Source organism: Sphingopyxis sp. LC81 (genome assembly GCF_000756375.1).
Taxonomy (GTDB): domain Bacteria; phylum Pseudomonadota; class Alphaproteobacteria; order Sphingomonadales; family Sphingomonadaceae; genus Sphingopyxis.
The window spans coordinates 53,354-108,144 of the sequence record NZ_JNFD01000026.1 but is presented as its reverse complement, the minus strand read 5'-3'; the positions used below and the strand labels follow the sequence as shown (position 1 = coordinate 108,144).

The 54,791-nt window shown below is 66.4% G+C and carries 55 protein-coding genes (2 of these 55 running past the window's edge); 30 read left to right on the top strand and 25 right to left on the bottom strand.

From position 1 onward, the window contains the following. Together gyrB and FG91_RS13705 are read left to right on the top strand one after the other, a co-directional pair. On the top strand, positions 1 to 2,482 hold the 3' portion of the coding sequence (gene gyrB, locus FG91_RS13710) for a DNA topoisomerase (ATP-hydrolyzing) subunit B (protein ID WP_052187587.1). It extends 95 nt beyond the left edge of the window; 2,482 of the gene's 2,577 nt are visible here — the last part of the coding sequence; the start codon falls outside the window, past its left edge; it ends in the stop codon at positions 2,480 to 2,482. A gap of 133 nt (positions 2,483 to 2,615) precedes the next feature. Beyond that, positions 2,616 to 3,029 carry a septal ring lytic transglycosylase RlpA family protein gene (locus FG91_RS13705; protein WP_037515813.1) on the top strand — a complete coding sequence of 138 codons (414 nt, stop codon included), beginning with the start codon at positions 2,616 to 2,618 and terminating at the stop codon, positions 3,027 to 3,029. Here FG91_RS13705 and FG91_RS13700 read toward each other — a convergent pair. Then, the gene (locus FG91_RS13700) at positions 3,026 to 3,574 is read right to left on the bottom strand and encodes a putative immunity protein (protein WP_037515811.1); all 549 of its coding nucleotides are present in this window, start codon (positions 3,572 to 3,574) and stop codon (positions 3,026 to 3,028) included. The genes FG91_RS13705 and FG91_RS13700 overlap by 4 nt on opposite strands. A 5-nt stretch (positions 3,575 to 3,579) precedes the next feature. Continuing rightward, positions 3,580 to 4,509, bottom strand: a complete 930-nt coding sequence (locus FG91_RS13695; RefSeq protein WP_037515808.1) for a glutaminase — start codon at positions 4,507 to 4,509, stop codon at positions 3,580 to 3,582. Between the two features lie 102 nt (positions 4,510 to 4,611). Between FG91_RS13695 and FG91_RS13690 the strand changes: the two genes are divergently transcribed. The 9 genes from FG91_RS13690 (at position 4,612) to FG91_RS13650 (ending at position 16,811) form a co-directional block, all read left to right on the top strand. Next, positions 4,612 to 5,085: a VOC family protein gene (locus tag FG91_RS13690; protein ID WP_037515807.1), complete on the top strand. Its 474-nt coding sequence runs from the start codon at positions 4,612 to 4,614 to the stop codon at positions 5,083 to 5,085. Next, positions 5,082 to 5,408 (top strand): ArsR/SmtB family transcription factor, encoded by a 327-nt coding sequence (locus tag FG91_RS13685; protein ID WP_037515806.1) that lies wholly within the window; start codon positions 5,082 to 5,084, stop codon positions 5,406 to 5,408. Before FG91_RS13690 ends, FG91_RS13685 begins: the two co-directional genes overlap by 4 nt. Next, on the top strand, positions 5,405 to 5,872 hold the full coding sequence (locus FG91_RS13680; RefSeq protein WP_037515805.1) for an SRPBCC domain-containing protein: 468 nt from the start codon (positions 5,405 to 5,407) through the stop codon (positions 5,870 to 5,872). The genes FG91_RS13685 and FG91_RS13680 overlap by 4 nt, the downstream gene beginning before the upstream one ends. A gap of 144 nt (positions 5,873 to 6,016) precedes the next feature. Beyond that, positions 6,017 to 8,428, top strand: coding sequence for a ligase-associated DNA damage response DEXH box helicase (locus FG91_RS13675; RefSeq protein ID WP_037515804.1), 2,412 nt, complete (start codon positions 6,017 to 6,019; stop codon positions 8,426 to 8,428). A gap of 69 nt (positions 8,429 to 8,497) precedes the next feature. Continuing rightward, positions 8,498 to 9,523 carry a retroviral-like aspartic protease family protein gene (locus tag FG91_RS13670; RefSeq protein WP_037515802.1) on the top strand — a complete coding sequence of 342 codons (1,026 nt, stop codon included), beginning with the start codon at positions 8,498 to 8,500 and terminating at the stop codon, positions 9,521 to 9,523. Positions 9,524 to 9,563: 40 nt separating this feature from the next. Beyond that, on the top strand, positions 9,564 to 10,280 hold the full coding sequence (pdeM, locus tag FG91_RS13665) for a ligase-associated DNA damage response endonuclease PdeM (protein WP_037515799.1): 717 nt from the start codon (positions 9,564 to 9,566) through the stop codon (positions 10,278 to 10,280). A 159-nt stretch (positions 10,281 to 10,439) separates the two neighbouring features. Beyond that, positions 10,440 to 13,247 carry a TonB-dependent receptor gene (locus tag FG91_RS13660; RefSeq protein ID WP_200878452.1) on the top strand — a complete coding sequence of 936 codons (2,808 nt, stop codon included), beginning with the start codon at positions 10,440 to 10,442 and terminating at the stop codon, positions 13,245 to 13,247. Positions 13,248 to 13,488: 241 nt separating this feature from the next. Continuing rightward, positions 13,489 to 16,272 (top strand): TonB-dependent receptor, encoded by a 2,784-nt coding sequence (locus tag FG91_RS13655; protein ID WP_037515790.1) that lies wholly within the window; start codon positions 13,489 to 13,491, stop codon positions 16,270 to 16,272. A gap of 158 nt (positions 16,273 to 16,430) precedes the next feature. Continuing rightward, positions 16,431 to 16,811 carry a hypothetical protein gene (locus tag FG91_RS13650; protein WP_152568112.1) on the top strand — a complete coding sequence of 127 codons (381 nt, stop codon included), beginning with the start codon at positions 16,431 to 16,433 and terminating at the stop codon, positions 16,809 to 16,811. Positions 16,812 to 16,841: 30 nt separating this feature from the next. Here the strand turns inward: FG91_RS13650 and holA are convergent, their stop codons facing one another. From holA to FG91_RS13630, 4 genes are read right to left on the bottom strand one after another with little or no spacing between them, the layout of a single operon-like run. Continuing rightward, positions 16,842 to 17,873, bottom strand: coding sequence for a DNA polymerase III subunit delta (gene holA / locus FG91_RS13645; protein WP_037515785.1), 1,032 nt, complete (start codon positions 17,871 to 17,873; stop codon positions 16,842 to 16,844). Beyond that, a complete protein-coding gene (lptE, locus tag FG91_RS13640; RefSeq protein ID WP_037515782.1) occupies positions 17,870 to 18,418 on the bottom strand; it encodes an LPS assembly lipoprotein LptE in 549 nt (182 codons plus the stop codon). The genes holA and lptE overlap by 4 nt, the downstream gene beginning before the upstream one ends. Continuing rightward, positions 18,418 to 20,967 (bottom strand): leucine--tRNA ligase, encoded by a 2,550-nt coding sequence (leuS, locus tag FG91_RS13635; protein WP_037515780.1) that lies wholly within the window; start codon positions 20,965 to 20,967, stop codon positions 18,418 to 18,420. Before leuS ends, lptE begins: the two co-directional genes overlap by 1 nt. A gap of 54 nt (positions 20,968 to 21,021) precedes the next feature. Beyond that, on the bottom strand, positions 21,022 to 21,495 hold the full coding sequence (locus FG91_RS13630) for a DUF3576 domain-containing protein (protein ID WP_037515774.1): 474 nt from the start codon (positions 21,493 to 21,495) through the stop codon (positions 21,022 to 21,024). Between the two features lie 330 nt (positions 21,496 to 21,825). On the opposite strand from FG91_RS13630, the gene FG91_RS13625 reads away from it, so the two are divergent. After that, positions 21,826 to 22,488, top strand: a complete 663-nt coding sequence (locus FG91_RS13625; RefSeq protein ID WP_235212041.1) for a hypothetical protein — start codon at positions 21,826 to 21,828, stop codon at positions 22,486 to 22,488. A 90-nt stretch (positions 22,489 to 22,578) separates the two neighbouring features. Here the strand turns inward: FG91_RS13625 and FG91_RS13620 are convergent, their stop codons facing one another. Continuing rightward, entirely contained in the window at positions 22,579 to 23,217 is a 639-nt protein-coding gene (locus tag FG91_RS13620) for a thiamine phosphate synthase (RefSeq protein WP_052187586.1), read from the bottom strand. Positions 23,218 to 23,274: 57 nt separating this feature from the next. Between FG91_RS13620 and FG91_RS13615 the strand changes: the two genes are divergently transcribed. Beyond that, the gene (locus tag FG91_RS13615) at positions 23,275 to 23,937 is read left to right on the top strand and encodes a YggS family pyridoxal phosphate-dependent enzyme (protein WP_037515877.1); all 663 of its coding nucleotides are present in this window, start codon (positions 23,275 to 23,277) and stop codon (positions 23,935 to 23,937) included. Here FG91_RS13615 and FG91_RS13610 read toward each other — a convergent pair. Together FG91_RS13610 and FG91_RS13605 are read right to left on the bottom strand one after the other, a co-directional pair. Continuing rightward, positions 23,934 to 24,683: a hypothetical protein gene (locus FG91_RS13610; protein WP_037515767.1), complete on the bottom strand. Its 750-nt coding sequence runs from the start codon at positions 24,681 to 24,683 to the stop codon at positions 23,934 to 23,936. The two genes, FG91_RS13615 and FG91_RS13610, sit on opposite strands and share 4 nt — an antisense overlap. Beyond that, complete coding sequence (locus FG91_RS13605) at positions 24,676 to 25,188, bottom strand: DUF4402 domain-containing protein (RefSeq protein ID WP_037515873.1); 513 nt, start codon at positions 25,186 to 25,188, stop codon at positions 24,676 to 24,678. Before FG91_RS13605 ends, FG91_RS13610 begins: the two co-directional genes overlap by 8 nt. Positions 25,189 to 25,282: 94 nt before the next feature. Here FG91_RS13605 and FG91_RS13600 point away from each other — a divergent pair, with 94 nt between their 5' ends. The 5 genes from FG91_RS13600 to FG91_RS13580 all read left to right on the top strand — a co-directional run bounded on the left by FG91_RS13600 (position 25,283) and on the right by FG91_RS13580 (position 30,926). Beyond that, positions 25,283 to 26,353: a type III polyketide synthase gene (locus tag FG91_RS13600; RefSeq protein ID WP_037515765.1), complete on the top strand. Its 1,071-nt coding sequence runs from the start codon at positions 25,283 to 25,285 to the stop codon at positions 26,351 to 26,353. Further along, the gene (locus tag FG91_RS13595; protein WP_037515763.1) at positions 26,350 to 27,063 is read left to right on the top strand and encodes a methyltransferase domain-containing protein; all 714 of its coding nucleotides are present in this window, start codon (positions 26,350 to 26,352) and stop codon (positions 27,061 to 27,063) included. The genes FG91_RS13600 and FG91_RS13595 overlap by 4 nt, the downstream gene beginning before the upstream one ends. Positions 27,064 to 27,067: 4 nt before the next feature. Next, positions 27,068 to 28,171 carry an NAD(P)/FAD-dependent oxidoreductase gene (locus tag FG91_RS13590; RefSeq protein ID WP_037515761.1) on the top strand — a complete coding sequence of 368 codons (1,104 nt, stop codon included), beginning with the start codon at positions 27,068 to 27,070 and terminating at the stop codon, positions 28,169 to 28,171. Positions 28,172 to 28,264: 93 nt separating this feature from the next. Further along, positions 28,265 to 28,672 (top strand): peptide-methionine (R)-S-oxide reductase MsrB, encoded by a 408-nt coding sequence (gene msrB / locus FG91_RS13585; RefSeq protein WP_037515760.1) that lies wholly within the window; start codon positions 28,265 to 28,267, stop codon positions 28,670 to 28,672. A gap of 55 nt (positions 28,673 to 28,727) precedes the next feature. Continuing rightward, positions 28,728 to 30,926, top strand: coding sequence for a transglycosylase domain-containing protein (locus FG91_RS13580; protein WP_052187584.1), 2,199 nt, complete (start codon positions 28,728 to 28,730; stop codon positions 30,924 to 30,926). Positions 30,927 to 30,940: 14 nt separating this feature from the next. Here FG91_RS13580 and FG91_RS13575 read toward each other — a convergent pair whose 3' ends face one another. The 3 genes from FG91_RS13575 to FG91_RS13565 are packed head-to-tail and all read right to left on the bottom strand — an operon-like array spanning position 30,941 to position 32,737. Then, positions 30,941 to 31,684, bottom strand: a complete 744-nt coding sequence (locus tag FG91_RS13575; protein WP_235212038.1) for a M48 family metallopeptidase — start codon at positions 31,682 to 31,684, stop codon at positions 30,941 to 30,943. Continuing rightward, entirely contained in the window at positions 31,653 to 32,093 is a 441-nt protein-coding gene (locus FG91_RS13570; protein WP_037515752.1) for a YcgN family cysteine cluster protein, read from the bottom strand. Before FG91_RS13570 ends, FG91_RS13575 begins: the two co-directional genes overlap by 32 nt. Further along, positions 32,093 to 32,737 carry an SCO family protein gene (locus FG91_RS13565; protein ID WP_152568111.1) on the bottom strand — a complete coding sequence of 215 codons (645 nt, stop codon included), beginning with the start codon at positions 32,735 to 32,737 and terminating at the stop codon, positions 32,093 to 32,095. Before FG91_RS13565 ends, FG91_RS13570 begins: the two co-directional genes overlap by 1 nt. An 86-nt stretch (positions 32,738 to 32,823) precedes the next feature. On the opposite strand from FG91_RS13565, the gene FG91_RS13560 reads away from it, so the two are divergent. From FG91_RS13560 to FG91_RS13545, 4 genes are read left to right on the top strand one after another with little or no spacing between them, the layout of a single operon-like run. Further along, complete coding sequence (locus FG91_RS13560) at positions 32,824 to 33,444, top strand: ankyrin repeat domain-containing protein (RefSeq protein WP_037515751.1); 621 nt, start codon at positions 32,824 to 32,826, stop codon at positions 33,442 to 33,444. Between the two features lie 57 nt (positions 33,445 to 33,501). Then, positions 33,502 to 34,779 (top strand): 3,4-dihydroxy-2-butanone-4-phosphate synthase, encoded by a 1,278-nt coding sequence (gene ribB / locus FG91_RS13555; RefSeq protein WP_037515867.1) that lies wholly within the window; start codon positions 33,502 to 33,504, stop codon positions 34,777 to 34,779. Then, positions 34,779 to 35,204, top strand: coding sequence for a 6,7-dimethyl-8-ribityllumazine synthase (gene ribH / locus FG91_RS13550; protein ID WP_037515749.1), 426 nt, complete (start codon positions 34,779 to 34,781; stop codon positions 35,202 to 35,204). The genes ribB and ribH overlap by 1 nt, the downstream gene beginning before the upstream one ends. Then, positions 35,197 to 35,823: a hypothetical protein gene (locus FG91_RS13545; protein ID WP_037515745.1), complete on the top strand. Its 627-nt coding sequence runs from the start codon at positions 35,197 to 35,199 to the stop codon at positions 35,821 to 35,823. The genes ribH and FG91_RS13545 overlap by 8 nt, the downstream gene beginning before the upstream one ends. A 36-nt stretch (positions 35,824 to 35,859) precedes the next feature. Here the strand turns inward: FG91_RS13545 and FG91_RS13540 are convergent, their stop codons facing one another. Then, entirely contained in the window at positions 35,860 to 36,945 is a 1,086-nt protein-coding gene (locus FG91_RS13540) for an alkene reductase (protein WP_037515742.1), read from the bottom strand. Between the two features lie 113 nt (positions 36,946 to 37,058). Between FG91_RS13540 and FG91_RS13535 the strand changes: the two genes are divergently transcribed. The 6 genes from FG91_RS13535 to FG91_RS13510 are packed head-to-tail and all read left to right on the top strand — an operon-like array spanning position 37,059 to position 41,896. After that, a complete protein-coding gene (locus FG91_RS13535) occupies positions 37,059 to 37,979 on the top strand; it encodes a DMT family transporter (RefSeq protein ID WP_081940589.1) in 921 nt (306 codons plus the stop codon). 5 nt (positions 37,980 to 37,984) lie between these two features. Next, positions 37,985 to 38,650, top strand: coding sequence for a COQ9 family protein (locus FG91_RS13530; protein WP_037515738.1), 666 nt, complete (start codon positions 37,985 to 37,987; stop codon positions 38,648 to 38,650). A 54-nt stretch (positions 38,651 to 38,704) separates the two neighbouring features. Further along, positions 38,705 to 38,965: a FeoA family protein gene (locus FG91_RS13525; RefSeq protein WP_081940588.1), complete on the top strand. Its 261-nt coding sequence runs from the start codon at positions 38,705 to 38,707 to the stop codon at positions 38,963 to 38,965. Next, a complete protein-coding gene (gene feoB, locus FG91_RS13520) occupies positions 38,962 to 40,824 on the top strand; it encodes a ferrous iron transporter B (RefSeq protein ID WP_037515736.1) in 1,863 nt (620 codons plus the stop codon). Before FG91_RS13525 ends, feoB begins: the two co-directional genes overlap by 4 nt. A gap of 33 nt (positions 40,825 to 40,857) precedes the next feature. Next, on the top strand, positions 40,858 to 41,412 hold the full coding sequence (gene ssb, locus FG91_RS13515; RefSeq protein WP_037515734.1) for a single-stranded DNA-binding protein: 555 nt from the start codon (positions 40,858 to 40,860) through the stop codon (positions 41,410 to 41,412). A 16-nt stretch (positions 41,413 to 41,428) separates the two neighbouring features. After that, positions 41,429 to 41,896 (top strand): MmcB family DNA repair protein, encoded by a 468-nt coding sequence (locus FG91_RS13510; protein ID WP_037515732.1) that lies wholly within the window; start codon positions 41,429 to 41,431, stop codon positions 41,894 to 41,896. Here the strand turns inward: FG91_RS13510 and FG91_RS13505 are convergent. From FG91_RS13505 to FG91_RS13480, 6 genes are all read right to left on the bottom strand, one after another. Then, on the bottom strand, positions 41,893 to 42,327 hold the full coding sequence (locus FG91_RS13505; protein WP_037515729.1) for a GFA family protein: 435 nt from the start codon (positions 42,325 to 42,327) through the stop codon (positions 41,893 to 41,895). The genes FG91_RS13510 and FG91_RS13505 overlap by 4 nt on opposite strands. A 32-nt stretch (positions 42,328 to 42,359) precedes the next feature. Further along, positions 42,360 to 42,986, bottom strand: a complete 627-nt coding sequence (locus FG91_RS13500; RefSeq protein ID WP_037515726.1) for a riboflavin synthase — start codon at positions 42,984 to 42,986, stop codon at positions 42,360 to 42,362. Positions 42,987 to 42,995: 9 nt separating this feature from the next. Then, the gene (gene ribD, locus FG91_RS13495; RefSeq protein ID WP_037515861.1) at positions 42,996 to 43,940 is read right to left on the bottom strand and encodes a bifunctional diaminohydroxyphosphoribosylaminopyrimidine deaminase/5-amino-6-(5-phosphoribosylamino)uracil reductase RibD; all 945 of its coding nucleotides are present in this window, start codon (positions 43,938 to 43,940) and stop codon (positions 42,996 to 42,998) included. 34 nt (positions 43,941 to 43,974) lie between these two features. Then, entirely contained in the window at positions 43,975 to 44,436 is a 462-nt protein-coding gene (locus FG91_RS13490) for a hypothetical protein (RefSeq protein WP_235212037.1), read from the bottom strand. Between the two features lie 310 nt (positions 44,437 to 44,746). Next, positions 44,747 to 45,208, bottom strand: coding sequence for an acyl-CoA thioesterase (locus tag FG91_RS13485; protein ID WP_037515725.1), 462 nt, complete (start codon positions 45,206 to 45,208; stop codon positions 44,747 to 44,749). A 7-nt stretch (positions 45,209 to 45,215) separates the two neighbouring features. Beyond that, positions 45,216 to 47,042, bottom strand: a complete 1,827-nt coding sequence (locus tag FG91_RS13480) for an aminopeptidase P family protein (protein WP_037515723.1) — start codon at positions 47,040 to 47,042, stop codon at positions 45,216 to 45,218. A gap of 83 nt (positions 47,043 to 47,125) precedes the next feature. Between FG91_RS13480 and FG91_RS13475 the strand changes: the two genes are divergently transcribed. Together FG91_RS13475 and FG91_RS13470 are read left to right on the top strand one after the other, a co-directional pair. Beyond that, the gene (locus tag FG91_RS13475; RefSeq protein ID WP_081940587.1) at positions 47,126 to 49,273 is read left to right on the top strand and encodes a S9 family peptidase; all 2,148 of its coding nucleotides are present in this window, start codon (positions 47,126 to 47,128) and stop codon (positions 49,271 to 49,273) included. A 1-nt stretch (position 49,274) separates the two neighbouring features. Continuing rightward, positions 49,275 to 49,778 carry a DUF805 domain-containing protein gene (locus FG91_RS13470; RefSeq protein ID WP_037515721.1) on the top strand — a complete coding sequence of 168 codons (504 nt, stop codon included), beginning with the start codon at positions 49,275 to 49,277 and terminating at the stop codon, positions 49,776 to 49,778. Here FG91_RS13470 and FG91_RS13465 read toward each other — a convergent pair. The 6 genes from FG91_RS13465 to FG91_RS13440 all read right to left on the bottom strand — a co-directional run. After that, positions 49,760 to 50,374: an HAD family hydrolase gene (locus FG91_RS13465; RefSeq protein ID WP_037515719.1), complete on the bottom strand. Its 615-nt coding sequence runs from the start codon at positions 50,372 to 50,374 to the stop codon at positions 49,760 to 49,762. The two genes, FG91_RS13470 and FG91_RS13465, sit on opposite strands and share 19 nt — an antisense overlap. A gap of 97 nt (positions 50,375 to 50,471) precedes the next feature. Beyond that, positions 50,472 to 50,597 (bottom strand): type B 50S ribosomal protein L36, encoded by a 126-nt coding sequence (ykgO, locus tag FG91_RS13460; protein ID WP_003046794.1) that lies wholly within the window; start codon positions 50,595 to 50,597, stop codon positions 50,472 to 50,474. Positions 50,598 to 50,779: 182 nt separating this feature from the next. Further along, positions 50,780 to 52,246, bottom strand: coding sequence for an RNA polymerase factor sigma-54 (gene rpoN, locus FG91_RS13455; RefSeq protein WP_037515716.1), 1,467 nt, complete (start codon positions 52,244 to 52,246; stop codon positions 50,780 to 50,782). A 14-nt stretch (positions 52,247 to 52,260) separates the two neighbouring features. Beyond that, the gene (gene lptB, locus FG91_RS13450; RefSeq protein WP_037515714.1) at positions 52,261 to 53,076 is read right to left on the bottom strand and encodes an LPS export ABC transporter ATP-binding protein; all 816 of its coding nucleotides are present in this window, start codon (positions 53,074 to 53,076) and stop codon (positions 52,261 to 52,263) included. 252 nt (positions 53,077 to 53,328) lie between these two features. Continuing rightward, positions 53,329 to 54,711, bottom strand: a complete 1,383-nt coding sequence (gene pgmG, locus FG91_RS13445) for a phosphoglucomutase/phosphomannomutase PgmG (RefSeq protein ID WP_037515712.1) — start codon at positions 54,709 to 54,711, stop codon at positions 53,329 to 53,331. A gap of 27 nt (positions 54,712 to 54,738) precedes the next feature. Then, positions 54,739 to 54,791, bottom strand: partial view of a division plane positioning ATPase MipZ gene (locus tag FG91_RS13440; protein WP_037515710.1) — the 3' end only. The gene runs 769 nt beyond the window's last position; 53 of the gene's 822 nt are visible here — the last part of the coding sequence; its start codon lies off the right edge, out of view — the gene reads right to left on this strand; it ends in the stop codon at positions 54,739 to 54,741.

Genomic DNA, 54,791 nt, shown 5'->3' with positions numbered 1-54,791 from the left:
CCTCGACGCGGTGCGCAAACGCCCGGGCATGTATATCGGCGACACCGACGACGGGTCGGGTCTGCATCACATGGTGTTCGAGGTTTCGGATAACGCGATCGACGAAGCGCTCGCGGGGCATTGTGACCTTGTCCTGATCACGCTCAACAGCGACGGATCGGTCAGCGTCGAGGATAACGGCCGCGGCATTCCGACCGGAATTCACGCCGAAGAAGGCATTTCGGCGGCCGAGGTCATTATGACCCAGCTCCACGCCGGCGGGAAGTTCGAAAACACCAGCGACGACAATGCGTACAAGGTGTCGGGCGGCCTGCACGGTGTCGGCGTCTCGGTCGTCAACGCGCTCAGCGAATGGCTCGAACTCACGATCTGGCGCGACGGCGAAGAGCATTGGATGCGCTTCGAACATGGCGATTCGGTCGGCCCGCTCAAGGTCAACGGCCCCGCGCCCGTGGGCAAGAAGGGCACACGCGTGACCTTCCAGGCGTCGACCGAGACGTTCAAGAACGTCCTCGAATTCGACTTCGAAAAGCTCGAACATCGTTACCGCGAACTCGCCTTCCTCAACTCGGGGGTGCGCATCAAACTCGTCGATGCACGCCACGCCGAGCATGTGAGCCACGACCTCTTCTACGAGGGCGGCATCGCGGCGTTCGTCAAATATCTCGACCGCAACAAGAATGCGCTGCTCCCCGATCCGATCGCGATCAGCAGCGAACGCGACGGCATCGGCATCGACGTCGCGCTCGAGTGGAACGACAGCTATTATGAAAATGTCCTCTGCTTCACGAACAACATCCCGCAGCGCGACGGCGGCACGCACCTCGCGGCGTTCCGCGCCGCGCTGACGCGCACATTGAACGGCTATGGCGACAAGTCGGGCATCCTCAAGAAAGAGAAGGTCTCGCTGACCGGTGAGGATATGCGCGAAGGGTTGACCGCGATCGTTTCGGTCAAGCTGCCCGATCCGAAGTTCAGCTCGCAGACCAAGGACAAGCTCGTCTCCTCGGAAGTGCGCCAGCCGCTCGAAAGCCTGATGGCCGACCGGATGACCGAATGGCTCGAGGAAAATCCCGCCTATGCCAAGGCGGTGATCCAGAAGGTCATCGACGCCGCCGCGGCGCGCGAGGCCGCGAAGAAGGCGCGCGAATTGACTCGGCGCAAGGGCGCGATGGACATCGCCTCGCTCCCCGGCAAGCTCGCCGACTGCCAGGAACGCGACCCCACCAAATGCGAACTTTTCCTCGTCGAGGGTGACTCGGCAGGCGGATCGGCGAAACAGGGTCGCGACCGCAAGGTTCAGGCGATCCTTCCGCTGAAGGGCAAGATTCTGAACGTCGAGCGTGCGCGTTTCGACCGAATCATTTCGTCGAAGGAAGTCGGGACGCTGATCCAGGCGCTCGGCACCGGGATTCGCGACGAATTCACCCTCGAAAAGCTCCGCTATCACAAGATCGTGATCATGACCGACGCCGACGTCGACGGCGCGCATATCCGCACCTTGCTGCTTACTTTCTTCTATCGCCAGATGCCCGAGATCATCGAGGGCGGCCATCTCTACATCGCCCAGCCGCCGCTCTACAAAGTCGCGAAGGGACGGAGCGAGGTCTATCTGAAAGACGATACCGCGCTCGAGAACTACCTCGTCGACGGCGGCATCGACGCGCTGATGCTCGAGACCACCGGTGGCGCGCGGTCGGGCGCCGACCTCCGCGACCTGATCGAGCATGGCCGCCGTCTGCGCGCGCTGATGCGTTATGTCCCGCGCGGCCATAATTACGAACTCATCGAAGCGTTGGCGCTGAACGGCGCGCTCGATCCGGAAATCGACAGCGCGGGACGCACCGCGGCGGGCGTGCGCGCGGCCGAATGGCTCAACGCCGCCGAACGCGCGCTGACCGGGGGCGCCGAGGCGAAATGGACGATCGTCGCGGTTGACGGCGGCTATACGCTCGAAAAGCGGTGGCGCGGGGTCAGCGACCATCACGCGATCGACGCCGCCTTCCTCGCCAGCCAGGAGGCACGCCGTCTGCACAAGCTCGCTGCCGAACAGGCCGACACTTACGCGCATCCGGGCCGTTTGGTGAAGGGCAGCAGCGCCGCGGCGATGGCCGCCGACGCCGCCGCGCTGGCCGCCGCCGACGCAGCCGAAGACGCTGCCGAAGCGAGCGACAACGACCTGCCCGCCGCGACCGCCGGCAAGGTCACGCCGATCACGCGCCCGTCCGAACTGCTCGAGGCGATTTTCGCGCACAGCCGCAAGGGGCTCGCGATCAGCCGCTACAAGGGGCTGGGCGAGATGAATGCCGAGCAGCTGTGGGAAACGACGCTCGATCCGTCGAACCGTTCGCTGCTCCGCGTCGAGGCCGAACAGGCCGATGTCGCGCACGAAATCTTCGAACGATTGATGGGCGACGAGGTCGAACCGCGGCGCGATTTCATTCAGACGAACGCGCTTTCGGTGGCGAATCTGGACGTCTAAATTCAGTTATTGTTCGGTTAAAACCGAACAAATCGCACATCTGGACGCAAAATCACTTCAATCCAGCGCGTGGCGGCTTGCCTTGGCAGGCCGCCGCTGCTTTTGGCGCCTCCTCTGACAAGGGGATGATGTCATGCGGGTCTTTTCTGCCATGATGATGATACCGCTTCTGCTCACGGTTTCGGCCGCAGCGCAAGAAGTCGAAGTCACCGACAATCCGATCGCCGACATTGTCGACGAGACAGAAACCGAAATCGGTGGCGGCGTGGCGAGCTATTACGGCAACGAGCTCGCCGGCAACCGCACCGCGAGCGGGGAACGCTTCGATCCCGGCCAGCTCACCGCAGCCCACCGGTCGCTTCCCTTTGGCAGCATGGTGCGCGTCACCAACACCTCAAACGGCGACAGCGTGATCGTCCGCATCAACGACCGCGGCCCCTTTGCGCACGGCCGCGTGATCGACGTCAGCCACGCCGCGGCACGCGAAATCGGCATGCACCGCAGCGGCACCGCGCGCGTGAAGCTGGCCTTGCTGAGCGACGACTAGGTCGCACCGCCTTCGGCGCCATTGCCGCGAAGCTTTTGATCGAGAATCCGTAACAACTCTTCGGTCCGTCCTCCGCCTGCGGGGGCCAGGGGATAGCGCGACAACAGATCGACGACGGTCGGGCTGACTTCGCGCGCCGCGCGCTCGACAAATTCATGGCCAACAGCCGGATCATCGCCTGCCGCAAGCTCTGCGGCACGGGCGCCGTGGGCGGCTGCGCCGAGGATATGACGGACCTGCGTAGGGCGCGCCAACGGATGCAGGAAAGCCGCTGCGGAAGCGCACATCGCGGCTCTCGCCGCCTCGCTCGCCGCCCGATCCTCCGTTTCCAAGGCCGCCTTGAGCGCCGCCCAAGCAGCGTCGCGGAGTGCGTTCACGCGCCGTCCTCCCCCCGCGAATCGCGAGGCCTCGGCAATCGCCTCGCGCGGGCGCAGATCAAACGGACAGGCGCGCTCGAAAATCGCGATCACTTCGCCCGCGCTGCCGGCGGCATATGCCACGAGGTCGCGAAGCTCCGGCAGGTCGAGATCGATTTCGGCGGTCACCTTGACTAGTCGAACACCGACCAGCCGGCCGCATAGGCGAAATGCTCGAGCGCGACCGCGCCCGCCAATGACGTCCCCGCCTCGTTAAGCGCGGGCGACCAGACCGCGATCGATCCCTGCCCCGGCGCGATGCACAATATGCCGCCGCCGACACCGCTCTTGCCCGGCAGGCCGACGCGAAAGGCGAATTCGCCCGAATTGTCGTAGTGGCCGCAGAGCATCATGATCGCGTTGATGCGCCGCGCGCGGTGCGGCTCGATCAGCTGCTCGCCGGTGCGCGGATCGCGACCCTCCATCGCGAGGAACAGCCCGGCGCAGGCGAGCTGGCGGCACGACATGGCGATCGCGCATTGGCGGAAATAGACGCCGACGACGGTTTCGACCGGGTGCTTCAGGTTTCCGAACGCGTCCATGAAATGCGACAGGCTGCGATTGCGCGCGCCCGTTTCGGATTCGGAGAAAGCGACGTCGAAATCGATCCCGACGTCTTGGTCGTTTGCCCGCGCGCGCATGAAATCGACGATCTCGTCGGCGACCGCATCGCCGCTGCGCCCGTCGATCAGCCGGTCGGTGGTCGCGAGCGCGCCCGCGTTGATCAGCGGATTGCGCGGGATGCCGTGCTCGCTTTCCAATTGGACGATCGAATTGAACGCCGATCCTGACGGCTCGCGCCCGACGCTGTCCCACAGCGAACTGCCGACCCGGCGCAGCGCGAGCGCCAGCGTGAAGACCTTCGACACCGACTGGATAGAGAAGGGCTCGTCGGCGTCGCCCGAGGTGTGGACGGTGCCGTCGGGGAGCGCGAGCGCGAAGCCGAGCTTGTTGGGATCGACCTTGGCGAGTGCCGGAATATAGTCGGCGACACGCCCTTGGCCGAGCTGCCCCGCAGCGAGCTTCATCGCCTCGTCGATATGATTGCGCAGATCGCCGGTCATCGCGCTCGCCTAGCATAATCGCCGCGCAAAGCATGTATTTTCATTTTTGTGAAAATATTCTATATACTGGAAATCAAATGCAGCGAATCGGGAGAATGAGACATGGTCGATCATCCGCGCGGCAAGGGGCTTTCGAGCGCCGTCAGTTATCAGGACCCAAAGGCGGCGTTCCGCTGGCTGGAAGAGGCGTTCGGGTTCGAGCCGCTGTTCGTGCTGCTCGACGAAGCGGGCAACCTCGCGCATTCCGAAATGGGCTTCGGCAATTCGGTGGTGATGGTCGGCAATGAATGGTCGGACGATCACAAGAGCCCGAAGTCGATCGGCGGCAAGAATACGCAGTCGGTGCATGTCCAGCTGAACGTCGGCGACGATATCGACGCGCATTGCGAAAAGGCACGCGCCGCGGGGGCCGCGATCATCGCCGAGCCCGAGACGCAATTTTACGGCGACCGCAGCTACCGCGCAAAGGATCCCGAGGGGCATATCTGGACCTTTGGCGTGACGGTCGAAGCGAAAACCGCCGAGCAATGGGACGCCGAGGGCGGGTTCACGACCAAGACGCGGCTCGACGATTGAGCGCCGCGCTCGACCGGATGCTGGGCGCGCTCGCCGATCCGAAACGGCGGCGCGCGATCGAACTGCTGGGCGAGCGGCCGCGCAGCGCGGGCGAACTCGCGGGCGAACTCGGCCTCGCACCGCCCGCGATGAGCCGCCATTTGCGCGCGCTCAAGGAAGGCGGGCTCGTCGAGGATGGGCACCCCGACTTCGACGCGCGCGTGCGTATCTATTCGCTGAAGGACGGCGCAACCGCCGAGCTCAAGCAATGGCTGGCCGCGACCGAGGCGCTATGGTCGCACCAGCTCGCGTCTTTCAAACGCCATGTCGAGGGCGGCGCATGACCGCGGCGGTGATCGTCGCCTTGCGTATCGGCGTGGCGCCCGAGGTCGCCTTTACCGCCTTCACGCGCGATATCGGCAGGTGGTGGAAGAGCCATCCCTTGTTCCAGCTGTCGCGCAGAGGCGATGGCGTGCTGCGCTTTGACCCTGCGGGGCCGGGCGGGCGGCTGGTGACGCGCTTCGACGACGGCAAGGAGTGGGAGATCGGCGCGGTACATCACTGGCTGCCGGGCGAGCGGCTGGCGTTCGGCTGGCGGCTGCCGAGTTTCAAGGCCGATCAGGCGACCGAGGTCGATGTGCGCTTCGAGGCGGTCGGCGATGAGACGCGCGTGACGGTCGAGCATCGCGGATGGGATGCGATCCCGCAGAAACATGTCGCGCGGCACGGGTTCGAGCTGATGCTGTTCCAGCGAAGGTTGGGCGAGTTTTGGCGGGGGTTGCTCAAGGGGATGAGCGAGAATCTTTAGTCCCCCTCCCGCTTGCGGGAGGGGTTAGGGGAGGGCATGTCAAATAACGGTCGGGGGCCGAAACAGGCCCTCCCCCGACCCCTCCCGCAAGCGGGAGGGGAGAAGTAGCTTGCCCCGCACGGTTCGCCGCCCCACGTTCGACACATGCCGCTCCCCGCCCCTTTCACCGACTGGTTCGCCGCGCGCGGGTGGCGGCTCAGGCGGCATCAGGCCGATATGCTCGCCGCGGGCGAACGCGGCGAGAGCGCGTTGCTCGTCGCGGCGACGGGCGCGGGCAAGACCTTGTCGGGCTTCCTGCCGACGCTCGTCGATCTGGCGCGGCATCCGACCGACCGGTTGCACACGCTCTATGTCTCGCCGCTGAAAGCGCTCGCGGCCGACGTCGAACGCAACCTCCTTGGCCCCATCGCCGAGATGGAACTCGACATCAGCGTCGAGAGCCGCAGCGGCGACACCAGCTCGGACAAAAAGGCGCGCCAGCGCAGCCGCCCGCCGAACATCCTGCTCACGACCCCCGAATCGCTGTCGCTGCTACTGTCCTATCCCGACAGTTTCACGATGTTCGCCGATTTGAAGACGGTGGTGATCGACGAAATCCACGCCTTCGCTCCCGGCAAACGCGGCGATTTGCTGAGCCTCGCGTTGTCGCGGCTCCAGACGATCGCGCCGGGGCTGCGCCGGGTCGGCCTGTCGGCGACGATCGCCGACACCACCGCCTATCGCAGCTGGCTGGCACCGAGCGGCGATGCGGAAGCGGTGACGCTCGTCGAGGGCGAAGCCGGCGCCGATCCCGAGATCGGCATATTGCTGCCCGAAGGCGCGGTGCCATGGGCAGGCCATTCGGGGCGCTGGGCGGTGCATCAGGTGATGGACGAGGTCGCGAAGAACCGCACGACGATCATCTTCTGCAACACGCGCGGGCTCGCCGAGCTGACCTTTCAGGAGCTGTGGAAGGTCAACGACCTCAGCTTGCCGATCGCGATCCACCACGGCAGCCTCGACCGCGAGGCGCGGCTGCGCGCCGAGGCGGCGATGGCCGAAGGACGGCTGCGCGCGCTCGTCGCGACGTCGAGCCTCGACCTCGGGCTCGATTGGGGCGACGTCGATTGCGTGATCCAGATGGGCGCGCCCAAAGGCTCGTCGCGGCTGCTCCAGCGCATCGGGCGCGCGAACCACCGGCTCGACGAGCCGAGCAAGGCGCTGATCGTACCGGGCAACCGCTTCGAATATCTCGAGGCGCGCGCGGCTTTGGACGCCGTCGAGGCGGGCGAGCGCGACGCCGACCGCTTTCGCCCCGGCGCGCTCGACGTGCTCGCGCAGCATGTGATGGCGCTCGCGTGCGCGGCGTCGTTCAAGGAAGATGGCTTGCTCGCCGAAATCCGCTCGGCGGCGGCGTATCAATGGATCGATGCGCCGACCTTCGCGCGGCTGCTCGGCTTCGTGCGCGACGGCGGATATGCGCTCAAAAGCTATGACCGCTTCCGCCGGCTCGCGCCCGACGGGCAAGGCGGCTGGCGGATCGCGCATCCGCAGCTCGCCGCGCGGCACCGGCTGAACGCGGGGATCATCGTCGATGCGCCGACGCTCGACGTGCGGTTCAAAAACGGGCGGCGATTGGGGAGCGTCGAGGAATATTTCGCGAGCACGCTGACGCCGGGCGACACCTTCGCCTTTGCCGGGCTCAGCCTCGAGGTCGAAAGCATCCGCGACACCGACCTTTATGTCCGCGCGACAACGCGGCCGGCGCGCATCCCGAGCTATATGGGCGCGCGCATGGCGCTGACGACGCGGCTCGCCGACCGGGTGCGCGGTTTCCTTGCCGATCCGGCGAGCTGGCGGCGTTTTCCGGAGGATGTGCGCTTCTGGCTGGAGATGCAGGCGCTGCGTTCGGCGCTGCCGCGCCCGGGCGAGCTGCTCGTCGAGACCTTCCCGCACGAGGGCAATCATTATCTCGTCTGCTATCCGTTCGAGGGGTGGAACGCGCACCAGTCGCTGGGCATGCTGATCACCAAGCGGATGGAGCGTGCGGGGTTGCAGCCGCTGGGCTTCGTCGCGTCGGACTATGCGATCGCGATCTGGTCGCTGCGGCCCGTCTTGCATCCGCAAAATCTGTTCGATTCCGAGATATTGTCCGAAGAGTTCGTCGAGTGGGTCGAAAGTTCGCATTTGCTCAAGCGCGCCTTTCGCGAGGTCGCGGTGATCGGCGGGCTGATCGAGCGCCAGCATCCGGGCAAGCGCAAGACGGGCAAGCAGGTGACCTTTTCGACCGACCTGATCTTCGACGTGCTGCGCAAATATGAACCCGACCATCTGCTGCTCGAAGCCGCCTGGGCCGATGCGCGCGAACGGCTGACCGACGTCGCGCGGCTCGGCGACCTGCTCGACCGCGCGGCGGGGACGATGCTGCACCGGACGCTCGAGAGGATCAGCCCGCTCGCGATCCCGGTGCTGGTGCTGATCGGGCGCGAAAATGTCGCGGCTGCCGATATCGACGATGCGTTGCTGGGCGAGCTGGCCGACACACTCGCCGAACGGGCGATGCGCCTCGACCAGTGACCGGCGTTTCGCTTGCTGCACGGCCCGATGAGGCGTAGATTGCGACAAAATATATAGAGGATGCCAGCGATGACCCAAGCTATCCAGCGGTCCGTCCTGTTCGCGCTGCTGCTCGCCGCCCCCGCGCTGATCGGCGCGACCCCGGCTCCCGCCGATCCGCCCCCCGTTCCGGCCCCGGCCGGCGAAGCCGTCGCACCGCCGGTGACGGTGGTGCCCTTTATCCAGCCGTTCGACCTTGATGCATCGCGGCGCATGTCGGTAAAGGTCATGGTCGGGGGCAAGGGCCCCTTCTCCTTCCTCGTCGACACCGGCGCCGAGCGAACGGTGATCGCCCGCGAACTCGCCCAAAGGCTGGGACTGGCTGAGGGGGCGAAGTTACGGCTCGCCACGATCGGCGGCGCGGCGACGGTGCCCAGCTACCGCGTCGCCGCGCTGCAGATGTCGAACCTGCACCTCGCCTCGGTCGAAGCGCCCGCCTTTTTCGGGCGGCATATCGGCGCCGCGGGGCTGATCGGGGTCGACATGCTCGAAGAACGGCGCGTGCTGATCGATTTCCGCAAGGAAAGCATGCAGATATTGGAAACGCGGCGCCGCGCGCCGTCGCTCATCAAGGATGATGATGCGATCGTCGTCACCGCGCGCAATTCGGCCGGGCGCCTGATCCTGTCCGACGCGCGGTTGAACGGCAAGCGCATCGACGTGATCGTCGACACCGGAGCGCAGACGAGCGTCGGCAATATGGCGTTGCAAAGGCTGGTCGCGAGCAAGCGCGCCAACCGTTTTCCCTTTGAGCCGACGATCCTCGACGCGATCACGGGCGAGGCGGTGCCCGCAACGCGCACCGCGATCAAGCGCATCGTGATCAACGGCATGGACGTCAACGACCTGCCGGTGAGTTTCGCCGACGGCCAGGCGTTCCGCGTGCTGGGCCTGCACGAACGGCCCGCCCTGCTGCTGGGGATGGACAGCCTGTCGCTGTTCGACCGGGTCGAAATCGACTTCCCGAACAAGCGCGTCGTGTTCGACCTGCCCGACGGCGCGCATCGCGAGTCCGGCCAACGCTTCGCCGCAAATGGGATCGCGGCGGGCGGTTAGTCCGCTTGCGGCCGGGCAGCAGCGCGGTCATAGCGGGCGCATGTCCGCCGCCGCGACCTTCGATTTTGCAGGCCAGCAGTTTCAGATGCTGGCCGACCGGGCGCTGTTCTGGCCGCGCCACGGCGCGCTGATCGTCGCCGACCTGCATCTGGAGAAAGCGAGCTGGTACGCCGCGCTCGGCCAGCCATTGCCGCCCTATGACAGCCACGACACGCTCGACCGGCTCGCGGCGCTCGCGGCCGAAACCGGCGCGCGCGCGATCTGGTGCCTCGGCGACAGTTTTCATGATCGGGGCGCGGCCGAGCGCATCGTCCCCGCGGTCGCCGAACGCCTGTTCGGGCAGGCGGCGTCGGCGAAACTGCTGTGGATCGCGGGCAATCACGACGGGCTCTCCGGCGGCGCGTGGGGCGGCGAGGTCGCCGACGAGCTGGTGATCGACGGGATCGTTTTTCGCCACCAAAGCCTGCCCCATGAAACGCGCCCCGAGGTTTCGGGGCATTTCCATCCCAAATTGCGGCTCAACATCCGCGGCCGGCATGTGTCGCGCCCCTGCTTCGCGGGCGATGGACAGCGCCTGATCCTTCCCGCTTTCGGCGCGCTCACGGGCGGGCTCGCGGTCGAAGACGCGGTCATCGCCGCGAATTTTTCCGGTGCGTATGAGGCGATGCTGGTCGCGCGCGGCCGCCGGCTCTGCTTTCCTTGCCCCGGCCGGGCGGCCGATGACGCTACGGCAAGCCGCGCGCTTGCCGTTCGCTAGCCCCTAAGCCCCGCCGAACAGGCGCTTTTCCGCCTGTGGCCAAAAAGCATCACCCCGCCAAAAACGACGCAAATACGTGCCCCCCGCTGGATCGGCCGCGCAATTGAGTTATGCTCCGACCGCAACAAAAATAAATAAATGTTGAGAGGAGTGCCCGATATGAAATCATCTTCCCTTCGTGCTGCCCGATTTATGCGCACCAGCGCGCTCGGCGTATCGCTTGCCATGGCGGCGTTCTCGGTTCCCGCCTTGGCGCAAGACGCGCCGGCCGACACCGCGACCGACGACAGCGACAACACCCCGATCATCGTCACCGCGCAGGGCCGCTCGCAGCTGCTCTCCGAGGTGCCGGTCGCGATCTCGGCGGTCAGCGCCGAAACGCTGCAGAACAGCGGCGCGAACGACATTCGCCAGCTGAACCAGCTCGCCCCGTCGCTGCTCGTCTCGTCGACCGGCTCGGAAGCCAATGGCTCGGCGCGTATCCGCGGCATCGGCACCGTCGGCGACAACCCCGGCCTCGAAAGCTCGGTCCCCGTGTTCATCGACGGCGTCTATCGCTCGCGGTCGGGCATCGGCCTCAACGAGCTCGGCGAAATCGACCGGATCGAAGTGCAGCGCGGCCCGCAGGGCACGCTCGGCGGCCGCAACTCGTCGGCGGGCCTGATCAGCATCTATTCGAAAAAGCCCGATTTCAACTTCGGCGCCACGGGTGAGGTCACCTATGGCAATTATGATTATTGGCGTCTCGGCGGCAGCGTCACCGGCCCGCTCGGCGAAACGCTCGCGGCGCGCCTCGACGGCGTGTGGGTCAAGCGCGACGGTTTCTACAAGGACACCGCGAACAATCGCGACGTCAACAACCGCGACCGCTATTTCCTGCGCGGCCAATTGCTGTTCGAACCGACCGATGCGCTGTCGGTCCGCCTGATCGCCGACTACACCTCGCGCGACGAGGAATGCTGCGCGGCGACCTATGTCGGGCCGAGCGTCAACCAATATATCGGCAATCTCAACACCCCGACCGCCGTCGGCGCGGGCGCAACCCCGACGTCGAACAATATCATCAACGTGCTGCGCGACCTCGGCCAGTCGGTCGGTGCGTTCAACCAGGGTTACAGCCGCGACATTTCGGTCACCCCGGGGCGCAGCTTTGCCGGCAAGACGAAAGATTACGGCTTCTCGGGCCAGATCGATTATGATTTCGGCGGCGCGACGCTGACCTCGATCACCGCGTACCGCGAATATCGGTCGAGCCAGGCCGGCGACGTCGATTATGGCACGGTCGACATCCTCTATCGCGCGCCCGACAAGGACGCCTATCGCCAGTTCCACACCTTCACGCAGGAACTGCGCCTGCAGGGCGAAGCTTTCGACGGCAAGCTCGACTGGCTCGTCGGCGGCTTCTACGCCGATGAAAAGCTGCGGGTGCGCGACAATCTGCGCTTCGGCACACAATATGGCCGGTTCGCGGCGTGCCGCCTGATCACGGGCACCGCGCTCTCGGGCCTCTATTCGCCGGCCAGCCCGTCGTGCATCATCCCGGGCGTCGGCCAGGCAACGCTGCTGGGCGCCTTCGGTCCCGCCGCCGGCCCCGATATCGTCGCGAGCCTCGCGGCGCTCGACGGGATCAGCGACAAGGGCAGCATCAACGACGTCTATCGCCAGAATGGCAAGAATTGGGCGCTGTTCACGCACAATATCTTCCACATCACCGACAAGCTCGATTTCACCTTCGGCGTCCGTTACACCAACGACAAGAAGAAGTTCTCGGCGACCTTCACCAACGACAACACCGCCTGTCAGGTGATCCAGGGCCGGTTGCTCGACGATCTGTCGAGCCCGAACGCGACCATCCGCGCCGTCGCGGGCGGCCTGATCGGCCTCGGCTGCCAGGGCAATTCGACCGCCGAGCTCAACAATGTGTCGATCAACGACAAGCGCAGCGAGGATGAATGGACCGGCACCGCGATCCTGTCGTACAAGCCGGTCGACGACCTGATGGTCTATGCGAGCTATTCGCGCGGCTATAAGGCGGGTGGCTTCAACCTCGACCGCTCGGCGTTGAAATCGCCGATCCTGCCGTTCGCGGCGACCCCCGGCGGCGCGCAGGGGCTGGTCGGCAACCTGCAGTTCGATCCCGAAAAGGTCGACAGCTATGAACTCGGCGCCAAATATGCGACCGGTCCGTTCGGCCTCGGCCTGACCTTCTTCCGGTCGGACTTCTCGAGCTTCCAGCTCAACACGTTCAACGGCACCGTCTTCCTTGTCCAGAACGTCAACGGCTGCGACAGCGATCTCGCCGGCGGCGACCGCGACCAGAGCAAGTTCACCGGTGCGCCGAACTTCAACGCCGCGGCGGCAACGACGGGCGCGTGCCCCTCGGACGACGTCAGCCATGGGGTCCGGTCGGAAGGCTTCGAACTCGAAGCCTCGCTCGTTCCGGCGCGCAGCTTCCGCATGACCGCCGGCCTGACCTATGCGAAGACCAAATATCGCGGTCAGCTGGTCGGCAATAATTCGGGCGCCCCGCTCGATCAGGCGCTGCGCCTGCTGCCAGGCAACAATCTGTCGAACGCGCCCGAACTGGTCGCGACCGGCAGCATCGCCTGGACGCCCGACATCGGCAGCAGCGGGCTGACCGGCCTCGTCTATATCGATGGCCGCATGACCGGCGATTATAACACCGGGTCGGACCTGTTCCCGCAGAAGGAACAGAATGGCTATGCACTGTTCAACGCGCGCATCGGCATTCGCGGTCCCGACGAGAAATGGGGAATCGAATTCTGGGGCCAGAATATCTTCAACAAGCAATATGCCCAGGTCGCGTTCAACTCGCCCTTCCAGGAAGGTGCGACCTCGGCGACCGCCGCCTTTGCCGACCCGCAATATCCGGGCGGCCGCCAGATCTTCTCGCAGTTCCTCGCCGAACCCAGAACCTATGGCGTGACGCTGCGCGGCAAGTTCTAAGTATCAGCGAATTATGGACTATCGGGGGCGGGACACATGCTGTTCCGCCCCTTTTCTTTTGCCCGGACAAGTCAACCCGTCACATCTGACAGCTGTGACATAAATGCCGCGCATGGCCGCCCAATGACGTTACGGAACGGGTTACGCTGGCTTGGCGCGGCCCGGCCGTGATAGGCTGGCCGCAAATAGAATATCGTGACGCTCTCCCGCGAAAACACACCTGTGGAGGAGGGCCAAACCCATGAAAAACTGTTCCCGCCGTACCCGCCTGCTGCGTAGCAACGCCGCGGGCCTGCCGCTTGTCCTCGCCCTGTGGGCCGCGCCTGCCACGGCGCAGGAAGCCGGCACCACGACGAACGACGAAACGATCATCGTCACCGCGACGCGGCGCAGCGAGGCGCTGTCCGATGTGCCGATCGCGGTTTCGGCGGTCACGGGCGACACGCTCGAAAAGACCGGCGCGACCGACGTGCGTGCGCTGGGGCAGGTCGCGCCGTCGCTGCTCGTGTCGGGCGCGACGAGCGAAGTCAATTTCTCGGCGCGTATCCGCGGCATCGGGACGGTCGGCGAAAATCCCGGCCTCGAATCGTCGGTCGGCCTGTTCATCGACGGCGTCTATCGCAGCCGGACGGGCGTGGGCCTGTCCGAACTCGGCGACATCGAGCGCGTCGAGGTGCTACGCGGGCCGCAGGGCACCTTGTTCGGACGCAACTCGACCGCGGGGCTGATCAACATCGTCACCAAGGGCCCCGAGCTCGGCCGCTTCGGCGCCAAGGGTTCGATATCCTATGGCAATTACGACTATTGGCGCGTCGACGGCATGCTCAACGCGCCGCTCGGCGACAAGGTGGCGGCACGCATCGACGGTGTCTGGCAGAAACGCGACGGTTTCATCGACAATGCGACGGCGGGCGAACCCGACATCAACGACCGCGATCGCTGGCTGGCGCGCGGACAATTGCTGTTCGAACCGAGCGAGACGCTGAAATTCCGCCTGATCGCCGATTATAGCAAGCGCAACGAAAATTGCTGCGGCGGCGTCCTGCTCAATCCCGTGCGCAACCTGACGCGCGGACCCGATGGCTTTCCCGTCGCATCGGCCAATACGCTGCTGCCGATCCTGCAGGCCTTGGGCTCGAACCATCAGGTTCCGCCGGCGGGTACGCCGTTCATTCGGCGGCAGTCGACGACGCCCGGGGTCACCTATCGCTCGGACACCAAGGATTGGGGTGTGTCGGGTGAGCTGAACTGGGAGCTTGGCGCGGCGACATTGACCTCGATCACCGCTTATCGCGATTACAAGAATGCGCAGGGCCAGGACGCCGACTTCAGCGCGCTCGACATCCTGCGCCGCACCGACCTCGACCGCCGGTTCCGGCTGTTCACGCAGGAAGTCCGGTTGCAGGGCGAGGTGTTCGACGGGCGGCTCGACTGGCTGATCGGCGGCTATTATGCGAACGAGAAACTCGATGTCGACGACGACATTGTCTACGGCAACAACTACGAACAATTCGCCAATTGCCTGCTCTTCGCGGGCGCGCTGCCCTCGGCGGTGCTGCCCTCCAACCCCTCGTGCGTGAACGTGCCCGTGGTGCAGGGGACGATCGCGGTGCTGCCCCCGGGCGCGACGCGATCGCTGCTGCAGGCGCTGATCGCCAATCCGGCGCGCCCGGGCTTCGGCTCGCTCGCGGCGGCACTCGGCCAGCCCGCGCTCGCGATCAACGGCACCGGCAATCAGGGATCGACCTTTGCGCAGCGCAGCCGCAACTTCGCGGTCTTCACGCACAACAGCTTCGACATCGTTCCCGACGTGCTGACCTTCACGATCGGCGCGCGTTACACGAGCGAGCGCAAGACATTGGATGCCGACGCGAATTTCAACAATGCGATCTGCCCGTTGATCGTCAATTCGCCCTTCCAGTCGCTCGCGACCTTGCCGTGCGTGATCAACAGCACCGCGCCCGACCTGCCGCGCGGCAGCGCGGGGACGAAGTTCAAGGATAATGAATGGACCGGAACCGCGGTGCTGAGCTGGAAACCCGCGCCCGAATGGCTCGTCTATGGATCGGCATCGAAGGGCTATAAGGCGGGCGGCTTCAACCTCGACTTCTCGGCGCTCGACCGGACATGCAACACGACCTTCGACCCAGCGTGCGCGGCGCGGCTGGCACTACCCGCCAACACGCCGGGCAACGGCCGGCCCGAGGCAAGCGACCTGCAGTTCGCGAGCGAAAAGGTCGATGCCTATGAACTCGGCATCAAATGGGACGGCCCCGGGATCGACGTCAATGTCGCGGCTTTCTATCAGGAGTATAGCAATTACCAGCTCAACACCTTCAACGGCGTCAATTTCGAGGTCACCAACATCCAGGCGTGCAAGGACGATTTGAACGGCGCCGATTCGGACGGGTTCGCGGCGACCGGCGCCTGCCCCTCGGACCGGCTGAAACCCGGCGTGCGGTCGAAGGGGGTCGAGATCGAGGCGTTCATGCGCCCCGCGCGTTATGTGTCGGTCAATATGGGGCTGACCTGGGTCGACACCCTTTATCGCCGCAATCTGGTGGGCACAGGCGGTCGGCCGCTATCGCCGGTGCTGTTCCAGCTTCCCGGCCGCGGCGTGTCGAACGCGCCGCGCTATGTCGCGACCGCGGGGATCAGCTGGACGCCGCCGATCGGCAGTTCGGGGATGAGCGCGCTCGTATATCTCGACACGCGCCTGCAAAGCGACACCAACACCGGGTCCGACCTCGACGTCGAAAAGATCCAGGACGGTTTCGCGATCTTCAACGGCCGCATCGGCCTTTACGGGCCCGAGCGGCGCTGGGGCATCGAGCTGTGGGGCCAGAATCTGCTCAACAAGACATATTACCAGATCGGCGCCGACATGCCGCTGCAGGGCGGCGGCACCTTCCGCGCCGTCGCGGCGCCCGCTTCCTCGGGGCTGGCGGGCACCGCGAACCAGCTGTTCGTCGGCTTCCCCGGCGAACCGCGCACGTACGGCGTGACATTGCGCGGCCAGTTCTGACCGTCTCTCCCCCTCCCCGCTTTGGGGAGGGCGTAGGGAGGGCCTGCCGCGGCCGGGCACTGTCGCGTCAGGCCCTTTCCTTTGGGTGATGTCCGCTTTGGGGTGGGAAGCGGACATTTCCAGTTTCGATGCTGGCGCATCATGGTACTAGATGGCTCATGGGCGTGATCGGCACAACGATAGTCTTGGCGTTGGCATTCCAAGCGGTTGAATCCGCCGAAGCTTCATCGTCTGGAGGCGAACAAACGCTGGCGGCTTTCCTTTGGTATGACCATCCAATCAACAAAGGGAAGATGGCGTGCGATAAATCCACCCGTAGCCAGCAGGAAGCGTTCTTCGACCGGCGTTACAAAAAGCGAATTGAACGATTGAAGAAGGCTTACGAGGCTGAAAACGGAACCGATCCCGGCTTGGAAGTTATTCCCGCTCTGAGATGCGTGAGCGACAGGGGCTTAGTGAGATCGGCCTTCGCGCAAGGCATGTCGGAATTTGAAGTTGCTCTGGAACGTATGGAGCAAAGATTTGGGCTCGTTCGCTAACGGCCGCTTCCGGTCGGAAGCGACCTTGCCCTATCGCGCCCGTGCGGCCTGGTGCGCGATGTCGGTCATCAGCTTGCGGAACAGCACCGCGCCCGCGGTGCCCGACGCCTTGAGCGCGCGCTCGCAATCGAGCAGCCGGCTCATCAGCCGCGCGATGCGGACCGAATCCCAGATATGGAGCTGCGCGGTCACCGCGTCGCGCTCCTTCCAGAAAATCCCGCTGGTGCGCGCCGACACGACCGTCGCGGGATGCGCGCCGCCGTCAACCTCGGCGCGCAGCCGCGCGAGCGCCATCGCACGGATCGCGAGCGCGCGGATGATGCGGATTTCGGCGACCCCGACCGCGGTCGCCTTGGCCAGCATCTCGGGCATTTCGCGCACCTTGCCGCCGAGCGCGACATTGATGCACTCGCTGACATCCTCCTCGTGCGTCGCGGCGCCGAGCGCGGCGATGTCGGCCGCGGTCACTTGCCGCTGCCGGTCGGGACCCGCATCGAGATAGAGCGCGATCTTCTCGATCTCGCGCCGCATCAGCGCCTGATCGCCCGAGACGAGGTCGACGAGCAATTGCGCCTCGGCATTGGCGAGCCGCAGCCCCTGTTCCTGCCCCGCGCCCATCGCGATGCCGACGAGCGCGCGGCGGTCGGGCTGGTAGCAGATCGCGGCGACGGCATGATCCGAGCCTTCGACCAGCTTGACGAGTTTCGACTTGGCGGTGACCGAGGCGCCGGTCGCGATCACCGGGTTGATCGCGGTTTCGGCGGCGAGCAGCGCCTCGACCGCCGCAAGGCCGTCGTCGCCGCTGCCCGACAATTCGACCTTGATCACGCGCGCCGACGAGAAAAGCGACATCGATGCGGCTTCGGCGGCGAGCAGCGACGGGTCCTGCGACAGCTGCGATCCCGTCAGGTCGAGCCGTTCGGCGTCCTTGCCCGCGAGCCCGATCAAATGGCTCGCGACGGCTTCCATCGTCGCTTCGTCGGGGCCGGTGAGGAGGGTGAAACGAACCGCGGGGTCGAGGCGCGAGAGGCGTTCGAGTTCGTTCGGTTTGACGCTCTTCATTGCCCTGCGGGTGTCGGGGCGGGCACAGCAGCCGGTTGTCCGCCGCCGCGGTTCGCAAAGACGGCGAGGCGCGCGACGATCTGGTCGGCGACCGCCGAGGCGAGGCGTTCGAGCGCCGAGGATTCGGCCGCGATCGTCGCATATTCGCTGCCGACGACGTCGATCCCCGCATCGGAGAAGGCCGTCGCGTCGAGCAGCACTTCGCCCGAAGCTGCGTCGACGAGTTGATAGCGTGCGCGCAGCGTCCGCCGTTCGCGCGTTACCGTATCGTCGGCGCGGACGCCGAAGCCGGTGATCGAATCCTCGAGCCGGACGTCGAGGCGGAGGCGCTTGCCCGCACCCTCGCCGCCCTGCGTCGCCTGGAGCCGGTCGCGGAGCGCGTTGCGGACGAGCCAGCCGTTATGCCCCTCGATCGCTGCGACATCGACGTCGGCGAGCACTTGCGCCACCGGCCCCTTGCTGCCGTTCGCATAGAGCGGGCGGAGCCCGCAGCCGCCGACAAGCAGCGAAGCAGCGACGAGGCAAGAGGTCAGCAGGTTGCGCATCAGGGAACGATATTCACCAAACGGTCGGGGACCACAATGACCTTCTTCGGCGCGGCGCCGGCGAGCAGCTCGACGATGCGCGGGCGCGCGAGCGCCGCGGCTTCCACCGCATCCTTGTCGAGGCCTTTGGCGAGCGTCATCGTATCGCGCAGCTTACCCGCCATCTGGATCGCGATTGTCACCTCGTCATCGACGAGCAGTGCCGGATCGGCGGCGGGCCAAGCGGCATCGGCGATCATCGCGGTCGTGCGCTGGCCAGCGGGAAGCGCGGCCCATGCCTCTTCGGCGAGGTGCGGCAGCATCGGTGCGACGAGCAGGATGAGGGTGCGGCACGCCTCGGCGCGGGTCGCCGAGGGCTTGGCTTTCTCGATCTCGTTCGCGAGCGCGTGGACCTTGGCGACCGCCTTGTTGAAGCCGAGCGCCTCGATGTCGGCGGCAACGCCGGCGATCGCCTGATGGAGCTTGCGTGCAAGGCCCAAGTCCTCCGCGCCGTCGCCGACATTTTCGGTGTCGCCGAAGATCCGCCACAAGCGCTGGACGAAGCGCCACGCGCCCTCGATGCCCGCCTCGCTCCACGGCAGGTCGCGCTCGGGCGGGCTGTCCGACAGCATGAACCAGCGCGCGGCGTCGGCGCCGTACTGGTCGAGGATGGCGTCGGGATCGACGACATTCTTCTTCGACTTCGACATCTTGATCACGCGGCCGACATCGACGGTATAGCCGTCGGCGGTCAGGATCGCGCCATCGGGCTTGCGCTCGATCTCCTCGGGGGTGAAGTAGAGCGGCGGCAGCCCCTCGCCCTGCACGCGGCTGTAGGTTTCGTGCGTCACCATGCCCTGCGTGAACAGGCTCGCGAAGGGCTCGGCGATGTCGATCATCCCCATCTTCTTGAGCGCGCGCGTCCAGAAGCGCGCGTAGAGAAGGTGGAGGATCGCATGCTCGATGCCGCCGATATATTGGTCGACGGGCAGCCAGCGGCGGATCACCTCGGGATCGAAGGGCTTGTCCGACGGCGAGCTGGCGAAACGCAGGAAATACCAGCTCGAATCGACGAAAGTGTCGAGCGTGTCGGTTTCGCGCACCGCGTCACCGCCGCAGCTGGGGCAATGGACATGCTTCCACGTCGGATGGCGATCGAGCGGATTGCCGGGAACCGAGAAATCGACATCCTCGGGCAGGACGACGGGAAGCTGGTTCTTGGGCACCGGCACCGTGCCGCACGTATGGCAATGGATGAAGGGGATCGGCGTCCCCCAGTAACGCTGGCGCGAAACGCCCCAGTCGCGCAGGCGCCATACCGTGGTGCCCTTGCCCCAGCCCTCATGCTCGGCGCGCGCGATGACGGCGGCCTTCGCTTCGTCGATGCTCATGCCGTCGAGGAAGTGGCTGTTCACCAGCTTGCCGGGGCCGGTATAGGCTTCGGTCCCGGTGAAATGCTGCGCGGTCTCGTCGCCGTCGGCGATCACGCGGTGGACCTGCAGCCCATATTTATGCGCGAAGTCGAGGTCGCGCTGATCGTGCGCCGGGCAGCCGAAGATCGCGCCGGTGCCATAGTCCATCAGCACATAGTTCACGACCCAGACGGGCAGGTGCCAGTTCGGGTCGAGCGGATGCTCGACCGCGATGCCGGTGTCGAAGCCCATCTTCTCGGCGGTGTCGATCTGTTCGGCCGCGGTGCCCTGACGGCGGCAATCCTCGATGAACGCCGCGAGCTCGGGCGAATCCTTCGCGAGCCGCTCGGCGAGCGGATGGTCGGGCGAGATCGCCGCAAAGCTCGCGCCATACAGCGTGTCGGGGCGCGTCGTGAAGACGTCGAAACCGGGCGCGCCGCCAGCGAGCCTGAAGCTGAACTCCAGCCCCTGCGACTTGCCGATCCAGTTCTCCTGCATCAGGCGGACCTTGTCGGGCCAGCTTTCGAGCGCGCCCAGCCCCTCGAGCAGTTCGTCGGCGAAGTCGGTGATCTTCAAAAACCACTGCGACAGCTTTTTCTTCTCGACGAGCGCGCCCGAGCGCCAGCCGCGGCCGTCGATCACCTGCTCGTTCGCGAGCACGGTCATGTCGACGGGGTCCCAGTTCACATAGCTGTGCTTGCGCGTGACGAGCCCCGCGGCGAACAGGTCGAGGAACAGCGCCTGTTCCTGCCCATAATAATCGGGTTCGCACGTCGCGAGCTCGCGGCTCCAGTCGATCGCGAGACCGAGGCGCTTCAGCTGCGCGCGCATCGACGCGATATTGTCGCGCGTCCAGCCGCCGGGGTGGACGCCCTTTTCCATCGCGGCATTTTCGGCGGGCATGCCGAACGCGTCCCAGCCCATCGGGTGAAGCACATCGTGCCCCGTCATCCGCTTGAAGCGCGCGAGGACGTCGCCCATCGCATAGTTGCGGACATGGCCCATATGGATGCGCCCCGAGGGATAAGGGAACATCTCGAGGATATAGGCCTTGGGCCGATCTTCGCTATCGGTCGTGGCAAAGCTGTTCGCCGCCTCCCACGCCTTTTGCCAGCGGGCGTCGGCGGCGAGGGCGCCAAAGCGCGGTTCGCGGGTCATTCGTCGGTTACCCCGTTAGTCTGTGTGGGCAGGCGCGCGACGCGCGCCGCCGGATTAGTCCCTGATCGCCGAGCGACGCAGGTCGCGGGCGCGGGTGAGGATGATTTCCTCGAGCTTTTGCACCGTCGCCGCCTGAACCGGCGCGTCGACCCAGCTGCCGCCCTGCGCGACCTGGCGCGAGGCGGCGATGCGCAGCGCGTCGGCACGCAGGTCCTGGTCGAGGATCGACACGGTAACCTTCATCCGCTCGCCGGGGTTCGACGGGTTCGCATACCAGTCGGTGATCACGACGCCGCCGGCCGAATCGGCCTGGAGCAGCGGCATGAACGACAGCGCATCGAGCGAGGCGCGCCACAAATAGCTGTTGACGCCAATCGTCGTCACCTGGCTGGCGGCGAGATCGGCTTTCGGCCGTTCCTTGTTCGCGCAGGCCGAAAGACCAAGCGCCGCGAGCCCGAGCAGCGCGAGCGCGGCCGGACGGCGACCGAGCGTGGCGCCAAACCGGGCAGGGACGGAAAGCTGGGACATGCGGGTACACCTTATCTCTTGAGCCCGTCCGACGTGGAAAATCGGCCGCGCGGAACGATATTGCCAGCGTCTCTATCGCCCTTGTCGCCGCCCCGCAAGCGCGGCAATTTCGCCCGCACGGCCGTTCAGATTCTGGTCAGATTCGAAACGCACTGTGACGATCCCGCAACAATTTCGGCAAAAATCGGAATCGTTGCAGCAATTTGACGGGATTCATCTGGCAATGTTGCGCCGGGAGTCCTATTTGAAGAATCCGATTGGGGTTGGAGTCGCAGAGCAATGGCGCGGACATCGCGACATTTTTGGAAAGGAAGCCTCACCGCTTTGGCGGTGGCTTCGCTTGCGCTTCCGCCAGCCCTCGCCGCGATGTCGAGCAGCGACCGCATCCGCGACACCAATCTTTCGGAAACCCTGCTTGGCCAGTTCACCCCGGCATCGGGCGATGAGCGACTGATCGCACGCTATAACAAGATGTCGGCCGAACAGCGCGGCAGCTTCAGCTTTACCCCCGCGCTTCCCGACGACGGCCGCAAGAACCGCGCGATCACCGTCGTGATTCGCGCCCGCGACGACGCGTCGAGCGCCACGCGCACCTCTGCGCTGGCTGCAGGCCGGACCGCACCGATCGCAATCACCCCGGTCGCCTATAATCTGGGCGCCTCGGTTGGATTCGAGAAATTCGTCACGCCGGCGCTGCCGCGCGGCACCGATCTTCGCAACCTGCCGGTCGCGAAGGCTCCGGAACAGGACGAAAAGAAGTCGCGCTTCGCAACGCGTATGGTGAACCGCCCAAGCGACCCTAGCGGGGCAACCGATCGCGTCACCGCTCCTGGCGAAGCGTCGGCCGTCGATGTCGTCAGCAGCTATCGCCTGACCAAGAACATCGACGTCACCGCGGGCGTTCGGTACAAGAGCGACGACCGCATCGAACCGCTGACCGATACGCGCCGCGACAGCCAGGCGGTCTATGTCGGAACCGCGTTCCGCTTCTAATCTGCATCGCTATTTGGATCAGGGCGGTCTGCAAATGACAACCTTCCGCGCTTCCGGTGCTCACGCACATTAAGTGCGCTGCGCTCCGGGTCACGGAACGCCGCCATTTTCGACTCCCCCTGACCCAAATATCGACGCAGCTTGCCGTCGGCGATTCGCCGCTTTTTCTTCCCACGCATCGATCGCTGCCCAGCCGGGCCTGATACCGCTTGCGCGGCTTAGCGCACGCGCGCGCGCCGCCGTCATCCCGCCGAGCGCGATTGGCTGTGCGTCCGATAGCCGCGCGAGCCGCAGCCACGCCGCGCGCGCGAGCACCGCTGCGCCCGGATGCGAACGCGTCGGATGGAGCGGCGAGATGAAGACGCCGCCGGCTCCGGCCTTGCGCGCGCCGCGCGCCTCGGGCGCATCATGGACGGGCATCGTCAGCAACAGGCCGAGCCAATGCGCCTGCCCCGCCTGCCTTGCGTCGCGCTGGCGAAGGTGGACGCCGTCGGCGCCCCAGCGCCGCGCCGTGGCGGGCCGGCCCGCGAGCAGTACGGTCAATCCCCGCGCACGCGCGGTGCGCATCAACCGCCGCAGCAGGCGCCAGCGCGCGCCGGGCGGCAGGCTGTCGTGGCGGAGGACGATACCGCTGCCGGGCGGGAGCAGCGCCGCGAGTTCGACGATGCCGACCGCGATCCGCTCGTCGCTGAACAGCCATGTTGTCGGCAGGGGGTGGCGCGCGCGCATCGCCCTTTCTATAGGCGCGTCGCGAGCGCGCGCAACGCGCGGGATGGAAGCGAGACGATGAGCGAAGCAGCAGACCGGCTGGCCGAGGTAAATGCGAATATCGCGAGCGCGGCCAAGCGCGCGCAGCGGCGGACCGACGAGATCTGCCTGATCGCGGTGTCGAAAACGCACGACGCCGACGCCATCCGCCCGCTGATCGCCGCGGGCCAGCGCCACTTCGGCGAGAATCGCGTGCAGGAAGCCGCGGCGAAATGGCCCGAACTGCGCGCCGAGACCCCCGATATCGTGCTCCACCTGATCGGCCAGCTCCAATCGAACAAGGCCGAGGAAGCGGTGGCGCTGTTCGACGCGATCCACTCGCTCGATCGCAGCTCGCTGGTGCAGGCCATCGCGAAGGCGTGCCAAAAGGCGGGCAAGCAGCCGCAGCTGTTCGTTCAGGTCAATATCGGCGACGAGGAGCAGAAGGGCGGCTGTGCGACCCGCGACCTGCCCGCGCTGCTCGCCGAAGCAAAGGACGCCGGGTTGACGATCGCCGGGCTGATGGCGATCCCCCCCGCCGACATCGAACCCGCGCCCTTCTTCGCGCTGCTCGACGAACTCGCCGAACGAAATGGCCTGCCGCTACGCTCGATGGGGATGAGCGGCGATTACGAAACCGCGGTGATGCTCGGTGCAACGCATGTGCGCGTCGGGACGGCGCTGTTCGGGTCGCGAAGCTAACGCTTGCAGGGATCGCCGTTCGGCCCTTCTTTCGCTTCGGGGCGCCGGAGCTCGCACATCGCCGGCAGCAACTGGCCGAAATCCTCGTTGCGCGCGATGGCATAGCGCACAAAGGTCGCGATCGCCTTGCCTTCGCGCTCGGCCATCGCCTGCGCCGTCTCGCGCTCGCCGTCCCACACGGTCCACACCGCGACTAGCTGCGGCGAGATTGGCCGCGCAGCGGTACAAAAGCGCGTTTCCGAGCGCTTATCCACGTCGCACTGGATTTCGGTTCGGCCGACCTCGAGTCGCATCGCGCGAAGCTGGTTACTCATAAACTCGCCGCCGACCGTCATGTGATTGTCGAACAGCCCGATGGCGTCGCGGTCCATCAGGTAGAAGTTGTTGGCCGGCATCGCCTGTTCGATCGGTGACCAAGGATCGTCGCACACCGAAGCGACCCAGCGCCGCGCAAGCAGCGGGCATATCTTGCGGATTTCGGGCTGCCAATCGCTCCAGCCATAGGGACCGACCCCCAGTTCGATACGGTCGAGCTTCGCTCCGGCGGCCGGGGCCGGTTTCGCTTCGTATCGCCCGGCCAGCGCCACGCGTGGGAAAACCAGCGGCGTGTCGCCGACGATGACGCGCATCTCCTTGGCCAGTTGCTCGACGTCGGCGCGCGTGAGCTCGGGTCCATATTCGGAATCCGAACAGCCCGTCAGCACGAGCGTCGCGATCAGCGCCGCGGCCGCCCGCACCCTATTCATATTCGACCGTTACCGGAATGCGCCCGCGATAGTCGCCGTCGTCGAGCCCGGCGATCTGCAACCGGCCGCCGAAGCGGAATTGAAGCCGGCCGTCGGCGCCGAGACGCGGCGCGGCCGACAGGTCGGTGACAAGGCCGGTGACGCGCGCGGTGCGGCCGTGGCCGCTTTCGAGGTCGATGCTCGCGGGAAGGATGACGCGCACCTCCGCCCCCGGTTCGCCGCGCACGGTGACCGTGCCGGTCAGCGCGAAGCCGCCGAGATCGACGACATCGCCGCGCACGCGGCGGGCGCCCGAGGCGGGGTCGATTTCGACCTCGCCCCCCATTGCGCCGACCGCGACACGGCCCATGTCGAGCCGGGTTTCGACATCGACGCGTAGCGGCACCTCGGCCTTGCGCACCGCGATGCCCGCCGCCTTGTCCTGCGCGCAAAGCAGGCATTGCGCCGCTGCGGCGGGTGCGCCGGCGAACAACAGGCAGAGGCCAAGGAAAAGACGCAGTTTCACATCTTCCCTTTGCCAGAGCATGGTTAATCCGGGGTAAAATGGCGCGGCGCCTTATCCGCTGGCCAGCGCCGCGCTTTTGGGTCAAACCCGCGCCATGAGCAGCCCTCCGCCCGTCCGGCTCAACGCCCTCGCCACCGCGGTGCCGGGGCACGACATCCATCAGTCGTTCATCGACTGGGCGACGCCGCGCCTCGCCGACCCGCGCATGCGCGCGCTCTTTGCGCGGATGGCGGCACGATCGGGGATCGACCACCGCTGGTCGGTGCTGCCGCCGACCGCCGGCGGTGGATCGCCAGTCGGCGCGGGCGGATTTTACGACGTCCCCGGCCTGCCGCCCACCTCGGCGCGGATGGCGGCCTATGCCGAATATGCCCCCGGTCTGGCGATGGAGGCGATCGCGGCGCTCGGCGACGCGCTCGACCCGGCGCGCGTCACGCATATCGTCGTCGCGAGCTGCACCGGCTTCGTCGCGCCGGGGATCGATCAGATCATCGCGCAGCGGCTGGGGCTGCCCGCGACGGTCGAGCGCGTGCTCATCGGCTTCATGGGCTGTTATGCCGGGGTCACCGCGCTGCGCACCGCGCGGCATATCGTGCGGTCCGAGCCCGGCGCCGTCGTGCTGGTGGTCAGCGTCGAACTGTCGAGCCTGCACCTGTCGCCCGCCGACGAGGCCGAACCCCTGCTGATGATGCTGCAGTTCAGCGACGGCGCGGCGGCGGGGATCGTGTCGGCGGCGCCGGGCGGGCTCGAACTCGGCGAAGGGCGCAGCCTCGCGCTCGAGGACAGCGCGGACCTGATCCGCTGGGATATCGGCGACAGGGGGTTCGAGATGCAGCTGTCGGGCGAAGTGCCCGCGCGGCTGCGCGAAACATTGGCCAGGCCCGATGTGCAGCGCGACCTGTTCGGCGAGGCCGGTCCGCCGCCCTTGCTCGCGGTCCATGCGGGAGGGCGCTCGGTACTCGACGCGGTCGAGAATGCGCTTGGTGTCGATCCGGACACGCTTGCCGACAGCCGCGCAGTGCTCGCGCGCTTCGGCAATATGTCGTCGGCGACGATCCTGTTCGTGCTCGCCGACATGATGGCGCGCGGCGCAAGCGGGGAGGGGGCCGCGATCGCATTCGGCCCCGGGCTCGCCGCCGAAGCGATCCGCTTCACCGCGCCATGAACCCCTTCACCAGCCTTCGTGTCCCGATCATCCGCGAGGAGGAAATGGACGCCGCCGAGCTGCCGCCCGAACGCTATGCGCGCGTGCTCGCCGACCTGTCGCGGATCAACGGTCTGACGATGGCGCCGCGGCCGACGCTGGGCTTTCTCGACCGGGTGCGCGCGCGCGGCATCGGCGACCGGCCGTGGCGCATCCTCGACGTCGGGTTCGGCGCGGGCGACATGCTCGCGCGGATCGCGCGCTGGGGCGACAAGCGCGGGGTCGCGCTCGACCTGGTTGGCGTCGACCTCAATCGCAAGAGCGAGGCGGTGGCGGCGATGCGGCTCGGCGCGCGCGCGCGGCTGATCACCGGCGATTTTCGCGCGCTCGCGGGGCAGGGGTGGGACATCATCCTCTCCAGTCTCGTCACCCATCATATGACGCCGGCGCAGCGCACCGAATTCCTCCGCTTCATGGAAGGCGAGGCGGCGCGCGGCTGGCTGGTCAACGACCTCCATCGCCGGCGCCTGCCCTTTGCGGGTTTTCCGCTGCTCGCGACGCTCGCCCTCGCCGACCCGATCGTGCGGCGCGACGGACAGCTGTCGGTCGGACGCAGCTTTCGCCGCGCCGAATGGCGGGCGATGCTGGCCGAAGCCTTGCCCGATACGGCGGGCGAATGCCGGATCTTTCGCAGCTTTCCGTACCGGCTCTGCGTCGAGCACATCCGGTGACCCGGTGACCGGGCCCGACGCGATCGTCGTCGGCGCCGGACCCGCCGGGTCGGCCGCGGCGATCGGGCTGGCGCGCGGCGGTGCGCGGACGCTGCTGCTCGAACGCGCGCGCGAAACGGGCGACGCGCTGTGCGGCGGTTTCCTGAGCTGGCAGACGTTGCAGCGGCTCGACGCGCTCGGGATCGAGCGCGCGGCGCTCGGCGGGCAGGCGGTTCGCCGCGTGCGCCTGTTCGCGGGCCAGCGGCGGAGCGAGACCGCGCTGCCCGGCGAGGCGATGGGCGTGTCGCGCCGCCGGCTCGACGGCGCCTTGCAAGCGGCAGCGGTGGCGGCGGGCGCGGGCCTCGAACGCGACGTTCACGCGACGGCGCTCGAAGGCGGCGCGGTGCAGACGCGCGACGGCGCGATGATGGCCGCACCATCGATCTTCCTCGCCGCGGGCAAGCATGGGTTTCGCGGCTTTCCGCGCGAGCCCGCCGCATGGCAGCGCGCCGACCCCGCGATGGGGTTGCGTCTCCGCCTTCCCGCGCATCCCGCGCTCGACCGGCTGGTCGGCGACGCGGTCGAACTTCACCTCTTCGATCGCGGCTATGCCGGGCTGGTGCGGCAGGAGGATGGCAGCGGCAATCTGTGCCTTGCGGTGCACAAGTCGCGGCTCGATGACGCGGGGGGCGATCCGGCGGCGCTGCTGCGCATGCTGGGCGACACGCTCCCGCACCTCGGCGAACGGCTGGCGCATGCCGACTGGTCGCGCGCCGTCGATGCGATCGGGCATGTCCCTTATGGCTGGCGTGCACGCGACACAGCGCCGGGGCTGTTCCGGCTCGGTGATCAGGCGGGTGTGATCCCGAGCCTCGCGGGCGAGGGCATGGGGCTCGCGCTCGCGAGCGCCGAGGCGGCGGTGGCGGCGTGGCGTCACGGTGGCGGCGATGCCGCACCCGCATATCAGAAACGCTTCGCGACGACGATGACCCGCCCCTTCGCGCTCGCCAATCTCGTCTGGCGGATGGGCGAAAATCGGCACGCGGCGGGGGCCATGACAGGTATCGCGTCACTTTTTCCGGCGTTGGTGCGAATGGTGTCGGAGGCGACGCGGATCGAGCCGCGCTGACCGCTTACCCCCTCTTGCGAGAACGGCGCGCCGCGCCGATATTGGTATCAACAGCGACGGCGCCCAAAACGGCCCGTCCGAAGGAGATCCTCCATGACCGATCCGAAAACCGAAAAGACACTCGACCCGATGGCGCATCATGTGCTGCGCGAGGGCGGCACCGAGCGCGCCTTCACCGGCAAATATACCGATCACAAGGGCGACGGCGTCTATCGCTGCGCCGGATGCGGCGAACCCCTGTTCGACAGCCGCACCAAGTTCGACAGCGGGTCGGGCTGGCCAAGCTATACCGCGCCCGCCGCGGGTAGCGCGGTGACCGAGCTGACCGACACCAGCCACGGCATGGTCCGCACCGAAGTGCGCTGCGCCAAATGCGAAGGCCATCTCGGCCACGTCTTTCCCGACGGCCCCGGACCGACCGGGCTGCGCTATTGCATCAACAGCGCGGCGCTTGACTTCGCGGACCGCTCGCCGGATGAGGCGCAGACCGGCGAAGGCTGAAACCTCCTTCCCGGACTGACGCATCAGGGGCGCAGTGAGGGAAGGAACACCGGCTTTGCGCCGTGAAAGACAGCAGGCTTCGTCGAATAATCGTCCATCGTCCAACAAGCGCAGCGGCACGCCCGGCGGCGAGCCGCCGCGTTGGCGCGTGTGGCTGCGCCGCGCCTTTCGCTGGGGCCTCGGCCTTGCGGTCGTTGGCCTCGTCGCGCTGGCGGTTGCGGTCGGCATCGCGGTGCAGCGCATGCCGAGCTTCGAAGAACTCAAGAAATCGCCCGCCGGACAGACGATCCGCGTCCGCGCCGCCGACGGCACCGTCTTCCTGTCATTGGGGCCCAATTATGGCCGCTGGCTGACCCTCAGGGAAACGCCGCAAGTGATGCAGGACGCGATGGTCGCGGTCGAGGACCGGCGCTTTCGCTATCATCCGGGGCTCGACCCCGTCGGCATGGCGCGCGCTGCGGTCGTCGCGGTGCAGAATCGTGGGAGCGGCCGGCGTCTGCAGGGCGCATCGACGATCACGCAGCAGCTCGCGCGCAACATCTTCCTGTCGAACAGCTATGATTTCAAGCGCAAGGCGCGCGAGATGATCCTCGCGATGGCGCTCGAATGGAAATTCTCGAAGGACCAGATCCTCGAGCTCTATCTGAATAAGGTGTATTTCGGCGGCGGCAGCTATGGCATCGACGCCGCGTCGAACAGTTTCTTCGGGCATAGCGCGACCGAAATGTCGCTGTCCGAGGCGGCCGTTGTCGCGGGACTCGTCAAGGCGCCGTCGCGTTATTCGCCGACCGCCGACGCGCAGGCTGCGCTCGGCCGCGCCGGGGTCGTGCTCGACGTCATGGTCGACGCCGGCGTGATCACGCGCGCGCAGGCCGACAGCGCCGAGCCCGCGAATGTGCAGCTCGCCAAGGAAACGGGGCAGAATAGCGCGCGCTATTTCAGCGACTGGGCGCTGCCGCAGCTCGACATGCTGATCGACGAGGGCAGCGAGGCGCTCGACGTCTACACCACCATCGACCTGGGCATGCAGCGCGCGGCGACCGCGTCGATCCAGGCGAATACGCCGGGCGGCGTACAGGGGGCGCTCGTTTCGCTCGACCGCGACGGCGCGGTGCGCGCGATGGTTGGGGGTCGGGACTATGTCGCGTCCAACTATAACCGCGCGACGCAGGCGCTGCGCCAGCCGGGATCGGCGTGGAAGCTGTTCGTCTATATGGCGGCGCTCGAGGCCGGGTATAAGGTTGGCGATCCGGTCGTCGACGAGCCGGTGACGATCAACGGCTGGTCGCCACGCAACTCATCGGGGCGTTTTTCGGGCACGATGGATTTGCGCAGCGCCTTTGCCTATTCGGTCAACACCGTTGCGGCGAAGCTGGGCGACGAGGTCGGCTTTTCGGCGGTCGCCAATATGGCGCGCCGGTTCGGCATCACGACGCCGGTCAATACGCATCCCTCGATGGTGCTCGGCAGCGCCGAGGTGCGCGTGATCGACATGACCGCGGCCTTTGCCGCGGTGTCGCGCGGCGGCGTGTCGGTGCAGCCCTATGGCATCACCAAGGTGACGACGGCGGGCGGCGAGCTGCTCTATCAGCGCCCCGCCGAGCGCGGAACGACGCTGGTCGACCATTGGGTCGCTGCGGGCATCACCGACCTGCTGCAAACCGCGGTCAACACCGGGACGGGCAAGGCGGCGCAGATCGGCCGCCCCGTCGCGGGCAAGACCGGGACGACGTCGAGCAACAAGGACGGCTGGTTCCTCGGCTTTTCGAGCGGGATCACGACCGGCGTGTGGATGGGCCGCGACGATGCGAAGGCCGTCGGCGGGCTGCAGGGGGGCCGCGCACCCGCCAAGGCTTTTGCCGACTATATGCGCGTCGCGGTTGCGCGGCGCCCGGTCGAGGCGTTCGACACCGAAGTCGTGCTTCCCGAATGGCAGCTCGAGGACGAGGGCGAAGCCTATATGGGCGAGCCGGGCCAGGAGGGCTTCGTCGACGAGAATGGCATGCCGATCGAGCTGCCCTATGACAGCCGCCCGCCCGAAGGCGCGGACCCGGCACCACCGCCGACCGAGGATGGCCCGGTGCTCGACCAGCAATGGATCGAGGAGCAGACCGGGCGGCGGCCGCCGGCCGAGAATGGCGCGGCGCCCAAAAATGGCGGCCAGCCCAAGATCGTAACGGTGCCGAAGACTGCACCGCCGCCGGTCAAGGCGCCCCCGCCGCGATCGCAACCGCAGACGGGCGATTTCGACTAGAACTCGATGGGGGTTCAGGCGGTGAAGCGGTAGCGGTGGAGCGCGCGCCCTTCGCGGCGTAGCCAGCCGCGCGCCGCGGCGACATCGCCATCGTGCAGCTCGTCGACGAGCGCATGGAAGGCGGGACCATGGTCCATATGCCGAAGGTGCGCGACCTCGTGCGCGACCGTGGCGCGGCGAACATGATCGGGCGCCATGACGAGCCGCCAGCTGTAGCGCAAATCGCCGTCGTGCGTGCAACTGCCCCAGCGGCTGCGCGGATCGCCGACGCCGACGCGGCCGACCGACAGGCCCGCAGCCGCGGCGATTTCGTGGCTTTCGCGCTCCATCAGGTCGAGCGCCTGCCCCTTCAGCCAGCGTTCGATGCGCCGACCGACGGTTTCGAGCGGGCCACCGACGTGCAGGCTGCCATCGCCGAGACGGATCGCGCGCGGCGCGGTCGCGGTCCAGTCGATATGACGCTCGACGCCAAAAACGGGCACCGCGGCGCCGGGACCGACGATCACGGGCAGCGCGGCCTTGCCGACCTGCTCGACGAGCCACGCCTGCTGTTCGCCGGCCCATTTCAAGGCCGCGCGTTCGTTGGTGCGGCGCGGGACGGTCAGCCGCAATTCGCCGCGCGCGCCGTCGAAGACGAGCCGGTAACGCCGCGACTGGGCGTGCCGCACGACGCGCACGGGCCAGGCTTCGTCGCCGACCCAGATGTGCGGCCCGTCGGGCGCGAAGTCAGACGACGCGTTCGACAAGGTGATTCTCAAGGGGTCCGGCCATGTCCTCACCGACCGTCCAGCCGACGATCGACTCGCCCGCGCGGTGCACCGCATCGCGGTCGCCGCAGACGAGATAATGCCAGTCGGGCAGCGGCTCGCCCTCGGCGCGCAGGCGATAGGCGCAGGTCTGCGGCAGCCATTCGATGTCGGCGACCTTGCCCTTGGTCAGCGTCAGGCAGTCGGGAACATGGCGGCGGCGATGCTTGTAATCGCCGCAGCGCGCGGTTTTGAGGTCGAGCAGGCGGCACGCGACATTGGTCGGATAGATGCGGCCCGTATCCTCATCTTCCAGCTTGTGGAGGCAGCATTTGCCGCACCCGTCGCACAGCGCTTCCCATTGCCCCGCGTCGAGAGTGGCAAGCGGCGCTTCCCAGAAGGGTTGCGCCTCGCGGGCCATTACTTGACCCACTTCGCCAGCTCGGCCGCGACTTTGTCGGGCGCGCCCTCGTCGACGTCGGACGATGGATCGTCGAGCGGCAAGAGTGCGACCGGCTTGCCCGCGGGATCCATCAGGAAAGCAAGCTGGCTGTGCGCCATCAGATAGCGGTCGGGCGCCGAACCCTCGACCTTGTTGTACGTCACGACATAGGCTTTCGCGACCGCGGCGATCTGTTCGGGGGTGCCGGTGAGGCCGAGCAGGCGCGGATGATAGCGCGCGACGAAGGGCTTTAATGCCGCGGGTGTATCGCGCGCCGGATCGACGGTGATGAACAGCGGGGCGACCTTCGCGCCGCGCGCGGCGTCGGCCTTTTCAAACTGCGACAGGCCGCGCATCAGCTTTTGCAGGTCGACCGGGCAGATGTCGGGGCAGAAGCTGTAGCCGAAATAGATCAGGCGATATTTACCCGCGAAATCGCTGTCGCGGACGGTCTTGCCATCCTGGTCGGTGAGCGTGAAGGCGCCGCCGATGCGCGCACCTTCGAGCGGCGGCTTCGCGGGCGGCGCATCGCCGCCGCCGCCGCAACCCGCGAGCGCGGCACCGAAAGCGATCATCAGGCTTGCGCGGACGAACCTTTGTCCCATATTTGCGATATTCATCATCTGGCCAGCCTTGATCGGCTAGCCTCGGAAAATCAACCTTTGTCGTCGCGCCAGCGGCGGACAAATTGCCCCAGGGGTCGCCGATCATGTTTCGCCGTGCGGAATTCCGCCTTGCCGCTTTCCTCGCCGTGCTGGTCGCCGCGACAGGCCTGTTGCTCAGCCCCGCGCAGGCGCAGTTCCGCGGCGGCTATGCCTTTTTGCAGGCGGTCGAAAACCGCGACGGGACGAAGGCGACCGAGGCGCTGAAGGACGATCCGTCGTTCATCAACACGCGCAATCCCGACACCGGCCAAACCGCGCTGATCATCGTCACCAAGCGCCGCGACATCAGCTGGCTGCGCTTCCTGCTCGCCAAGGACGCCGATCCGTCGATCGGCGATCGCCAGGGCGTAACCCCGCTGATGCACGCCGCGCTGATCAATTTCACCGACGGCGCCGAAGAGTTGCTCAAGGAAAAGGCGCCCGTCGACCAGGCCAACCGGCGCGGCGAAACCGCACTGATCCTGGCGGTGCAGTCGAAGAATGTCGGCATGGTCCGCCTGCTCATCAAGCGCGGCGCCAACCCCGACAAGGCCGATCATGTCGCCGGCATGTCGGCGCGCGCCTATGCCAAACGCGACGACCGCACCGGCCAGATTGTCGCGCTGCTCGACGCCAAGCCCGACGGCCCGGTCCGTGACCTCGGCCCGAAGTTCGGGCCCAATTGATCAGCGCGATGTGATATCTGGATTGACAGTCACATTGTGATGTGAGACATGGTGATCATGTCTACACAGCTCATCGATCGCATCCGCGCCATCGTCGACGACGGGACCATGTCCCGTTCGGGTCTCGCCCGTGCCGCGGGTCTTCACGCCAACAGCCTGCGCGACCTCGATTCGCCCGGCTGGAACCCCACCGCCGAAACGTTGCGCAAGCTCGAAAACTGGCTCGCGAACGGCAGCGACCTGTCGCCGATGGCCACGCCAGAGGAAATCATCGCCGAGGCGCGCAACGGCCGCATGTTCATCCTCGTCGACGACGAGGACCGCGAAAATGAGGGCGACCTGGTCATCCCGGCGCAGATGGCGACCCCCGATGCGATCAACTTCATGGTCACCCACGGCCGCGGTCTCGTTTGCCTGACGCTGACCCGCGAGCGTGTCGACCAGCTCGGGCTCGAACTGATGAGCCGCAACAACGGTACGCGGCACGAAACCGCCTTCACCACCTCGATCGAGGCGCGCGAGGGCGTCACCACCGGCATTTCGGCGGGCGACCGTGCGCGCACCGTTTCCGTCGCGATCGACGCCGGCAAGACCCGCGACGACATCGTCACCCCCGGTCATATCTTCCCCCTGATCGCGCGCGACGGCGGCGTCCTCGTCCGCGCCGGCCACACCGAGGCGGCGGTCGACATCAGCCGGCTGGCGGGGCTCAACCCCTCGGGCGTGATCTGCGAAATCATGAACGACGACGGGACGATGGCGCGGCTCGACGACCTCATCCCCTTTGCGCGCCGCCATGGGCTCAAGATCGGCACGATCGCCGACCTGATCGCCTATCGCCACCGCAACGACCGGCTGGTCGAATGCGTGTCCGACGATCCGTTCGAATCGGATTATGGCGGCGACTGGCGCCTCAAATCCTATCGCAACAAGATCGACGGCACGGTCAATCTCGTGCTCCAGAAGGGCGCGATCGATCCCGAAGGCGTGACGCTGGTGCGTATGCATCCCGTGTCGATCTTCGACGACATCATGGGCCGTCCCGGACCGAAAAAGCGCCGCCTGCAGCGTTCGATGGACGCGATCGGCGAAGCCGGCGCAGGCGTCATCGTGATGCTGATGCGCCCGCTGCCCGGATCGGCCGAAGCCGATGCCCTCCCGGCGCCGACCGGCGGCATGGACCTTCGCACTTACGGAATCGGCGCGCAGATCCTCGCCGACCTCGGCGTCCATGCGATGGAACTGCTCACCCCCACCCACAGCAATATCGTCGGGCTCGAAGGCTATGGCCTGTCGGTCGTCGGCGAACGCCCCATTCCCGGAGAAGCCGCATAATGGCCCATGTCCTGATCGTCGAAGCCCGCTTTTATTCTCACCTCAACGACATGCTGCTCGACGGCGTGCGCAGCGCGCTCGACGCGGCGGGGCATAGCCATGACACGGTGACCGTCCCCGGCGCGCTCGAAGTGCCCGCGGCGATCTCGCTCGCCGCCGACAGCGGGCGCTACGACGCCTATGTCGCGCTCGGCGTCGTGATCCGCGGCGAGACCTATCATTTCGAGGTCGTGTCGAACGAAAGCGCGCGCGGCATCATGGCGTTGACGCTCGATGGCCTTGCGATCGGCAACGGCATCCTCACCGTCGAGAACGAGGAACAGGCGCTTGCGCGCGCCGACAAGACGCGCAAGGATAAGGGCGGCGAAGCGGCGAAGGCCGCGCTCGCCATGCTCGCGCTGAAGGAACAATTCGGTATTGGTTGATCGCCCGCCTCCCAGCCGTTTTTCCGTCGTCGAACGCGGCGGGCGGCTGGTGGTGATCGACAAGGAAACCGGACGGACCCCGCTGAGCGCGGCCGAGCGCATGGATCTTCACGACCGCAAGATGGGGGTCGAGCCGATCCGGCCGACGGCACGTCAGGCACCCGCCGAACCCGCCGCGGCCATCGTCGAAGCCGCTCCGCCGCCGCAGCGCAATCCGCCGCGCCCGCCGAACGATCGGATGGCGGCGGCCGTCGCCGAAATGAACCGGAAGCAGCCGTGGAGCCAGCAGGCAAAGGCGACAGCTCCGCCGCAACCCGCCCGCATCCCTCAGCGACAGCAGCCCCAATCGCAAACGGGAGGCCGAAAGACGATCGTCACCGGCAAATGGTGGGATGCAAAGGGACCGCGCACGATCGAGCTGGGACCAAAGGGTCAGACCGAATTGACTGGCGGCTTCATGGCCTTGGTCTTCGGGCTCGTCATCGCCGCTATCATCGCCTTTTTTGTCGAGCCGTTGCTGCTCTTCGTCGGCGCGTTCATACTGTTCCGCTTCGGCGGCAATTTTCTCGGGCCGATCGGCGCCGGGATCATCGACAAGGCGATTGCCCAAAAGGGATGATCCGGACGGCACAGAGCCGCCCGGACCATGGACATCTTACGCCGTTTGCAGCGCAGGATAGTCGGTGTAGCCGACCGGCCCCGGCGAATACCAGGTCTGCGGATTGTCGGCGGCCCATTCGGCGCCGTTCCGGATGCGCTCGACCAGGTCGGGGTTGCCGATGAAGGGGCGGCCGAACGCGATCGCATCGGCGGTTCCGCTCACCAGCGCCGCCTCGGCGAGCGCGACGTCATAATCGCTGTTGAGGATCAGTGGCCCCTTGAACGCGGCGCGGATCGACGGCGACTGCTTCGGAACATCGGTGCGGCCGAAGGTGCCGTCGGGGCCGGGTTCGCGAAGCTCGAGGAAAGCGATGCCGAGTGCGTCGAGCGCCGCCGCGGCGATCGGGAACAGCCGTTCGGGGGCGCTGTCGTCGACGCCCTGCGTGTCGCCATTGGGCGACAGGCGCACCGATACGCGGTCGGCACCCCACACGCCGATCAGCGCTTCGGTGACTTCGCGGAGCAGGCGAATGCGATTCTCGATCGAGCCGCCATAATCATCGTCGCGCAGGTTGCTGCCGTCGCGCAGGAACTGGTCGATCAGATAGCCGTTCGCGCCATGGAGCTGGACGCCGTCGAAGCCGGCGCGCTTCGCATTTTCGGCCGCCTTCACATAATCGGCGATCACGCGCGGGATTTCCGCGAGCTCGAGCGGGCGCGCGACTTCATATTCCATCCGGCCGACCGGGGTGTGCGCCTTGCCCGGCGCCTGCGTCGCCGATGCCGAAACGGGCGGCTTGCCGTCGTTGAACACCGAATGCACGACGCGGCCCATGTGCCAGAGCTGCGCGACGATGCGCCCACCGGCGTCGTGAACGGCGTCGGTCACCGGCTTCCAGCCTTCGACCTGCGCATCGGTCCAGAGGCCCGGCGCGCTCGGCCAGCCGAGGCCTTCCTGCGAAATGCCGGTGGCTTCGGAAATAATCAGCCCCGCCGACGCGCGCTGACGATAATAGTCGCGCGCAAGTTCGTTCGGCACGAAACCCGGCCCGGCGCGGCCGCGCGTCAGCGGCGCCATGATGATGCGGTTCGGCGCTTCGATGGCGCCCAATTTGATCGGATCGAACAGGGATAGAGTCATCTTTCCTCCACGTCGCACTTTTTCATGGGCGACCCCACTGGTCGCCGCTATGGCCCGCGAAGCTATGGACGCCGCGGCGTCGGCACAATGGTACGTAGCAAAAGAAAATCTAAATGACAGCGAAGATGGACAGTATCGACGCGGCGCCCGGCGCCGGCACCGCGGTCGGCCGCTGGGCGTTCGCCGCGCTGCTCGGCGGCAATATCGCCCTGTCGCTCGGCGCGATGCTCGTGCGGATGGCCGAAGCCGACGGCGTGGGGCCCACCGCCTCGGCCTTCTGGCGGATGACGCTCGCGCTGCCGCTGCTGCTGCTCTTCGCATGGCGCGAGACGGGCGGCCGGATGCCGCCGCGCCCCGCGCTGCTGATCGCCGCGGCGGCGGGCATCTTCTTCGCGCTCGACCTCGCCGCATGGCACCTCGGCATCCTGCAGACGAAAGTCGCCAACGCGACGCTGTTCGGCAATTGCGCCAGCCTGTTGCTCGTCCTCTGGACGATCTTCCTGACCCGCGAAATGCCGCGCGGCTGGCAGGCGGCGGCGATCCTGCTCGCCTTCGCCGGATCGGCGCTCTTGATGGGGCAAAGTTACGAGCTGTCGCCCGACTATCTCGCCGGCGACCTGCTCAGCCTGCTCGCGGGGGTGCTCTATACGGTCTATGTCATCCTGATGCAGCGCGTGCGCGATACGCTCGCGCCATGGACCGCGCTCGCGATCGCGTCGGCGGTCTGCGTCCCGATCCTGCTCGGCAGCGCGCTCGCGCTCGGCGAAACGGTGATGCCGCAAAACTGGACGCCGCTGATCCTGCTCGCCTTGGTCAGCCAGGTGATCGGGCAGGGGCTGATGATCTGGTCGCTGCCGCGTTTCTCGCCGCTGGTGATCGGGCTGACGCTGCTGATCCAGCCCGCCTTCGCCGCGCTCACCGGCTGGATCGGGTTCGGCGAGACGCTGTCGGCGATCGATATTTTCGGCGGGATGATGGTCGGCGCGGCGCTCGTGCTGATCCGGTTGCCGAACCGCGCGGCGAAGCCTATCTGAAGTCCATGGCTTCGATCCTTCCCGCCGACCCGACCCTCGACGAGATTCGCGCCGCGCTGGCGCCGCTGATCGCGGCGTCGGCGGCGTTCGACGGCTTTGGCGACGCCGCGCTCGCCGATGCGGCGGCGCGGGTCGGGGTCGACGCGGACGTTGCACGCCTCGCCTTTCCCGGCGGCGGCCGCGACATGGTCGACGCCTGGTTCGCCGATATCGACGCGGTGATGGAAACGCGCTGGCCCGCCGAGAAACTCGCGACACTCAAGATTCGCGAGCGCATCACCACCCTCGTCGAGACGCGGATCGATCTGCTCGCGCCGCATCGCGAATCGCTGCGCCGCGCGCTCGCGTTGCTCGCGCTGCCGACCAATGCACCGCACGCCGCCAAGCTAGGCTGGCGCGCCGCCGACCATATGTGGCGCCTCGCGGGCGACACCGCGACCGACTATAATCATTACAGCAAGCGCGCGATCCTCGGCGCGGTCTATGGTTCGACGATGGCGGTGTTCCTAAACGACGAGAGCGAGAATCTGACCGATACGCGCGCTTTCCTCGCGCGGCGGATCGATCAGGTGATGCGCTTCGAAAGCTGGAAGCACCGCCGCGCCGCGCGCAGCATCGAACGGCCAAGCCTCGCGCGCTTCGTCGGACGGCTGCGCTACCCGGGGCGCTGACGCGTTTCGATAAAGGACTGGCGCGACGCGACTGTTATTGATAATCGCTCGCAAATGACTGCTTTGCTCGAAAATGTGCTGGATCGGGCGCCGCTGGGCGTCGCTGTGCGGATCGCCCGCATCGATTGGACCGCGATGTCCGAAGACGAAGGCCGCCGCCTGCGCGAATTCGGCCTGATGGAAGGATGCGAAGTCACCCCGCTCCACCGCGGCAGCATCTTCTCGCGCGATCCGCTCGCGCTGACCGTCGGGCGCATGAAAGTGATCATCCGCGCGCGGCAGGCCGCCGCGATCACCGTCGAGTCCGCGGCATGACCGGCGCGATTCCCTCGATCGCGCTCGTCGGCAATCCCAACGCCGGCAAGTCGAGCCTGTTCAACGCGCTGACCGGCGCGCGGCAAAAGATCGCCAACTACCCCGGCGTCACCGTCGAGCGAAAGGCGGGGCACGCGAGCTTTGCCGATGGCCGCCCGATCTCGCTGATCGACCTGCCCGGTACCTACAGCCTGACCCCCGCGAGCCTCGACGAAGCGGTGACGCGCGACGTCATCCTCGGCCGGCAGGATGGCGAAAAGCGTCCCGACGCGCTGATCGTCGTGCTCGACGCGGCGAACCTCGACAATCATCTCAGCTTCGCGCTCGAATTGCTCGCGCTGAACCTGCCCACCGTGGTCGCGCTCAACATGGTCGATCTCGCGACACGCGACGGGTTGACGCTCGACGCCGAACGCCTGTCGAAGGAGCTGGGCGTCCCGGTCGTCCCCACCGTCGCGGTGCGCAAGCGCGGGATGACCGATCTGCTCGCCGCCGTCGACGACGCGATCCGGTCGCACGGCGCGGGCGAGGTCGCCGTGCCCGCCAAAGCCAATGACGCATCGCTCCACCAGCGCGCGCGGACGATCGCACGCGCCGCGATCCTCAGCGAAACGCCCGTGCGCCGCTGGACGCAGCGCGTCGACAATCTCGTACTGCATCCGGCCCTCGGGATGATCATCCTGCTCGCGCTGATGTTCGTGATGTTCCAGGCGGTCTATGCCGCCGCCGAGGCACCTGCGGACTTCCTCGAAGGCGGGATCGGCGTGGTCCAGCAATGGGTGGTCGCGACCTTCCCCGACAATTTCCTGCGCGGGCTGGTCGTCGAAGGCCTGCTCGCGGGGGTCGGCGCGGTCGTCGTCTTCCTGCCGCAGATTTTGATCCTCTTCCTCTTCATCCTGCTGCTCGAAGCGTCGGGCTATATGACGCGCGCCGCCTTCCTGATGGACGGGCTGATGGGCAAGGTCGGCCTGTCGGGGCGCGGCTTCATTCCGCTGCTCTCCAGCTTCGCCTGCGCGGTCCCCGGCATCATGGCGACGCGCGCGATCCCCGACGAAAAGGACCGGCTGACGACGATATTGATCGCCCCGCTGATGACCTGTTCGGCGCGGCTTCCCGTCTATGCGCTGATCATCGCCGCCTTCATCCCGAACACCAATGTCGGCGGATCGCCGGTGGGATTACAGGGGCTGGTGCTCTTCGGTCTCTATCTTTCGGGGATCGTCGGCGCGCTCGTCGTCGCCTATGTCCTGCGCCGCACGGTGGCGAAGGGTACGGGCGCCGGCTTCATGATGGAAATGCCGCGATACCAGATGCCGCGGCTGCGCGACATCGCGATCGGCCTGTGGCAGCGCGCGTGGATCTTCCTGCGCCGCGCGGGCACGATCATCGCGATGACCACCGTCGTTCTGTGGCTGCTCTTGACCTTTCCGCAGGCACCCGAGGGCGAAAGCCAGGTCGAATATAGCGTCGCCGGACGCATCGCGAGCGGGCTCGAGGTCGTCGTCAAGCCGATCGGTTTCAACCACGATATCGCGCTCGCGCTGATCCCCGCGATGGCGGCGCGCGAGGTCGCGGTGTCGGCGATGGCGACCGCCAATGCGATCGACGCGGGCGACGACGAAGAGGCGATGGCGCAGTCGCTGGGCGAACGGCTTCAGGGCAAGTGGAGCCTCGCTACCGCGCTCGCCTTCCTCGCCTGGTTCGTCTTTGCCCCACAGTGCATTTCGACGATCGCGATCACCCGCCGCGAGACCAATGGGTGGAAATGGCCCATGTTCATGGTTGGCTATTTGTTCCTGCTCGCCTATGCCGCTGCTGGTATCACTTACTGGACGGCCGTCGCCTTCGGACTCGGCTGATCCTTCCAACTTTTTAGCGGAGCGGAGCGGCGGATGGCTGGCAGCGTCAACAAGGTAATTCTCATCGGCAACCTCGGTGCCGATCCCGAAATCAAGTCGTTCCAGAACGGCGGCAAGGTCGCGAATCTCCGCATCGCGACCTCCGAACAGTGGAAGGACCGGATGACCGGCGAGCGCAAGGAGCGCACCGAGTGGCATCAGGTCGTGATCAACGGCGAAGGGCTGATCGGCGTCGTCGAACGCTATCTGAAAAAGGGCTCGAAGGTTTATATCGAGGGCTCGCTGCGCACCCGCAAATGGCAGGACCGCGACGGCAACGACAAATATACGACCGAGATCGTGATCGCCGGCATGGGCGGCACGCTGACGATGCTCGACGGTGCGCCGGGCGGCGGCGGTGCGCGCGGCGGCGGTGGCGGCGGTGACGAATGGAGCGGCGGGTCGTCGGGCGGGGGCGCGGGCGGGGGCGGGAACCAGGGCGGCGGCGGTTCGTCGGGGGGATCGTCCGGCGGCGGCTTTGGCGGCGGTTCGAGCGGGGGCGGACGCCCGCCGTTCGACGACGATCTGGACGACGACGTTCCGTTCTGAGGACGGACTTTAAGCGATGACGGATTTGATCACCGCCGCGGACGTCGCGCGCGGCGTATGCCGGCTGTTCGCGCAGGCGGGGCTGGTCGCGATCCCCGAGGTGCCGCTGCCCAACGGGCGGCGCACCGACCTCACCGCGATCGACGCCAAGGGCAATATCACCATCGTCGAGATCAAGGTCAGCCGCGCCGACCTGCACGGCGACGGCAAATGGCCCGACTATTGCGACTGGTGCGACCGTTTTTACTGGGCGCTCGCGTCGGGGCTCGACCCCGCGATCCTCGAAACCGAAGGCTATCGCCGCGAAACATCGGGGCTGATCGTCGCCGACCGTTATGGCGCGGCGGTGGTACGCGAAGCCGCGAGCTGCAACCTCGCGCCCGCGCGGCGCAAGGCCGAGCTGCTGCGCATCGGGCGGCTCGCGATGCGGCGGTCGATGATCGCCGCCGATCCCGAGCTGGCGGCGGGCTGGATGGAGGGTTAGCTGCGGTCGATCCGTGCCGAATCAAAGCCCGCTTCATATTGCGGCGCGGAATCGCTGATGCAGACCCAAGGCGCTTTGGATCCAACGAAAATGTGAGCCGCATAGCCGCGAAAGCCCGGATCGTCGTCGAGCAGGCCCGCCGGGACGAAGAAGAACTTGCCGTTCGCGTCGCTTAGCGGCGCCGGACTGCCGCATCGCCGGCAGAAATGCGACGTCCAGCCGCCGCCATCGGGAACGGCGAAACGTTCGATCAAATCCTCGCCCGCCAGCCAGCGGAAACCGGCGGCGGGCGCATAGAAGACGGCGTTGCCGTCCGTGCCCGATACCTTGCGGCATTTGGAACAATGACATTGGCCGGCGGGGCCGATTTTGCCGTCGATTTCGAAACGGATTTCGCCGCACAAGCAGGAACCCCGTATCGCCGTTGCCATCGCGAGCTTTCCTTCCCCGTTTGCGGCGCCCTTTATCCCCGCGCCTGCATCCGCGCGAGATAGCGCGCGAGGATATCGATCTCGAGATTGACCGGGCGCCCCGCCGCGGCCTCGTTCAGCGTCGTCATCTCCTGCGTGTGCGGGATGATGTTGAGCGTGAAATGCGCCTCGCCATTCGGCTGGTCGGTCACTTCGTTCACGGTGAGCGAGACACCGTCGACGGTGATCGAGCCCTTGGGTGCGATATGCGGCGCGAGCGCGGCGGGCGCGGCGACGGTGACCGTCACGCTGTCGCCGACGGGTTCGACCGACACGATGCGGCCGATGTCGTCGACATGGCCGGTAACGATATGCCCGCCAAGCTCGTCGCCGATCTTGAGCGCGCGTTCGAGGTTGAGGCGGCGCCCCTGGTCCCACATGCCGGGCGCGGTGCGTGCAAGCGTTTCGCCGCTCGCGTCGATCGCGAACCAGCCGGCGGGTCCGTTGCTGCCATCGTACACACCCTTGTCGACGACGGTGAGGCACGCGCCCGAGCAGGCGATCGAGGCGCCGATATCGATGCTGCCGACATCATAGGCGGTGTCGATGACGAGCCGCGTGTCGCCGCGATCCTCGCGGCTGCGGATGGTGCCGATGTCGGTGATGATGCCGGTGAACATGCAGGTTCCTCAAATAGTGCTGACGCGCTCGTAGACGTCGAGCCGGTCGCTGCCAAGCAGGCGGCTATCGGCAAGCCGCCAGCGGCCGTGCGCGTCGGCGAGATCGGTCAGCCCGATGTCGCCGAGCGCGGGTTTGCCGCCGCCGATCAGGATCGGCGCGCGATAGAGCAAAAGCCGGTCGACGCGGTCGGCGGCGAGAAAGGCCGACGCCGCGCCGGCGCCGCCCTCGACGAGCACCGAGTCGACACCGTCGACCGCTTCGGGTGAGGCGATGGCGGTCCAGCCCTCGGGCGCTTCGCCTTTGGTGAGCAGGAATTTTCGAGGGCTGCGGTCTTCGAGACCCGGCAGGCGCACGTCGAGTTTCGGCGCATCGGTTTCGAACGTCCCGCGTCCGACGAGGATCGCCTGATGGCTTGCACGCTCCAAATGCCCGTGCGCGCGGGCGCGGTCGCCGGTGATCCAGCGGCTCGCCCCGTCGGCGCGCGCGATGCAGCCGTCGAGCGAGGTCGCGAGCTTGAGCGTGACGAACGGCCGCCCTTCGGTATGCCGCGTCCACCAGGGCGCCATCGCGGCGCGCGCTGTGGCGGGAAGGACATTGAAGATGACCTCGATCCCCGCAGCCTGCAGCCGGGCGATGCCTTGGCCGTCGGTACGCGGATCGGGATCCTGCGCGGCGATCACGACGCGCGCGATACCCGCGGCGATCAGCGAATCGCTGCACGCCGGCCCGCGCGGGCTGGCATGGGCGCAGGGTTCGAGCGTGACATAAGCGGTTGCGCCGCGCGCGGCGTCGCCCGCCGCCGCGAGCGCGATAGCCTCGGCATGCGGCCGTCCGCCGGGCTGGGTCCAACCGCGCGCGATAACCTTGCCTTGCCGGACGATCAGGCAACCGACATTGGGATTGGGCGCCGACGCCGGCCGGCCGCGCCGCGAGAGCGCGATGGCGACCGCCATCCAGTCGGCATCGGCGGGGCCGCGCTGCATATGGTCAGTCGGCGGCTTTGGGCTGCGAGCCGCGCGCCGCGCGTTCGGCGAGCGTCGAGCGTGTCTGCACCGGCTCGGGCTTTTTCTTCGCCGCCGCCGCCGCCTCTGCGCCCAGCGTCTCGCGCGTCACCTTGTCGGCCTCGGCCGAATCATATTCGATGCCGAGGCTGTCGGCGAAGCGCTGATATTCGGCGCGCTTCTGGGCGTTGTGCAGCGTCGTTTCCTTGGCGCGCGCAACCCAGTCGGCGCGGATCTCGGCGGCGCTGCGGTTCGCGGTCCAATTCTCGAAATAGATGATCTGCTCTTTCGGCTTTTCATAGGGGATCAGATATTTCTCGACCCCGGTGAAAATCAGCCAGGTCAGCGCCAGCGCGACGCCCCAGATCGCCCAGCGATGCGGGCGCGGTTCGCGGATATAGGCCCAGAAATCGGACAGGCCGCCGCCGACATCCACTTTGTTGAACATTCCCATCATCCCAATTTAGGCGATGTCGCGGTAATTTGCGAGGGGAAGCGACGCCCTCAAGGATTGCCGCGAGGATTGCACCAGATGAAGGATGTGAGCGTTCTCGATTGCAAAAAATGCAATAGCAGATGTCCATTTCGCAGTTGCAACATTTTTGGTGCAGTGCAATATGAGCATGCCTTTTAGGCATCCTCTCCCAAAACTTTCACGGGCCACCTTCGGGTGGCCCTTTTTTTTGCCCGTTTTCGGGCACAAAACCTGACTTTTTTAGTCGAGAAATGCGATCCGGTTCGAATCACGCGGTCGCGAATCAGTCCTGCGCGGGGGTCCGCGCTTCGAATCGCCTGACTTCGGCAATGAAGCTGCCCGGCAGCGGCGTCGGCGTCCCGCTGTCGGTGTCGAGATGGGCGTAGCTAATCTCGATATCGGTGAGCCGCTCATTTTCACGGAAAATCCCGCAATGGACCGTGAAGTTCGTCCGCCCGAAGCGGCTGATTCGCGCCGCGATCGTGATCAGTTCGTCGAGTCGCGCCGGGGCGTGATAGTCGATCTCGCAATGCGTCTCGTGGATGTCTGTACCATATTGGTGAAAATAGGGTCCGGGCTGCCCCTCGCCGAGCGCGCGGAAATATTCGGTCACGCCGATGTCGGCGTAGACGAGATAATTGGCATTGAAGACGATATTCTGGCCGTCGATCTCGTTGAAGCGGACGCGAACGCGCTCCTGCACGCGGAAATCGGCGAGCGGCACGTCGCTGCGGACATCGGTCATGCGCGGATCAAGCCGCGAGCGCAGCGGGGGCGCGGTCGAGCGGCGCGCACGCCGCTTCGAGCCAGGCCCGGTCGTCGCCGGTCATTCCGGGCGCGAGCTTTTCGAACACCGCGGCATGATAGGCGTCGAGCCAGTCGGCTTCGGCACCCGACAGCAGCGCGGCGTCGACGAGGTTCTGCGCGATCGGGGTGAAGGTGATCGTCTCGAACCCCAGCATATCCTCTTCGGCGCCGTCGATGCTTTGCGGCACCACGATCACCAGATTTTCGATGCGAATGCCGAACGCGCCGGCCTTGTAATAGCCGGGCTCGTTCGAGAGGATCATGCCCGCGTGGAGCGGTTCCTCGGTCCCCGCCTGCCCGCCCGCGGGCTTGGCGATGCGCTGCGGCCCCTCATGGACCGCCAGATAGGCGCCGACGCCGTGGCCGGTGCCATGCGCATAATCGACCCCGTCGGCCCACAGATATTGGCGCGCGAGAATGTCGAGCTGGCTGCCGCGCGTGCCCTTCGGGAAGCGCGCGGTCGCGAGCGCGATATGCCCCTTGAGCACTTGCGTGAAACGGCGGCGCATTTCGGCGGTCGGCGCGCCGATCGCGATCGTGCGCGTGATGTCGGTGGTGCCGTCGGCGTACTGCCCGCCCGAATCGACGAGATAGAGCGTGCCCGTTTCGATCGCGCGGTTCGTGGTCGCGTCGACCTTGTAATGCGGCAGCGCCCCGTTCGGGCCCGCGGCCGAGATGGTGTCGAAGCTCAGATCGACGAGCGCGCCATTGGCGTCGCGAAATTCGCGCAGCTTCGCCGCGGCGCCGAGTTCATCGAGCCCGCCCAGCGGCGCGACATCCTCCATCCATTGCAGGAAGCGCGACACCGCGACGCCGTCGCGGACGTGCGCGGCGCGCGTGCCGTTCAGCTCGGTGTCGTTCTTGATCGCCTTGGGCAGCACCGCGGGGTCGCGGTGGCGTTCGATCTTCGCGCCGGCAGCTTCCAAGGCGGTAAAGATCGCCGCGACCGCGCGGTCGGGGTCGACCGCGATCTTCTTGTCCTTGAGATCGGCGAGCGCGGCCTCGAAGGCGTCGCGGTCGTGGATGCGCACGCTGTTGCCGAGATGCGCGCGCACCGCGTCAGTGACCTTTTCGGGCGCGATGAACAGGTCGGCGGTCGCATCGGCGTGGAGCAGCGCGAAGGCGAGCCCGACGGGCGTATGGCTGACGTCCGATCCGCGGATGTTGAAGGTCCACGCGACCGAATCGAGCGCGGTCATCACCGTCGTGTCGAGCCCCTTGGCCTTCAGCCAGTCGGCGATCACGGCGCGCTTGTCGGTCGCCGCCTGCCCGGCGAGTTTGGTGTCATGGACCGTGACCGCGGCGGCGCTCGGTGCCGGCTGATCGTCCCACGCGGCGTCGAGCGGGTTGGCGTCGACCGCGACGAGCTGCGCCCCCTTGTCGGCGAGCGCCTTGCCCAGACCGCGCGCCCAGTCGATGCCGTGGAGCCACGGGTCGAAGCCGATCTTCTGCCCCGCGCTGACGTTCGCACCGAGCCATTCGGCGACGCTCGACTGCGGCACGCCGACATAGTCGAACAGCGATCCGTCGACCTGATCGCGGACCTGCACCGTATAGCGCCCGTCGACGAACACCGCGGCCTTGGCGGGCAGCACCGCCGCGGTGCCGGCCGAACCGCCGAAGCCCGTCAGCCACGCCATGCGCTGCGCATAGTCGCCGACATATTCGCTCATATGCTCGTCGCTGATCGGCACGACGAAGCCGTCGAGGCCGCGCGCGGTCAGTTCGGCGCGGACGCGGGCAAGGCGCTCTGAATGGACGGGGCTGGACATGGTCGCTTCCTTGTTCCTACATCGTAGGCGATCCCGCCCAATCGGGCGACACCGCGGGGGATTTTTCGATGCGCGCTATTTGGATGTTTCTGGCAGCAATTGCCACCCCGCTTGTCGCATCGCCTGCCCTGTTCGCCAAAGAGAAAGATGCCGCATTGACCAGCCCGACCCCTGCCCTGCCCGCCGCCCCCGTCGCGGAAAAGCGCCCGCACGAAGTGACGCTGCACGGCAAGAAACTCTCCGACCCGTACCACTGGCTGAAGGATGAGAGCTATCCGACGATCGATGACAAGGACGTCCTCGACTATGTGAAGGCGGAGAATGCCTATTTCGACGCGGCGATGAAACCGCATGCGGCGCTGGTCGAAACGATCTTCCAGGAGATGAAGGGCCGGATCAAGGAAGCCGATTCGAGCGTGCCGCAGAAGGACGGCGACTGGGTCTATTGGGTCGAGTTTGAAGAGGGCGCCGAATATAAGAAATGGTATCGCAGGGCGGTCGCGGGAGGCGACGCGATCCTGATCCTCGACGAGGTCGCGATGGCCGCGGGCAAGGAATATTTCCGCCTTTCCGACGTGTCGGTCAGCCCCGATGGGAAGCTGATGGCTTATGCGGTCGACGACAATGGCTCCGAACGCTTCGAGGTTCGCTTCAAAAATCTGATGACGAACGAGGCGCTGCCCGACGTCATTCCGGGCACGCTGTCGTCGCTGGTGTGGACCGCGCAGAACGACGCGTTGCTCTATGGTCTCGCGAACGAGAATTGGCGCACCGACAATGTCCGGCTGCACAAGCTCGGCACCCCGGTCACGCAAGATAAATTGCTCTACAAGGAGGCCGACATCGGTTTCGGCGTGGGCATCGGCAAGACCGCGGCCGACAATTATATCGTGATCGCGACGGGCGATAATGAGACGAGCGAGGTCTACCTGCTCCCCGCCGACAATCCCGAAGCGAAGATGCAGCTCGTGTCGGCGCGCAAGAAGGGCCGCGAATATAGCGTCGATGAGCGCGACGGGACGCTATACGTCTACACCAACGACGAGCATCCCAATTTCCGCGTCGCGACCGCGAGCGTGAAGAAGCCCGACGAATGGAAGACGCTGATCCCCGGATCGGATGCGAGCTACATCACCGGCCTGTCGGTCTTCCGCGACTATTTCGTGCTCGAAACGCGCGAGAAGGGGGTCGATCAGGTCGATATCCGCAAATATGACGCGCCGCTGACCGCCGGCCGGATCCGTTTCCCCGAGGCGACTTATGTCGCGGGGCTCGGCGACAATCCCGAATATCATCAGGATAAGCTGCGCCTCGATTATGAATCGATGGTCACCCCCGACACGGTGTTCGATTACGACCTTGCGAACGGCAAGCTCGAGACGCTGAAGGTGCAGGAAATTCCATCCGGTTATAATCATGATGACTATGTGACCGAATTGGTGAATATGCCCTCGCGCGACGGCACCCCGGTTCCGGTGTCGCTCGTCTATAAAAAGGGCACGCCGCGCGACGGCAGCGCGCCGATGCATCTCTATGTCTATGGCTCTTACGGCTACCGCGTCCCGCCGGGCTTTTCGACGACGCGTTTGAGCCTTGTCGATCGCGGCATGATCTATGCGATCGCGCATGTGCGCGGCGGCGACGACCTTGGCCGCGCCTGGTATCTCGCGGGCAAGACGACCGAGCGCAAGAACACGTTCAACGACTTCATCGACGTCGCCAAGGGGCTGATCGCGGCGAAATATACGAGCGCGGGCAAGATCTCGATCGAGGGCCGCTCGGCGGGCGGGCAGGTGATGGGCGCGGTGTATAATCAGGCGCCCGAGCTGTGGGGCGCGGTACTCGCGGGTGTGCCCTTCGTCGATGTGATCAACACGATGGTCGACGAGACGCTGCCGCTGACGCCGGGCGAATGGCCCGAATGGGGCAATCCGATCACCGACAAGGCGGCGTTCGACTATATGCTGAGCTACAGCCCCTACGACAATGTCACCGCGAAGGCCTATCCGCCGATGCTCGTGTCGGCGGGGCTCAACGATCCGCGCGTCACCTATTGGGAACCCGCCAAATGGGTCGCGAAGCTCCGCGCGACGCGCACCAACGACGCCACGCTGCTGCTCCGCACCAATATGGGCGCGGGCCATGCCGGCAAATCGGGCCGCTGGGGCGCCCTGCGCGAGGATGCCGAAGAGTTTGCGTTTGTGCTGACGCAGCTGGGGGTGGAGAAATAGGATGCAGGCGCTCGTGCGACGATTCTTTCCGGTAGGCCGCTGCACGCGCGGCCGGCTTTTCGCGTTGCTGATTCTCGGCAGCATCGGGACGTTTGCCGCCGATTTCGCGACCACCGGCCGTGTAGAACTGATGCTCAACCTTGGCTTCCGGTTCGACGCACTGAGCGATCCGGCAAGCTATGCTTGGTGGCGCGTCGCCGCCGAAGTCGTTTTCGGCCTGGTTCTCGTCTATATGGCGGTGGGCCGACTGCACGACATAGCGCGGCCGGGATGGTGGCTCGCGCTCCTTGTCGCATTGCCCTATGCTGGCGAGGCCGTCGGGCTGCCCGAGCTCGCCTTCGTATCGCTCATCCTCTGGCTCGCGTTGATCTTCTGGTCCCCGACAATCGGACCTAACGCCTATGGCGCGGATCCACGCGGCTGGAAGTCGCGCGAGCAATATGACGCGCAGCAAGCGGCGCTCAACCCGAAACCCGATTCGGACGATCAGCCCGCGACGAGATAACCGCGTGTCAGGAGTTCGGTTTCCAGCGTCGCCGCATCGCGGAACTGGTGCCCCGCAATCCCGACCGATTCGGCACCTTCGATATTCTTCGTAACATCGTCGATGAACAGCGCGCCCGCGGGGTCGATACCGAATCGTTCGATCGCAAGGCGGTAGATCGCGGGGTCGGGCTTCAGCAGCTTTTCGGTGCCCGAGACGATGATGCCCTGGAAGCGATCGAAAACCGGCTGGGTCGGGCGGAAAGCTTCCCAGAATTCATGCCCGAAATTGGTGATCGCGAACAAAGGCACGCCCGCGGCGTCGAGGCGTTCGACGAGTTCGAGGCTGCCCGGCATCGGGCCGGGAATCGTCTCGTTGAAGCGCGTCGCATAGGCGTCGATCAGCGGCGCATGATCGGGAAACTCGGCTTTCCGCTCGGGCACCATCTCGGCGAGCGGGCGGCCGGCGTCGTGCTGGAAATGCCACCCGGGCGTGACGACATTCGTCACGAACCATTCGAGCTCGTCTTTCTCGGCGATCAGCTTGGCGAAGAGGTAGCGCAGGTCCCAATCGAACAGGACGCGGCCGACATCGAAGATCACGCTCTGCCGAATCATACGGCCTCCAGACACGCGAAAGCGCCGCCGGAAGCATCCGACGGCGTAACGCTGTTCATCAAAAACAAACGGGGCGAAATCACCCCGCGCAGGGGCATTAGCCCTGGCGCGCCTTGAAGCGGCGGTTGGTCTTGTTGATCACATAGGTGCGGCCACGGCGGCGGATAACGCGGTTATCCCGGTGGCGGTCCTTCAGCGACTTCAGGCTGTTGCGAATCTTCATGATCTCTGTCCGTAAATCTTGGCGTATTGACGCGAAGCGGCGCAACTATGGGGATAAGGCCGAAAAGTCAACCGCCCCTCACCCAAATTTCGTCATCCCGGACCTGATCCGGGATCCATAGCAACGCCGGGCCGCGTGGCCCCCGGATCAAGTCCGGGGTGACGACGGCCGGGAGGGCCGTTTCAGCCCGCCAGCGCCTTTTGCCGCCGCCGCTGCACCGACGAGCCATAGCCCATCGCCTCGCGATATTTGACGACGGTGCGCCGTGCGATGTCGTGGCCCTCGCCCGACAGTTTCTGCGCGATCGTCTCGTCGGAGAGAATCGCCTTGGCGTCCTCGGCCTCGATCATCGCCTTGATCCGGCTCTTCACCGCCTCGGCCGACACCGCGCCGTCGCCCTCGACCGCCGAAATGCCGCTCGAGAAGAAATATTTGAGCTCGAACAGCCCGCGCGCGCAGCTCAGATATTTGTTGCTCGTGACGCGGCTGACGGTCGATTCGTGCATGCCGATTTCCTCGGCGACCTGCCGCAAGGTCAGCGGGCGCATGTGCGCGACGCCGTGGAGGAAAAAGCCCTCCTGCTGCTTCACGATCGCGCTCGCGACCTTGACGATCGTGCGCTGGCGCTGGTCGAGCGCGCGGACGAGCCAGTTGGCGCCTGCGAGCTGTTCGGAGAGCCACGCCTTGCTCTTCGCCGCCGCGCCCTGCGCGAGTTCGGTGTAATAGCGGCGGTTGACGAGCAGCCGCGGCAGGGTCCCACTGTTGATCTCGACCGCCCAGCCCTTCGCGGTCTGGCGGATATAGAGGTCGGGGACGACCGCCGGCGCGCCATCGCCGCCGAATTTGAGCCCGGGTTTGGGGTCATAGCCGCGCAGCTCGCGAATCATGTCGGCGAGATCCTCGTCGTCGACCCCGCAGATGCGCTTCAGCTGCGGGAAGGCGCCTTTGGCGACGAGGTCGAGGTGCGCGATCATCGTCGCCATCGCGGGGTCGTAGCGGTCGGCCTCGCGCGCCTGGATCGCGATGCATTCGGCGAGGTCGCGCCCGCCGACGCCCGAGGGATCGAAGCATTGGATGCCCGCGAGTATCTCTTCGAGCAAGGCGAGCGGGACGCCGAGCTGGGCGGCGAGTTCGGTGAGGTCGGCGCGCAGATAACCCGCCTCGTCGATCAGCGCGACGAGCTGACCCGCGACGATCGCCTCGATCCCGCTGAAGCGCTCGCCGACCTGCGCGAGCAGATGGTCGTGGAGCGTGCCCTCATGCTCGGCAAAGCTGTCGAAATCGATATCCTCGCCGCTCCCCGACAGGCCGACATTGTCGCTGGCGCTGTCGTGGTGGAAGCTGTCGGCGGCAAGGTCGACGTCGAGATCGTTCGCGGTGCCGCCATCCGCCGCCAGCGCCTGATCGGCGTCGAGCGACGCGGCTTCGGCCGCCGGGGCCTCGCCGCCGGGCACGCCATCGGGATCGCCCGCGCTGCCGTCGCTGTCGGCCGACGCCGTATCGAGCAGCGGATTGCCTTCGAGCGCCTCGGCCAGATAGGCTTCAAGTTCGAGATTCGACAGCGCCAGCAGCTTGATCGCTTGCTGCAGCTGCGGCGTCATCACCAGCGATTGCGACTGGCGGAGATCGAGGCGCGGACCCAACGCCATCAGCGATTATTCAATCACAAAGAGAAGCCCTCGCCGAGATAGAGGCGACGCACCTCGGGGTCGGCGACGAGCTCTTCGGGGGAGCCGGCAAGCAGAACCTTGCCGTCGTAAATGATGCAGGCGCGGTCGACGAGGTCGAGCGTCTCGCGCACATTATGGTCGGTGATCAGCACGCCGATGCCGCGCTTCTTGAGGTCGACGACAAGGTCGCGAATGTCGCTGATCGACAAGGGATCGATGCCCGCGAAGGGTTCGTCGAGCAGCATGATCGACGGGTTGGCCGCGAGCGCGCGCGCGATCTCGGCGCGGCGCCGTTCGCCGCCCGACAGCGCCATCGCCGCCGAATCGCGGAGGCGCGTGAGGCCGAATTCGTCGAGCAATTCTTCCATTCGCCGTTCGCGCGCGATCTTGTCGGGCTCGCTGAGTTCGAGCACCGCACCGATATTCTGTTCGACCGTCATTCCGCGAAAGATCGAGGTTTCCTGTGGTAGATAGCCAAGGCCGAGGATCGCGCGGCGATACATCGGCAGCGCGGTGATGTCGGCGCCGTCGAGCATGATGCGCCCGGCGTCGGGCTTCACCAGCCCCATGATCGAATAGAAGCAGGTCGTCTTGCCCGCACCGTTCGGGCCGAGCAGGCCGACGACCTCGCCCTTGCCGACCGACAGCGACACATCCGACAGCACGACGCGCTTGTCATAGCTTTTGGCGATCGAAATGACCGCGAGACCGTTGCCCGCGGCGGCGTCCTCGCGGACATGCGCCTTGTGCTCGGTGACGCCATGATCGTCCTCGGTCAGCGTGCCAGCGATGGATTCGTCGTCGGTCATAGGTCGGTCGGTTCCGTTTCTAGCCCCCGAGCGGCGTTACCCCAGCGACGCGGCGAACGTCAATCTGGCAAGATTTTTGCAGGGCCAGAATTTCCCCTCCCGCCTGCGGGAGGGGTTTGCGAGACTTGGTTCGGCGCCAGCCGGGCCTAGTCGCAGCGGGGTGGGCATCCGAAACGGTGTCAGCCCACCCCGCTGCGGCTAGCCGAACAAGTTCGCAAGCCTCGCTGCCCCTCCCGCCTGCGGGAAGGGAAATCAATGCGCTGCCTGCGGCCCGCGCACGATCCCCGACAAGGCGAGCTGTTCGTCGATCGCCGCGAGCAGCCGCGCCAACGCCGCCTCGTCCTTCGCCTCGGCGCGCGCGACGAGCACGTCCTGCGTGTTCGAGGCACGCAGCAACCACCAGCCGTCGTCGGTGAGCACGCGCGCACCGTCAGTGCGATCGACCTGCGCGCCCGAGGTCGCGAGCCGGTCGAGGACTTCGTCCACAATGGCGAATTTACGGCTCTCGTCGACCTGGAAGCGCATTTCGGGGGTGTTGACCATCGGCGCCATATTGCCGCGCAAGGTCGTGACGCTCTGCCCGAGCTTCGTGGCCGCCTCGATCAGCCGGAGCGCGGCATAGGGCGCATCGTCATAGCCATAATAGCGGTCGGCGAAGAAGATGTGCCCGCTCATCTCGCCCGCGAGCGGACTGCCGGTTTCCTTCATCTTCGCCTTGATCAGGCTGTGCCCGGTCTTCCACATCAAGGGCTTGCCGCCGAGCTCGGCGACGCGGTCGAACAGCGCCTGGCTCGCCTTCACGTCGGCGATGACCGTCGCGCCGGGCAGATCCTTCAGCACCGCCGCGGCATAGATTTGCAAGAGCTGGTCGCCCCAGATCACGCGGCCTTCGCCGTCGATCGCGCCGATACGGTCGCCGTCTCCATCGAAAGCGACGCCGAAATCGAGGCTCTTCTCCGCGACGAGCTTGCGCAGATCGGCGAGATTCTTCTCTTCGGTGGGATCGGGATGGTGGTTCGGGAAATGGCCGTCAATGTCGGTAAACAGCAGATGATGCTCGCCCGGAAGGCGCGCGGTGAGCTTCTCGATGACGGTGCCCGCAGCGCCGTTGCCGGCGTCCCAGCCGATGCGGAAGGCGCCGCCGGTGAAACCCTCGACCAGCCGGTCGACATAGGCATCGACGATATCGATGCTCTCAGACGTACCTTCGCCCGCCTCCCAGTCGCCCGCGGCGGCCATTTCGCCGATGCCGAGGATATCGGCGCCGTAGAAGGGACGCCCCTGCATCACAAATTTGAAGCCATTATAGTCGGGGGGATTGTGGCTGCCGGTTATCTGTATGCCGCCCTCCACATCCTCGGTTGACGCGGCATAATAGAGCATCGGCGTCGGCCCCAGCCCGACGTTGAGCGCATCGATCCCCGCGGCGTTGATCCCGGCGATCAGCGCGTCGGCGAGCATCGGCGACGACAGGCGGCCGTCATAGCCGACGGCGATGCGCTTGCCGCCCGCGCGGCGGACCAGCGTCGCGAAGCTGCGGCCGATGGCATAGGCGTCCTTGTCGGACAGCGTGTCGCTAACGACCCCGCGGATGTCATATTCGCGCAGCATCGTGGAGTGGAAATTGTGCGTCATCTTTGATCCTCTTGGGGAGAGAAAGGGTCAGGCGGCGGCGAACAAATCCCCGTCCGGATGCAATCTTTCGCGCACCGGCA

What these genes read in the sequence shown, in the direction of transcription:
- FG91_RS13470 (WP_037515721.1), top strand. Translation starts at nt 49,275, where the DNA reads ATGCAGGCGCTCGTGCGACGATTCTTTCCGGTAGGCCGCTGCACGCGC.
- ssb (WP_037515734.1), top strand. Translation starts at nt 40,858, where the DNA reads ATGGCTGGCAGCGTCAACAAGGTAATTCTCATCGGCAACCTCGGTGCC.
- FG91_RS13630 (WP_037515774.1), bottom strand. Translation starts at nt 21,495, where the DNA reads ATGTCCCAGCTTTCCGTCCCTGCCCGGTTTGGCGCCACGCTCGGTCGC.
- FG91_RS13620 (WP_052187586.1), bottom strand. Translation starts at nt 23,217, where the DNA reads ATGCGCGCGCGCCACCCCCTGCCGACAACATGGCTGTTCAGCGACGAG.
- FG91_RS13675 (WP_037515804.1), top strand. Translation starts at nt 6,017, where the DNA reads ATGCCGCTCCCCGCCCCTTTCACCGACTGGTTCGCCGCGCGCGGGTGG.
- FG91_RS13615 (WP_037515877.1), top strand. Translation starts at nt 23,275, where the DNA reads ATGAGCGAAGCAGCAGACCGGCTGGCCGAGGTAAATGCGAATATCGCG.
- FG91_RS13530 (WP_037515738.1), top strand. Translation starts at nt 37,985, where the DNA reads ATGGCTTCGATCCTTCCCGCCGACCCGACCCTCGACGAGATTCGCGCC.
- FG91_RS13475 (WP_081940587.1), top strand. Translation starts at nt 47,126, where the DNA reads ATGTTTCTGGCAGCAATTGCCACCCCGCTTGTCGCATCGCCTGCCCTG.
- FG91_RS13565 (WP_152568111.1), bottom strand. Translation starts at nt 32,737, where the DNA reads ATGATGAATATCGCAAATATGGGACAAAGGTTCGTCCGCGCAAGCCTG.
- FG91_RS13510 (WP_037515732.1), top strand. Translation starts at nt 41,429, where the DNA reads ATGACGGATTTGATCACCGCCGCGGACGTCGCGCGCGGCGTATGCCGG.
- FG91_RS13480 (WP_037515723.1), bottom strand. Translation starts at nt 47,042, where the DNA reads ATGTCCAGCCCCGTCCATTCAGAGCGCCTTGCCCGCGTCCGCGCCGAA.
- FG91_RS13595 (WP_037515763.1), top strand. Translation starts at nt 26,350, where the DNA reads ATGAACCCCTTCACCAGCCTTCGTGTCCCGATCATCCGCGAGGAGGAA.
- msrB (WP_037515760.1), top strand. Translation starts at nt 28,265, where the DNA reads ATGACCGATCCGAAAACCGAAAAGACACTCGACCCGATGGCGCATCAT.
- FG91_RS13500 (WP_037515726.1), bottom strand. Translation starts at nt 42,986, where the DNA reads ATGTTCACCGGCATCATCACCGACATCGGCACCATCCGCAGCCGCGAG.
- FG91_RS13660 (WP_200878452.1), top strand. Translation starts at nt 10,440, where the DNA reads ATGAAATCATCTTCCCTTCGTGCTGCCCGATTTATGCGCACCAGCGCG.
- FG91_RS13490 (WP_235212037.1), bottom strand. Translation starts at nt 44,436, where the DNA reads ATGTTCAACAAAGTGGATGTCGGCGGCGGCCTGTCCGATTTCTGGGCC.
- FG91_RS13570 (WP_037515752.1), bottom strand. Translation starts at nt 32,093, where the DNA reads ATGGCCCGCGAGGCGCAACCCTTCTGGGAAGCGCCGCTTGCCACTCTC.
- FG91_RS13650 (WP_152568112.1), top strand. Translation starts at nt 16,431, where the DNA reads ATGGGCGTGATCGGCACAACGATAGTCTTGGCGTTGGCATTCCAAGCG.
- pdeM (WP_037515799.1), top strand. Translation starts at nt 9,564, where the DNA reads ATGTCCGCCGCCGCGACCTTCGATTTTGCAGGCCAGCAGTTTCAGATG.
- FG91_RS13525 (WP_081940588.1), top strand. Translation starts at nt 38,705, where the DNA reads ATGACTGCTTTGCTCGAAAATGTGCTGGATCGGGCGCCGCTGGGCGTC.
- FG91_RS13680 (WP_037515805.1), top strand. Translation starts at nt 5,405, where the DNA reads ATGACCGCGGCGGTGATCGTCGCCTTGCGTATCGGCGTGGCGCCCGAG.
- FG91_RS13560 (WP_037515751.1), top strand. Translation starts at nt 32,824, where the DNA reads ATGTTTCGCCGTGCGGAATTCCGCCTTGCCGCTTTCCTCGCCGTGCTG.
- FG91_RS13485 (WP_037515725.1), bottom strand. Translation starts at nt 45,208, where the DNA reads ATGACCGATGTCCGCAGCGACGTGCCGCTCGCCGATTTCCGCGTGCAG.
- pgmG (WP_037515712.1), bottom strand. Translation starts at nt 54,711, where the DNA reads ATGACGCACAATTTCCACTCCACGATGCTGCGCGAATATGACATCCGC.
- FG91_RS13540 (WP_037515742.1), bottom strand. Translation starts at nt 36,945, where the DNA reads ATGACTCTATCCCTGTTCGATCCGATCAAATTGGGCGCCATCGAAGCG.
- ykgO (WP_003046794.1), bottom strand. Translation starts at nt 50,597, where the DNA reads ATGAAGATTCGCAACAGCCTGAAGTCGCTGAAGGACCGCCACCGGGAT.
- FG91_RS13610 (WP_037515767.1), bottom strand. Translation starts at nt 24,683, where the DNA reads ATGAATAGGGTGCGGGCGGCCGCGGCGCTGATCGCGACGCTCGTGCTG.
- ribD (WP_037515861.1), bottom strand. Translation starts at nt 43,940, where the DNA reads ATGGCGGTCGCCATCGCGCTCTCGCGGCGCGGCCGGCCGGCGTCGGCG.
- lptE (WP_037515782.1), bottom strand. Translation starts at nt 18,418, where the DNA reads ATGCGCAACCTGCTGACCTCTTGCCTCGTCGCTGCTTCGCTGCTTGTC.
- FG91_RS13600 (WP_037515765.1), top strand. Translation starts at nt 25,283, where the DNA reads ATGAGCAGCCCTCCGCCCGTCCGGCTCAACGCCCTCGCCACCGCGGTG.
- ribH (WP_037515749.1), top strand. Translation starts at nt 34,779, where the DNA reads ATGGCCCATGTCCTGATCGTCGAAGCCCGCTTTTATTCTCACCTCAAC.
- holA (WP_037515785.1), bottom strand. Translation starts at nt 17,873, where the DNA reads ATGAAGAGCGTCAAACCGAACGAACTCGAACGCCTCTCGCGCCTCGAC.
- FG91_RS13505 (WP_037515729.1), bottom strand. Translation starts at nt 42,327, where the DNA reads ATGGCAACGGCGATACGGGGTTCCTGCTTGTGCGGCGAAATCCGTTTC.
- FG91_RS13535 (WP_081940589.1), top strand. Translation starts at nt 37,059, where the DNA reads ATGACAGCGAAGATGGACAGTATCGACGCGGCGCCCGGCGCCGGCACC.
- feoB (WP_037515736.1), top strand. Translation starts at nt 38,962, where the DNA reads ATGACCGGCGCGATTCCCTCGATCGCGCTCGTCGGCAATCCCAACGCC.
- FG91_RS13705 (WP_037515813.1), top strand. Translation starts at nt 2,616, where the DNA reads ATGCGGGTCTTTTCTGCCATGATGATGATACCGCTTCTGCTCACGGTT.
- rpoN (WP_037515716.1), bottom strand. Translation starts at nt 52,246, where the DNA reads ATGGCGTTGGGTCCGCGCCTCGATCTCCGCCAGTCGCAATCGCTGGTG.
- leuS (WP_037515780.1), bottom strand. Translation starts at nt 20,967, where the DNA reads ATGACCCGCGAACCGCGCTTTGGCGCCCTCGCCGCCGACGCCCGCTGG.
- FG91_RS13690 (WP_037515807.1), top strand. Translation starts at nt 4,612, where the DNA reads ATGGTCGATCATCCGCGCGGCAAGGGGCTTTCGAGCGCCGTCAGTTAT.
- FG91_RS13655 (WP_037515790.1), top strand. Translation starts at nt 13,489, where the DNA reads ATGAAAAACTGTTCCCGCCGTACCCGCCTGCTGCGTAGCAACGCCGCG.
- FG91_RS13465 (WP_037515719.1), bottom strand. Translation starts at nt 50,374, where the DNA reads ATGATTCGGCAGAGCGTGATCTTCGATGTCGGCCGCGTCCTGTTCGAT.
- FG91_RS13670 (WP_037515802.1), top strand. Translation starts at nt 8,498, where the DNA reads ATGACCCAAGCTATCCAGCGGTCCGTCCTGTTCGCGCTGCTGCTCGCC.
- ribB (WP_037515867.1), top strand. Translation starts at nt 33,502, where the DNA reads ATGTCTACACAGCTCATCGATCGCATCCGCGCCATCGTCGACGACGGG.
- FG91_RS13695 (WP_037515808.1), bottom strand. Translation starts at nt 4,509, where the DNA reads ATGACCGGCGATCTGCGCAATCATATCGACGAGGCGATGAAGCTCGCT.
- lptB (WP_037515714.1), bottom strand. Translation starts at nt 53,076, where the DNA reads ATGACCGACGACGAATCCATCGCTGGCACGCTGACCGAGGACGATCAT.